47 protein-coding genes and 1 tRNA gene are annotated in these 57,671 nt (G+C 37.7%); 27 read left to right on the plus strand and 21 right to left on the minus strand.

The features are described from left to right. Nucleotides 1-462 precede the first annotated feature (462 nt). Nucleotides 463-552: transfer RNA gene (locus CFY84_RS01265), tRNA-Ser, on the plus strand. A gap of 136 nt (nt 553-688) precedes the next feature. On the opposite strand, the gene CFY84_RS01270 is transcribed toward CFY84_RS01265, so the two are convergent. The 9 genes from CFY84_RS01270 to CFY84_RS01310 all read right to left on the minus strand — a co-directional run bounded on the left by CFY84_RS01270 (nt 689) and on the right by CFY84_RS01310 (nt 9,768). Next, nucleotides 689-1,444 (minus strand): carbonic anhydrase, encoded by a 756-nt coding sequence (locus CFY84_RS01270; protein ID WP_088822334.1) that lies wholly within the window; start codon nt 1,442-1,444, stop codon nt 689-691. Nucleotides 1,445-1,896: 452 nt separating this feature from the next. Further along, nucleotides 1,897-2,598, minus strand: coding sequence for a pirin family protein (locus CFY84_RS01275; protein ID WP_088822335.1), 702 nt, complete (start codon nt 2,596-2,598; stop codon nt 1,897-1,899). Between the two features lie 184 nt (nt 2,599-2,782). Then, complete coding sequence (locus CFY84_RS01280; protein ID WP_407640180.1) at nt 2,783-3,892, minus strand: aldose epimerase family protein; 1,110 nt, start codon at nt 3,890-3,892, stop codon at nt 2,783-2,785. A 306-nt stretch (nt 3,893-4,198) separates the two neighbouring features. Beyond that, on the minus strand, nt 4,199-5,587 hold the full coding sequence (purB, locus tag CFY84_RS01285) for an adenylosuccinate lyase (protein ID WP_088822337.1): 1,389 nt from the start codon (nt 5,585-5,587) through the stop codon (nt 4,199-4,201). Between the two features lie 38 nt (nt 5,588-5,625). Further along, the gene (locus CFY84_RS01290) at nt 5,626-6,372 is read right to left on the minus strand and encodes a DUF489 family protein (RefSeq protein ID WP_088822338.1); all 747 of its coding nucleotides are present in this window, start codon (nt 6,370-6,372) and stop codon (nt 5,626-5,628) included. Nucleotides 6,373-6,388: 16 nt separating this feature from the next. Continuing rightward, a complete protein-coding gene (gene mnmA, locus CFY84_RS01295; protein ID WP_088822339.1) occupies nt 6,389-7,519 on the minus strand; it encodes a tRNA 2-thiouridine(34) synthase MnmA in 1,131 nt (376 codons plus the stop codon). A gap of 4 nt (nt 7,520-7,523) precedes the next feature. Further along, on the minus strand, nt 7,524-8,018 hold the full coding sequence (locus CFY84_RS01300) for an NUDIX hydrolase (RefSeq protein WP_407640181.1): 495 nt from the start codon (nt 8,016-8,018) through the stop codon (nt 7,524-7,526). A gap of 72 nt (nt 8,019-8,090) precedes the next feature. Further along, entirely contained in the window at nt 8,091-9,239 is a 1,149-nt protein-coding gene (dacC, locus tag CFY84_RS01305) for a D-alanyl-D-alanine carboxypeptidase PBP5/6 (protein ID WP_088822342.1), read from the minus strand. A 106-nt stretch (nt 9,240-9,345) separates the two neighbouring features. Next, the gene (locus tag CFY84_RS01310) at nt 9,346-9,768 is read right to left on the minus strand and encodes an MCR_0457 family protein (protein ID WP_088822344.1); all 423 of its coding nucleotides are present in this window, start codon (nt 9,766-9,768) and stop codon (nt 9,346-9,348) included. A 258-nt stretch (nt 9,769-10,026) separates the two neighbouring features. Here CFY84_RS01310 and surE point away from each other — a divergent pair, with 258 nt between their 5' ends. The 6 genes from surE to CFY84_RS01340 all read left to right on the plus strand — a co-directional run bounded on the left by surE (nt 10,027) and on the right by CFY84_RS01340 (nt 17,458). After that, entirely contained in the window at nt 10,027-10,809 is a 783-nt protein-coding gene (surE, locus tag CFY84_RS01315) for a 5'/3'-nucleotidase SurE (RefSeq protein ID WP_088822345.1), read from the plus strand. Between the two features lie 71 nt (nt 10,810-10,880). Further along, nucleotides 10,881-11,714: a peptidoglycan DD-metalloendopeptidase family protein gene (locus CFY84_RS01320; protein WP_088822347.1), complete on the plus strand. Its 834-nt coding sequence runs from the start codon at nt 10,881-10,883 to the stop codon at nt 11,712-11,714. Between the two features lie 359 nt (nt 11,715-12,073). Beyond that, on the plus strand, nt 12,074-14,785 hold the full coding sequence (locus CFY84_RS01325) for a TonB-dependent receptor domain-containing protein (RefSeq protein ID WP_088822348.1): 2,712 nt from the start codon (nt 12,074-12,076) through the stop codon (nt 14,783-14,785). A gap of 71 nt (nt 14,786-14,856) precedes the next feature. Next, nucleotides 14,857-16,068, plus strand: a complete 1,212-nt coding sequence (sbmA, locus tag CFY84_RS01330) for a peptide antibiotic transporter SbmA (RefSeq protein ID WP_088822349.1) — start codon at nt 14,857-14,859, stop codon at nt 16,066-16,068. 204 nt (nt 16,069-16,272) lie between these two features. Beyond that, nucleotides 16,273-16,614 carry a Grx4 family monothiol glutaredoxin gene (grxD, locus tag CFY84_RS01335; RefSeq protein WP_088822351.1) on the plus strand — a complete coding sequence of 114 codons (342 nt, stop codon included), beginning with the start codon at nt 16,273-16,275 and terminating at the stop codon, nt 16,612-16,614. Between the two features lie 61 nt (nt 16,615-16,675). Next, complete coding sequence (locus CFY84_RS01340) at nt 16,676-17,458, plus strand: Rossmann-like and DUF2520 domain-containing protein (protein WP_088822353.1); 783 nt, start codon at nt 16,676-16,678, stop codon at nt 17,456-17,458. A gap of 2 nt (nt 17,459-17,460) precedes the next feature. Here the strand turns inward: CFY84_RS01340 and trmB are convergent, their stop codons facing one another. Then, nucleotides 17,461-18,177, minus strand: coding sequence for a tRNA (guanosine(46)-N7)-methyltransferase TrmB (gene trmB / locus CFY84_RS01345; protein WP_088822354.1), 717 nt, complete (start codon nt 18,175-18,177; stop codon nt 17,461-17,463). Nucleotides 18,178-18,408: 231 nt separating this feature from the next. On the opposite strand from trmB, the gene CFY84_RS01350 reads away from it, so the two are divergent. Continuing rightward, complete coding sequence (locus tag CFY84_RS01350; protein ID WP_088822355.1) at nt 18,409-19,017, plus strand: glutathione S-transferase N-terminal domain-containing protein; 609 nt, start codon at nt 18,409-18,411, stop codon at nt 19,015-19,017. A gap of 132 nt (nt 19,018-19,149) precedes the next feature. Further along, nucleotides 19,150-19,734, plus strand: a complete 585-nt coding sequence (locus CFY84_RS01355; RefSeq protein WP_088822357.1) for a YceI family protein — start codon at nt 19,150-19,152, stop codon at nt 19,732-19,734. Between the two features lie 44 nt (nt 19,735-19,778). Here the strand turns inward: CFY84_RS01355 and CFY84_RS01360 are convergent, their stop codons facing one another. Continuing rightward, nucleotides 19,779-20,480, minus strand: coding sequence for a glutamine amidotransferase (locus CFY84_RS01360; RefSeq protein WP_088822359.1), 702 nt, complete (start codon nt 20,478-20,480; stop codon nt 19,779-19,781). 172 nt (nt 20,481-20,652) lie between these two features. Between CFY84_RS01360 and CFY84_RS01365 the strand changes: the two genes are divergently transcribed. The 3 genes from CFY84_RS01365 (at nt 20,653) to gabP (ending at nt 24,894) form a co-directional block, all read left to right on the plus strand. Next, on the plus strand, nt 20,653-22,371 hold the full coding sequence (locus tag CFY84_RS01365) for an AAA family ATPase (protein WP_088822361.1): 1,719 nt from the start codon (nt 20,653-20,655) through the stop codon (nt 22,369-22,371). A 197-nt stretch (nt 22,372-22,568) separates the two neighbouring features. Further along, nucleotides 22,569-23,204: a glutaredoxin 2 gene (gene grxB / locus CFY84_RS01370; RefSeq protein WP_088822362.1), complete on the plus strand. Its 636-nt coding sequence runs from the start codon at nt 22,569-22,571 to the stop codon at nt 23,202-23,204. Nucleotides 23,205-23,496: 292 nt separating this feature from the next. After that, nucleotides 23,497-24,894 (plus strand): GABA permease, encoded by a 1,398-nt coding sequence (gabP, locus tag CFY84_RS01375; protein WP_088822364.1) that lies wholly within the window; start codon nt 23,497-23,499, stop codon nt 24,892-24,894. Between the two features lie 103 nt (nt 24,895-24,997). Here gabP and CFY84_RS01380 read toward each other — a convergent pair whose 3' ends face one another. From CFY84_RS01380 to CFY84_RS01390, 3 genes are read right to left on the minus strand one after another with little or no spacing between them, the layout of a single operon-like run. Continuing rightward, nucleotides 24,998-25,387, minus strand: coding sequence for a tautomerase family protein (locus CFY84_RS01380; protein WP_088822365.1), 390 nt, complete (start codon nt 25,385-25,387; stop codon nt 24,998-25,000). A 54-nt stretch (nt 25,388-25,441) separates the two neighbouring features. After that, a complete protein-coding gene (locus CFY84_RS01385) occupies nt 25,442-26,158 on the minus strand; it encodes a UDP-2,3-diacylglucosamine diphosphatase (protein WP_088822367.1) in 717 nt (238 codons plus the stop codon). 21 nt (nt 26,159-26,179) lie between these two features. Then, complete coding sequence (locus CFY84_RS01390) at nt 26,180-26,689, minus strand: peptidylprolyl isomerase (protein WP_088822368.1); 510 nt, start codon at nt 26,687-26,689, stop codon at nt 26,180-26,182. A gap of 168 nt (nt 26,690-26,857) precedes the next feature. Between CFY84_RS01390 and CFY84_RS01395 the strand changes: the two genes are divergently transcribed. Next, nucleotides 26,858-28,582, plus strand: a complete 1,725-nt coding sequence (locus CFY84_RS01395) for a glutamine--tRNA ligase/YqeY domain fusion protein (protein WP_088822370.1) — start codon at nt 26,858-26,860, stop codon at nt 28,580-28,582. Nucleotides 28,583-28,619: 37 nt separating this feature from the next. Here the strand turns inward: CFY84_RS01395 and CFY84_RS01400 are convergent, their stop codons facing one another. From CFY84_RS01400 to fdxA, 4 genes are all read right to left on the minus strand, one after another. Then, nucleotides 28,620-29,129 carry a lecithin retinol acyltransferase family protein gene (locus CFY84_RS01400; protein ID WP_407640191.1) on the minus strand — a complete coding sequence of 170 codons (510 nt, stop codon included), beginning with the start codon at nt 29,127-29,129 and terminating at the stop codon, nt 28,620-28,622. A gap of 151 nt (nt 29,130-29,280) precedes the next feature. Then, nucleotides 29,281-29,925 (minus strand): OB-fold-containig protein, encoded by a 645-nt coding sequence (locus CFY84_RS01405; protein WP_088822371.1) that lies wholly within the window; start codon nt 29,923-29,925, stop codon nt 29,281-29,283. A 210-nt stretch (nt 29,926-30,135) separates the two neighbouring features. Then, nucleotides 30,136-30,879 carry a D-Ala-D-Ala carboxypeptidase family metallohydrolase gene (locus tag CFY84_RS01410; protein WP_228149571.1) on the minus strand — a complete coding sequence of 248 codons (744 nt, stop codon included), beginning with the start codon at nt 30,877-30,879 and terminating at the stop codon, nt 30,136-30,138. Between the two features lie 142 nt (nt 30,880-31,021). Continuing rightward, on the minus strand, nt 31,022-31,345 hold the full coding sequence (gene fdxA, locus CFY84_RS01415; protein ID WP_088822373.1) for a ferredoxin FdxA: 324 nt from the start codon (nt 31,343-31,345) through the stop codon (nt 31,022-31,024). A gap of 354 nt (nt 31,346-31,699) precedes the next feature. Between fdxA and CFY84_RS01420 the strand changes: the two genes are divergently transcribed. Beyond that, complete coding sequence (locus CFY84_RS01420) at nt 31,700-31,948, plus strand: hypothetical protein (protein WP_228149612.1); 249 nt, start codon at nt 31,700-31,702, stop codon at nt 31,946-31,948. Between the two features lie 44 nt (nt 31,949-31,992). On the opposite strand, the gene CFY84_RS01425 is transcribed toward CFY84_RS01420, so the two are convergent. From CFY84_RS01425 to mutS, 3 genes are all read right to left on the minus strand, one after another. After that, nucleotides 31,993-32,970 (minus strand): aliphatic sulfonate ABC transporter substrate-binding protein, encoded by a 978-nt coding sequence (locus tag CFY84_RS01425; protein WP_088822376.1) that lies wholly within the window; start codon nt 32,968-32,970, stop codon nt 31,993-31,995. Between the two features lie 174 nt (nt 32,971-33,144). After that, entirely contained in the window at nt 33,145-34,119 is a 975-nt protein-coding gene (locus CFY84_RS01430) for an aliphatic sulfonate ABC transporter substrate-binding protein (RefSeq protein WP_088822378.1), read from the minus strand. Nucleotides 34,120-34,254: 135 nt separating this feature from the next. After that, nucleotides 34,255-36,900, minus strand: a complete 2,646-nt coding sequence (mutS, locus tag CFY84_RS01435) for a DNA mismatch repair protein MutS (protein ID WP_088822379.1) — start codon at nt 36,898-36,900, stop codon at nt 34,255-34,257. Between the two features lie 635 nt (nt 36,901-37,535). Here mutS and CFY84_RS01440 point away from each other — a divergent pair. From CFY84_RS01440 to CFY84_RS01505, 13 genes are all read left to right on the plus strand, one after another. Continuing rightward, nucleotides 37,536-39,041, plus strand: coding sequence for a DUF262 domain-containing protein (locus tag CFY84_RS01440; RefSeq protein ID WP_228149572.1), 1,506 nt, complete (start codon nt 37,536-37,538; stop codon nt 39,039-39,041). Continuing rightward, a complete protein-coding gene (locus CFY84_RS01445) occupies nt 39,041-41,050 on the plus strand; it encodes a DUF262 domain-containing protein (RefSeq protein ID WP_088822381.1) in 2,010 nt (669 codons plus the stop codon). Before CFY84_RS01440 ends, CFY84_RS01445 begins: the two co-directional genes overlap by 1 nt. 739 nt (nt 41,051-41,789) lie before the next feature. Further along, on the plus strand, nt 41,790-43,211 hold the full coding sequence (locus tag CFY84_RS01455) for an MFS transporter (protein ID WP_088822384.1): 1,422 nt from the start codon (nt 41,790-41,792) through the stop codon (nt 43,209-43,211). A gap of 272 nt (nt 43,212-43,483) precedes the next feature. Further along, nucleotides 43,484-44,434: a 2-hydroxyacid dehydrogenase gene (locus CFY84_RS01460; protein WP_088822385.1), complete on the plus strand. Its 951-nt coding sequence runs from the start codon at nt 43,484-43,486 to the stop codon at nt 44,432-44,434. An 875-nt stretch (nt 44,435-45,309) separates the two neighbouring features. Beyond that, nucleotides 45,310-47,709, plus strand: a complete 2,400-nt coding sequence (locus tag CFY84_RS01465; RefSeq protein WP_088822387.1) for a TonB-dependent receptor plug domain-containing protein — start codon at nt 45,310-45,312, stop codon at nt 47,707-47,709. Between the two features lie 63 nt (nt 47,710-47,772). Next, nucleotides 47,773-48,753 (plus strand): ABC transporter substrate-binding protein, encoded by a 981-nt coding sequence (locus tag CFY84_RS01470; protein WP_228149573.1) that lies wholly within the window; start codon nt 47,773-47,775, stop codon nt 48,751-48,753. 8 nt (nt 48,754-48,761) lie between these two features. Beyond that, the gene (locus tag CFY84_RS01475; protein ID WP_088822389.1) at nt 48,762-49,655 is read left to right on the plus strand and encodes an amino acid ABC transporter permease; all 894 of its coding nucleotides are present in this window, start codon (nt 48,762-48,764) and stop codon (nt 49,653-49,655) included. Nucleotides 49,656-49,658: 3 nt separating this feature from the next. Continuing rightward, complete coding sequence (locus CFY84_RS01480; RefSeq protein ID WP_088822390.1) at nt 49,659-50,438, plus strand: amino acid ABC transporter ATP-binding protein; 780 nt, start codon at nt 49,659-49,661, stop codon at nt 50,436-50,438. A 79-nt stretch (nt 50,439-50,517) separates the two neighbouring features. Next, nucleotides 50,518-50,889: a cation efflux protein, CzcI-like gene (locus CFY84_RS01485; RefSeq protein ID WP_088822392.1), complete on the plus strand. Its 372-nt coding sequence runs from the start codon at nt 50,518-50,520 to the stop codon at nt 50,887-50,889. A 61-nt stretch (nt 50,890-50,950) separates the two neighbouring features. Then, nucleotides 50,951-52,327 (plus strand): TolC family protein, encoded by a 1,377-nt coding sequence (locus CFY84_RS01490; RefSeq protein WP_088822394.1) that lies wholly within the window; start codon nt 50,951-50,953, stop codon nt 52,325-52,327. Between the two features lie 2 nt (nt 52,328-52,329). After that, on the plus strand, nt 52,330-53,577 hold the full coding sequence (locus CFY84_RS01495; protein WP_088822395.1) for an efflux RND transporter periplasmic adaptor subunit: 1,248 nt from the start codon (nt 52,330-52,332) through the stop codon (nt 53,575-53,577). Continuing rightward, a complete protein-coding gene (locus tag CFY84_RS01500) occupies nt 53,567-56,716 on the plus strand; it encodes an efflux RND transporter permease subunit (protein WP_088822397.1) in 3,150 nt (1,049 codons plus the stop codon). Before CFY84_RS01495 ends, CFY84_RS01500 begins: the two co-directional genes overlap by 11 nt. A 180-nt stretch (nt 56,717-56,896) precedes the next feature. Continuing rightward, entirely contained in the window at nt 56,897-57,643 is a 747-nt protein-coding gene (locus CFY84_RS01505; protein WP_088822398.1) for a YebC/PmpR family DNA-binding transcriptional regulator, read from the plus strand. Nucleotides 57,644-57,671: the final 28 nt, after the last annotated feature.

A 57,671-nucleotide genomic window follows, 5' to 3' on the forward strand; every position in this document is an offset into this window, starting at 1 on the left:
AATTGTGAGTTTTTGTTTTATATAAGGTGATGATTTCATTCAATCTATTTAAATGAAAAGGCCAATATTGGGTTTATAATTCGTTACAAGTGATTGCATGAGCGAGTCGATACATTGGTGGGAACGCCTTATAAATCGGTGCAATAGCATATTTTCATGATATGAAAGAAGTGATTGATAATGAGCTATTTTAATCATGCAGCGGCATGTGAAAAATTTAGAGGAAACAAGTATTTTTTTTGACTTAAAAATTCTCATTTAAATTTTCGATGAGGTGCATTATTTAAAACTATTACTTATATTTTGTTTATATTATATCCATCCAAACATGAATTTTAATGCAGAATAGCGCTTTGTTTTGCAGGAAATTAAAATGAGGTTGATTATTTTCTATGCTGTTGATGCAGTTGAATAAGAAATAATTTGCAAAGTCTATGATTTGTTTATAGTATAGCGAGCATTGGAAGCGTGGCAGAGCGGTTTAATGCACCGGTCTTGAAAACCGACGAGGGTTTACCCCCTCCGTGAGTTCGAATCTCACCGCTTCCGCCAAATTTGAAAAGCCCTTATAAATTTTTATAAGGGCTTTTTTTATGGCTATTTCAAGCAATCGCTAGAGGTTTTTGGTGGATGTAGATCAATCTTAGAATGCGTGCTGAATGTTGATGCTTTAAATCAATCGGATCATTTAATCTTCAAGAATAATTCGCCCGTTTAATGGTTGGATTGGACGGTGATTATCTTGATTGGTAATTAATAATTTAAATGACTGTAGTTGTTGTTGTGAGATGGTCAGAGGATGTTTAAGAACAATCCAATTCACACCTTCAGAGCAAGGTGGGGTCGTTAATGAACCGGAGAAGCGATAGTATTCTAATTTTTTTGGCAGTAAGTTATTTAAATTAAGTGTGCGTGATAAATTTTTGTCATCATTTTCTTTAAACGATAAATCAGCCCAAAATTTATTCCATTCGGTGTTCATGCTGCCAATGTTAAACATCACAGCAAGAACAGTCAGTTCACCTGCGGCATTTTCATTTACAAAATGTAATTCGAGCGGAAAACTTTTACCTTGGATCTGATTTTCACTTGGCGTATGAAAGTGAAATTGCTTTAAATAATATTTTTGTTGATCTACAACAATAAAGTCACTGTGGTCATCTTTTTTGGTATTTACTTGTACTGTATGGCCATTAAAGACAATATCGTGCGGCGTTGCTTTGTAATCAATTTTTAAATTGTGTTTGATGGCGCTTTTGTATGGGTTAACAATATTAATCGGTGTTTGGTTTTTTCCTGTTTTACAGACTTTATAGTGTTCATCAAGTTCTGCCCAATGCTCAGGCGAGATTTCTTTGTCGTATCCCCAATGGATGACTTCAGCCGCTTGTGTAACGTTACTGATGCTAAATATAACTCCACACAATAATAATAAATATTTCATTTCAAATCACTCGTTTGCTTGCATGTCAGACTATGTTCAATGACCAAACATCACTTCAAATTAAAATGTGGCGACAATGCTACCTTGATAGATCGACTCGCGTGAATTTTATTTTTGGTGTATTTGATTGTTCCAACTTTGCACTATATTTCTGAAGGTTTTCTTAGTTTGAGATGAAATCAATATGAAATTTGCAATTTTAGACAGCTTTTTAGTAATTAATTAAACAGATTGTCTATTCAGTAGTTTTGATGAAGAATATGGGTAATAGTGTGATTTATATTTTATTTATATTAATTTATTTGAATTGGTATACTTTAAAGTTTAATGGATAAAACATGGCAATAGACAATATGTCTATTATTGATTGGTTGGATTAATAGATTATTAAGAAAAACATATTATTTGTTTTTATTGATATAAAAAAAGAGTGGGTTATAAAACCCACACTTTTACGCTTTTGCTGGCAAATCAAACCAAATGATTTGAGTATCTTCACTGGCGATCACCTGAGAGACATCTGAAAAAACAAATGCATCACCTGTTTTAACTATTGTTTCACCGATGGTAATTTGACCCTGAATAACATGGACATAATTAAGTCCGTGTAATGTTTTAACAGTCAACTCATGCCCTTTGGTTAAATAGGCAGTTTTGATTTCTGCATCTTGTCGAATGTGCATTTTTGCTGAAGATTGCTCGCCTGCAATTAAATGCCATGTGTTGGGTACATCTTTTGGATTGAGCTGGACTTGTTGATAGGTTGGATCCGCATTTCTAACATTTGGATGCAACCAAATTTGTAATAAATGAACAGGGGTGTCATGATCATTTACTTCACTGTGTCTCACGCCTGAGCCTGCGCTCATCAACTGCCAATCACCTGCATGAATATAACCATGGTTGCCCATGCTGTCTTTATGGGTCAATGTCCCCGATAAAACACAGGTTAAGATTTCCATATTGTCATGTGCATGCATACTAAAACCTGTGTGGGGTGACACAGTATCTTCATTAATAACACGTAATGCGCTTACACCCATAAAGCGAGGGTCTTGCCACTGACCAAAAGAAAAACTGTGGTAGGTATTTAACCAATTGGCTTGTACATGGCCACGGTCTTCATGACGGTGTAAATACGTTGTATTACTCATATTAACCTCATATTTATTCGATTTACTCTGTCATCCATCATAGTCATTTTATAGTATGGAGTAAGTATGCTGCTTGAAACACAATGTTCTGAATATATGACAATATAATTAGATGAGCACCAACAAAAAGGCACTAAACTTTATGAATTAAATTTAGTGCCAAGCGATGATTTTGTTTGCTAAATTATGGGTTAACACCAAATTTAAATACAGTCACACTGTGGTATGTATCACCTGGATTTAAACGTGTAGATGGAAATTTAGGCTGGTTAGGGCTGTCAGGGTATTGCTGTGTTTCTAAAGCAATCGCATCTGCTTGACGGTAGAGGACACCTTCTGAGCCTACAATATTACCTGGCAAATGATTTGCGGTATAGACCTGAATACTTGGTTCAGTGGTACTGACCTCAAGTGTTCTTTTTGATTTTGGATCAATGACTTTAGCTGCCAAGTTTAACTTATTTTTGCTTGGATTCAGTACCCAAGTTTGGTCATAACCAAAACCATAGCCAAGTTGTGTATTGTTATGTCGAATATCACGTGAAATGGCTTTAGGTTGATTAAAATCAAAAGGCGTATCCTTTACTGATGCAATTTCGCCTGTAGGTAATGAGTTGGCATCAGTTGTCAAAATTTGATTTGCATTGACTTGTAAAATATGGTCAAGCACGCCATAAGGGCTATTTTTAGCACCAGCTAAATTAAAGTAGCTATGATTGGTTAAGCTCACTACAGTGGGTTGATCTGTCATGGCTTTATACTCAATTTGAAATTCATTGTTGTCTGATAAACTATAAATGACTTCGACTTGTAATTGGCCTGGGAAGCCTTGATCACCATCTGGGCTCGTTAACTTTAAAGATGCTTTAACGGTTTCACCTTGCTGACTTAATGGTGTGACTTGCCATACTCGTTTGTCATAGCCTAGTCCTGCGCTATGTAGCGTATTTGGCCCATTATTTTTCTCAAGCTGATATGTTTTACCATCTAATGTAAATTTGCCTCCACCAATTCGATTGGCATATCGACCGATTAGGGCACCAAAATGAAATCCTGCCTCAGTATCTGTGACTTCATAACCATGTAGATTGTCAAAACCCAATACAATATTGTCTTTCTTACCTTTTGCATCAGGAGTCAGGATTTGGGTAATGACACCACCATAGCTAATAAATGATACCGATACACCATGTTTGTTGGTCATTGTATATAGATCAACTTTTTGACCATTTTTAGTTGTGCCATAGGGTTGGCTTGTGAGTGTAGCTGCGCTAGAAAGAGTAGAGAGCGTCAATCCGATAACTCCTATTATTAGTTTATGGCCTATTTTCATTATTGATTCCTTTTTAAAAATTTAGGTGCTGTATGAGTCATTCATACATACGACCTAAAGTTGCGTCTTACATGACGACTTGAATGAAAAACTGACTGTGAATTGAGTCAGCATGATAATATCTATAAAACTTTTTAAGTGTTTTAAGTAATTATATTTTTAACAGATTTTGAGCATAAATACAGGTGAAAACTGTAAATTAAATTATTTATTTTTCGATTAATTAAAAAACAGAGCCTAAGCTCTGTTTTTGATTCGATGGATAGATTAAATGGTTTTAATCAGCTCAATAATTTGTTGGGCTTGTTCTTTTGCATTTCCAATGTATGTTGCAGGTGTTAATTCAACTAGACGTGCACGGTCTGCTGAAGGAACATGTGCAAGTTCATCACTGTTGACAAAATTGACCATCATGTCACGGGTCATTGCTTGACCACGGGTTAATGCTTTTAGTTTTTCATATGGCTTTTCGATGTTATAACGACGCATCACTGTTTGGATTGGCTCAGCAAGAACTTCTTGTGCTTGATCTAAATCAGCCAATAAACGTTGGCTATTTAACTCAAGTTTATTTACACCTTTTAAGCATGCATCAAAAGAAATTAAACTTTGCGCAAAACCAACGCCCATATTACGAAGGACTGTTGAGTCTGTTAAATCACGCTGCCAACGAGAAATTGGTAATTTCTCACCCAAATGTGCAAGTACTGCATTGGCAATGCCTAAATTACCTTCTGAGTTTTCAAAATCAATTGGATTAACTTTGTGTGGCATGGTTGATGAGCCAACTTCACCTTCTTTTAATTTTTGTTTGAAATAGCCAAGTGAAATATAGCCCCAAACATCACGGTTAAAGTCGATCAAAATGGTATTAAAACGGCGTAATGCATCAAACAGCTCCGCCATATAATCATGCGGTTCAATTTGTGTTGTATATGGGTTAAAAGTTAGACCCAATGATGAAATAAAGTCTTGTGCATGTGCAGACCAATCAATGTTTGGATAAGCAGATAAATGCGCATTATAGTTCCCTACAGCACCATTAATCTTACCTAAAAGTTGAACCTGCTCAAACTGTTTGATTTGACGTGCTAAACGATAAGCGACATTGGCCATTTCTTTGCCAAGCGTGGTTGGGCTTGCAGTTTGCCCATGTGTACGAGAGAGCATGGGTTGTTCAGCATGCGTGATTGCAAGATCGGTGATTGCTGTCAATAATTGGTTCATTGAGGTCAGTAGGACTTCACGACCATTTTTTAACATTAATGCATGTGACAAATTATTGATATCTTCTGAAGTACATGCAAAATGAATGAATTCACCTGCTGTTTTAAGCTCATTCACATGTGCCGTTTTTTCTTTTAAGAAGTATTCAACTGCTTTAACATCATGGTTGGTCGTGCGCTCGATGTCTTTGATACGCAGTGCATCTGCTTCAGAGAAATCACTCACAATCGCATCTAAAATTTGATTCGTTTCTGCGCTAAAAGGTGGCACTTCTGTGATTTCCACATGGTTTGACAGGGCCTGTAACCAACGGATTTCAACAGTGACACGTGCATGGATTAAACCATACTCAGATAAATAAGGGCGTAGGGCATCACACTTACTTGCATAACGTCCATCTAAAGGGGAAAGAGCAGTTAAAGCATTCATAAAACTTCCTTTGATATGGTGCAGACATCTAAAAACATTTACTTTTCAATTAACTGGTATTGCATACGGGCAATAGAATGAATATCTTTCATGATTTTTCGTTTCCCGAACATAAGCTGCCTCGAGCGTCCACCCATTTGTCGCCATAGGTGAGCCATTTGTAACCCTGTAAATAAAGATGCACGGATCCGATCTGTATGCTGGCTGTCTTTAAATGCTTCAGGATGACCACGCACCAAAATGCGAGGCTGAATTTGTCCTGCAGTGTCTAAATAGGCTTGTGCAAGGTTGGCAATGATACTGGGGTGTAAGTAATTTTGATCGAAAAAGGAAAATTGTTTTAATATTTTTTGTTGAGCTTGTTCAATAATTTCAACAAATTGAGGGTTTTGATAAATTTGTTTTTCGAGATGTAATAAAGAGATGGCATAGCTGGTAGAAAGTTTTGCTGCAGGCAGTTTGGGAATGTGGCTTTTAGGGTGAATTGAAAAAGGCCGACTCAAACTAGATTCTAGATGTTTTAACCCAAGCATCAGGTCGTTAAAACCATAAAAGAAATCCAATGTATTCAGTGATGGGTCAGGCAATTCAGCTAAAGGGCGAATACATAAACTGCTTTTAATCAGCTGTTCTAAGTAAAATGATTCACTTTGATTACTGCGATTAAGTCCTGTCATCGCAGTAATATGCGTCAACTGTGCGGCTTGAAAGACACCTGCCAATGCAAGCACACGATTTTGCCGCACAGTTAAATGCTGAGGCTGTTGAAAAGGGGTATCAACCATGCCTTTTATTCCTTGTTCATTGAATAAAGTCTGGCTTAGGTGCGTTCGTATGGTGAATGACACCACCGCCTAAGCATATTTCATCTTGGTAAAACACCACACTTTGACCTGGCGTTACAGCGCGCTGTTGCTGGTCAAACTCAACACGGATCATGTTGTTGTCTGCAATGAAAATGGTACAAGCTTGATCGGGTTGGCGATATCGGGTTTTTGCTGTGCAACGAAATCCTGTTGCTGGAATATGTTGCTCACCAGCAACCCAATCAATGGCTTCACTCCACAATACAGTGCTTTGCATTAATGGATGTTCATGTCCTTGACCGACCACAAGCCGGTTATTTGGGATATCTTTATATAATACAAACCATGCGCCTTCATCTGCATGTTTCATACCACCTAACCCAATTCCACCACGCTGCCCTAAAGTATAATACATTAGGCCATGATGCTCTCCGACCACTTGACCATCTTCAAGCACAATTTGTCCTGGCTGTGCAGGCAAATACTGTTTTAAGAAGTCATTAAAACGGCGCTCGCCAATAAAACAAATGCCTGTTGAATCTTTCTTTTTGGCTGTTGCCAATCCAAGTTCTTCTGCAATGCGGCGGACTTCGGGTTTTTCAAGTTCACCCACAGGGAATAAAGTACGGTTAATTTCTTTTCCATGCACGGCATGTAAAAAATAGCTTTGGTCTTTATTTTGATCTAAACCACGTAAAAGTGGTGCAAAAGCCTTGCCATCTGCATTGGTTTGGGTTTGACCACGCCGTGTATAGTGACCTGTTGCGATATAGTCTGCACCTAAAGTGATTGCATGATCTAGAAATGCTTTAAATTTAATTTCTTTATTGCATAAAATATCAGGGTTTGGCGTTCGACCAGCAGCATATTCTGCCAAGAAGTGTTCAAATACTCGATCCCAATATTCCATCGCAAAGTTGGCTGTATGCAGTGTAATGCCAAGTTTATCAGCCACAGCTTGCGCATCTGCAAGGTCTTCTAATGCAGTGCAATATTCAGTTCCATCATCTTCTTCCCAGTTTTTCATGAAAAGACCTTCAACTTGATATCCTTGTTGAAGTAATAAAGCGGCAGAAACAGATGAATCTACACCACCAGACATACCGACGATGACACGTTGTTGCATAGGACTAAGCATCCAAGTTTGAATTAGGTTGAGAAGAAATCGGGTGTTCGTAAAGATAAGACAAAGGCATCTTTTTGCCTGCCTCATGATCTTGAATGGCTTGATAGACGAGGGGACTACGCGCACGAGCCGACAATAATAATTCTTCAGCGCTCATCCACACTGTACGAAGAATATCAGGGTCAAGTTCTGTATGTTGTGGCTCATCTGAGGTGAGATGTGCAAAAAAACAAAAGCGAATGTAAGTGCGGTCAGGTGCTGCAGGTGGGGTATATGTATAGATCCCAATCAGATGCTCAATTTCAACCAAATACCCTGTTTCTTCAAGGGTTTCGCGTTGAGCTGCAGCAATGATCGTCTCAGCATATTCGACATGACCTGCCGGTTGATTAAATACAGCATGCGTAACGCCGTCTGTATGTTCTTCAACAAAGAGATACTGCCCATTTTTTTGAATTACTGTTGCAACAGTAAGATGCGTTGTCCAGTCATTTGCCATACAAAAAAGCACCATGAACTAAAAGGCGTATTTTACGCAATTTAGTGTCATGATGCTATGCTTTACACGGAATTAGAATAAATTACTAAAAAATTGCTTGATATGGTCAATCATACGCGAGAAGAAACCAGCTTCTTCAACTGCTTGTAATGCCACAACAGGTTTTTCTGAAATTACTTTACCATCTAGTGATGCAACAAGTTTACCAATCACTTGTCCTTTCTTTAATGGCGCATTAATTGAAGATGACAGCTGTAAGTTGGTTTTAATATCGCCAGCTTGACCTTTTGGCATGGTTACACTGAAATCTTCAGCTAAACCTGCAGGAACTTCATTTTCTGTACCGAACCATACTTTAACGTTTTGTAATGACTGATTGGCAGGTTTGACTTTGACGGTTTCATAATTGGCATAGCCCCATGCCAATAGTGCACGAGTTTGATCTGCACGTGCATTTACGCTAGGTGCACCAAAAATGACAGTAATAAGGCGCATTGGCCCACGTTTACTTGATGTGGTTAAACAGTAGCCAGCTTCGTTGGTGTGACCTGTTTTCAAGCCATCAACTGTTGGGTCAGTGTAAAGTAACGGGTTACGGTTACCTTGTTTAATATTATTAAAGGTAAATTCTTTTTCAGAGTAAATTGGATAGTATTTTGCGCTATCACGAATAATATGCTCTGCCAAAAGCGCCATGTCTTTTGCAGTCGAATAATGTCCGTCAGCAGGTAAGCCTGTTGAGTTAATAAAATTGGTGTTGCTCATGCCAATTCGTTTGGCTTCTTGGTTCATCATATGCGCAAAGGTGCCTTCATTCCCTGCGATATGTTCTGCCATAGCTTTTGCAGAGTCATTGCCTGATTGAATAATGATCCCACGCAGCATTTGCATAACTGTGGCTGTACCATTGAGCGGAACAAACATACATGATTCAGAACGGTTACCACGACACCATGAACTTTCATTCATACGGACGTTTTCGTTTTCTGTGATTTCGCCTTTAAGTAGTTTTTGTTCGACGATATAACTTGTCATCATTTTCGTCATTGACGCAGGTGCAAGTTTTTCATTTTCGTTTTTTGAAGCTAAAACTTGTCCTGTTTGATAGTCCATCAGGACGTATGATTTATTATCTAATTCAGGTGGCGAAGATAAGACAGTTGCTGCAAATGAAAATGAAGGTAAAAGTAAGAGCGCAGCAAAGGTACTTTTTCTGCTCATTTAGGGTCATTCCAATGGTTAGAGTCATATAAATTGGGCATTGTAGGACAAAGCTGCCATGACTGCTATATGTCCTACCTGCTTATTCTGTCGATTATTGTAAATATTACGATGCTTTATTTAAGGTTGAGATTTCTTGGCAAATTTCTTTATTTTGTTGCTCTCCTGCATTTTTAGCATCTTGACGTGCTTGCTCTAAAAAGGGTTGGAAATCTTTTTGTTTTGCACGCATTTCTAGCGCATTAAGTGGCTTATGAATTCCAGGCATATTTTCTTTCACCAATTGTTCAAAGCCTGTACGGTAATCAGGATTTTTCTTATAACCATAACTTGAACAAAGCTCTGACAGTACATAAATAGCAGCCAATTCTTCTTGTGTGACGCCACTTTGTTCAGGCGTTACATCAATGTTGGTGGTGGCAGCATCTGCTTTATCTTCTTGTGCATGAGCACGGATGGCAGTTGTACTGATTAAAATACCAGTGAAAAGCGTTGCAAGTAAGGTTTTGTTTAAACGAGATTTAATCATAAAATTCAATATAGTAAAATTTTGCAGCAGATAACTGATGTTAACTAATTTTTTTTAGAATGAAAGGTTTAAACTGTATTAATGGTGTATAGACTTTTTGCAGATGATTGTATCGAGCTCCTTGATTTAAGCAACAAAAAGTCAACGTTATAAAAGGGTAATCGGCTTGCATTCCTTGTTAAGATCAAGCGAGAAAGAATAGATGTGGTCTATTTCAGGTTGATCCATAGCAATTTTTGTATAGGTTAGAGCAGATTTGTGAATATTTTAATTGCAAATGATGATGGTGTGTTCTCACCAGGTATTAAAGCATTGGCAGAGGCATTACAGCCTTTAGGGCGGGTGATTACTGTTGCGCCTGAGTCAGAAAGAAGCGGTTTTTCAAGCGCATTGACATTAGATAAACCTTTACGTCCTGTTGAAATTATGCCTGATGTATGGGCGGTCAATGGCACGCCTGCAGACTGTGTTTACTTGTCTATGAATGGCTTGTTTGATTTTGAGTTTGACTTGGTGGTCAGTGGAATCAATAGCGGTGCCAATTTAGGTGATGATGTTTTGTATTCAGGCACTGTGGGTGCTGCATTTGAAGGTCGTTTAATGAAGCAACCTGCAATTGCTGTTTCTTTGGTTGGTCAGCATGCCAGTGATTATCGTGTAATTGACAGTTATCGTGCAGCAGCACAATGGGTGCATGACTTTATTGCACATGGATTGCCAAGTTTGCCTGAACGCCATATTTTAAATATTAATATTCCTAAAACCGATGCGCCTTTGAAAGGTCCTGTGGTGACATATCAAGGGCAGCGTAAACAAGCAAAACCAATTTCAAGTCATGTTGACCCACGTGGTCACCATGTGTATTGGATTGGATTGGCCGGTGAAGCCATTTTAGAGCAGACCAATGAAAATGCCACAGTCATGTCTGACTTTAATGCGGTGAAAAATGGCTATGTGAGCATTACACCTATTCAAATGGATGCAACCAATTATGATGTGTTGCAAACGTTAAAATACCAAATAGAAATGCAGCAGGCATAGCATCAAAAGTTGTTATCCATATGCTTTATGAAAACAACAAAAATAATGTTTTTGAAAAAAGAGGAACATTCATGCAGGTAGTAGCTCAGCATCGCCAAACAGCGATTGCACATCGATTAAAACCCGTACTGTTGTGCTGTTTAGCATTGACCGTCTTTCACCTTTCCGGGTGCGCCTCTAAGCCTCAAGTGGTTGCTACCCGAACGATGCCATCACCGAACACATATGTGGTTAAACCGGGTGATACGCTCAGTGGGATTGCAGGACGTTATGGTTTAAATTATATCCAAGTGGCTCAGCTAAATAACATTAGTCCACCGTATACCATTTATGTTAACCAAGCTTTACGCTTAAAAGCAGATGGTACAGCGGTTCAACCGGTTGTTGCACCACCTGCGCCAGTTGTGCCAAAACAACCAAGCGTACCACCAATTCAAAAGCAAAGTATTCCACTGCCAACACCAACTGCAAAAACTCAAACCACACCTGTTGCTTCAAAAGTGGTGGAAGTAACACCACCTCAAGTGACAAGTAATGGTTTGGTTTGGGTTAAACCATCAACTGCACCAGTCATTGCAGCATACGATTTAGCCAATAATATTCGTGGTATCCGTTACGGTGGCCAAGTTGGTGATCCTGTAGTGGCAGCGGCAGATGGTCAAGTGGTATATGCAGACAGTGGGTTAAAAGAGTTTGGGAATCTGATTTTAATTAAGCACAGCAATGGTTATATCAGCGCTTATGCACATAACAATAAATTGCTAGTACAAAGTGGAGCACGTGTTAAAGCAGGACAAAAAATTGCTGAAATGGGCTCTAGTGGGACAACACGTGTGATGCTTGAATTCCAAATTCGATCAGATGGTAAAGCCATTGATCCAAGACAAGTGATTCCAATGAATTAAACACTTTCAACTTGATAAAACATAATACAGTTTATAGCTTAATATGTTTAATAGCTTATTCTAGCCCTGATTCTTGTGGATATTTAACTCAGAATCAGGGCTTTTTTGTGTTGGATGAAATCGGTGTATTAGTCTTTTTCTTGAATTCACCTCATGTATGAAGCCGTAATGAATTGCATCGTTATATATTTAATATTGCTTAATAAACTATAGCTTTTGCTAAAAAATTTTTAAGGATAAAAATATATTTATATATATGATATTTATATATTTTTTGTTTTTATAAATATCTGAATTTTAATTATTTATTTGAAATAATATTGATTGATATATTCTGTTTTTTCTCAAAATATAAAATCATGCAGTCTAATCATTCACGCAATCGACACACATTGTACCGCTATACAGGTGCAACTTTATTAAGCACTTTATTTTTACAATCCGCCGTTTTTGCTGAAACAACAGAAAAACAAGATGCGGATACAAAATATGTCACGGTCACAGGTTCTCGTATTTCTAAAGCACAAAAAGAAGGTGTTAATCCGGTTATTGTGATTAAAGCGGCAGACATTGAAAAAGAGGGTTTTAGCAATGTATATGAAGCATTAAGTAATACCTCACAAAATACAGGTGTCGTTACTGGTGCAGATTCAGGCAATACTTTTACTCCTGTTGCCAATACCATAAGCTTAAAATCATTGGGACCAAATCATACTTTGGTTTTGATTAATGGACATCGAGTGGCTGATTATCCAATGGCATACAATGGTGCGGTAAATTTTGTTAATTTGGCCAATATTCCTCTAGCCATTGTTGACCGAATTGAAATTTTGAGCAGTGGAGCATCTGCAATTTATGGATCGGATGCCATTGCAGGTGTGGTGAATATTATTCTTAAAAAAACCACTGATGGCGTACAAGTAAATTTAAAAGCAGGGAGCACCATTAAAGCAGGGGAAAATGGTCGTTTACAATTAACAGGCAGTAAGGCATGGAATGACCGTTTTAATACCGTATACGCTGTTGAAATAAGTGGTCGAGAACCGATTTGGGCAAGTGATCGCTCATTCATGTCAAGTGCTTCAGCATTAGGGGAAACGCCACGCAGTATTGCAGGAAGGCGAGATGCACAAACCGGCAAATACTTATCACTTGGAGGCTGTGAACCTTTTTCAGCTTTATTTGCTGGTAGTGTTCAAGGTTATGGCAGTACACGTGATAACTGTGCATCCAATGTCGCACCTGCAACATATTGGACCATTCAGACCAAAAACAGAAGCCAAAATTTTTATTTAGGCAATGAGTATAAAGTGAGTGATCAACTCCAATTTTTTGCTGATGGCTTATTAGGTTTTAATCAATTGGAAAATAATACGCGTGGCCCATCTTGGACCTCAGGGGCCGCCAATAAAGGTTATTTTTACAATCAAAACTCAGGCAAGTATGAAATTTGGACACGCCGTTTTGCCCCAGAAGAAATTGGGGGAATTAACTCAATTAATAGTCAATGGCGTGATACATCTGCAAATATTAATTTTGGTGTTCGTGGCAATATTGCAGAGACCAGCTGGAAATATGAAGCCAGTTATAATGGTTCAATTTATACCAGTAATGTAAAACGTCGAGGCCGGTTACTGAAAAATATTGATGAATATTTTCTTGGGCAACAGCTAGGTACAGACAAAGACGGTGTACCGATTTATGCACCCGATGTTTCAAAATTAGGCACACCACTGACTGCTGACCAATTTAGTAGTATTTCTGGCTCGACCACAGAAAAAGACAAAGCTTGGTCTCAAACACTTAGTGCAACTGCAACAGGAGACTTAATCCAATTGCCAGCAGGTACTGCAAAACTTGCTGTAGTGGCTGAATGGGGAAGACAAGGTTTTAAGATTCGACCCGATTCATCGATTAATTCGGATGTTTTTTATAATACCAGTACACAAAGTGAGTATGGTGGCACTCGTAATCGCCAAGCTCTTGGTGCAGAACTTGATATCCCAATATTTAAACCATTAAATGCCACTTTATCTGGTCGATATGATCGCTATAGCGTGTCAAATGATTCAATTAGCAAGTTTACATTTGGCTCAGGTTTAGAGTTTAGACCGCAGTCTAATTTATTGTTTCGAACAAATTATGCAACTAGCTTTAGAGCGCCAGATATGAACTATGTCTTTTTGCAAAAACAAAATGGCTATTATTCATCAACAACAGATTATTTAAAATGTGAGCAAAGTGGTCAACCGTTAAATAACTGCTCGTATGCCAATGTTTCTCCAGGGGCAGATTATACTTTGGTTGGAAATTCAACATTACAACCTGAGGACGGGTCTTCATTTGGAGCAGGAGTGGTATGGTCACCACAAAAATCCATTGATATTTCACTTGATTATTGGAATGTTAAAATTAACAATTTAGTGACCAATTTAAGTGCAGATCAATTGTTAAGAACAGAAGCAGACTGCCGAGCAGGTCGAAGTGATATTACATCGGGCATCTGCCAAGATGCAATTTCACGAATCCAACGCAATCCTGATAATGCCATGGTTAATCCAGGTGCAATTGATAACATCAATGTACAGCCAATTAATGCGGCAGTGCAAAAAGTAAGTGGTATTGATTTAACCACCAAATGGCGTTTTGGTCATCCGACTTTAGGGAACTTTGTGTGGGGACTTAATTACAGTTATATGATTACCAATAAATATAAGCAATCAGAACGTGATGATTATACTGATTCGCTCAAAGATTTATCTGATGCAACATGGCGAGACCGTTTGAATACCAGTTTGAGCTGGAGTAAAAATAAATTTACATCAACATTGTTAATTAACCGATTCGGAAAAATTCCAAATGGGGAAGGCAGTGTTTATCTTAAACCGACTTATACCGCCAATTGGAGCGCAGCGTACCGTTTTTCTGATCAATTATCTGCATCAATTATTGTGAATAATGTCTTTAATACCATTAAAAAAGACTATACCGGTGGATGGCCTTATTACCCTGTTGCTAACTATTCTGCATATGGTCGCCAAGGCTGGCTTGAAGTGAATTATCGTTTTTAATCATTACATTACACTTTGCTCTATTTTAATGTTGTGATGATGGAATAGAGCACTGAAAAGATAGGTTAGTTATGTTTAAATCATTTTTTCCTTCGCCGTTTTGGTTCTTTCTCTCAGGGGTTTTGTGGTCAACATTGGCTGTTGTGCTTTGGTATATAGGTGGTGGTAGTCATTTTGGAGAATATATAGGGTTTCCTATTGGTTATGCCAATCAAAAAGTGCCAATGGGAATTAGTAAGTTTGTTCATCTTACATATATTTGGACATATATTTGGTTTTTGATATTCGTTGCTCTATTTACTTTATTTTGGCGGATCAAAGCAAACCATCCATGGCAGTGGTGGTCAATTACAGGGACTATATTTATTCTATTTAACATTTGGATTGGCGTACAAGTCACTATTACATTGAATGAATGGTATGGTCCATTTTGGGATTTAGTTCAACAGATGCTGTCTAATCAAGGTGGTCACATTGGTGAACTTTATCAGAGTATTTTGGTGTTTCTGTATATTGCAATGCTTGCAGTCACCGTGGGCGTCATCAATTCATTTTTTGTCAGTCATTATATTTTTCGCTGGAGAAAAGCAATGACAGACTATTATACCGCACATTGGCATACCTTAAGGCATATTGAGGGAGCATCTCAGCGTGTTCAAGAAGATACCATGCGTTTTGCAACCATTATGGAAGGTTTAGGTGTAACCTTTATTCGATCTATTATGACATTATTTGCTTTTCTACCCTTATTGTTTGAATTGTCAAAGCATGTACCGATTTTACCTTTTATAGGGGAAGTGTCACATGCGTTGGTTTGGGCTGCTATTGGTTGGGCAGTATTTGGTACAGTGTTGTTGGTCGTGACAGGGTTCAAATTACCAGGACTTGAGTTTAATAACCAAAAAGTAGAGGCAGCCTTTCGTAAAGAGCTTGTGTATGGGGAAGATGATGCAACTCGTGCACAGCCTATAGTAATTGATGACCTATTTGGGCGTTTAAGTTTAAATTATTTTAAGCTGTATTTTCATTATGCATATTTTAATTTAATCAGCTCGTGGTATATCCAACTCGACAATATATTTAGTTTGGTGATTCTTTTTCCAGCGATTGCTACAGGTACAATGACGCTTGGTTTAGTCAATCAAATTAGAAATGTATTTAATAAAGTCACAACCGCATTTCAATATTTGATTGACTCATGGAAGGTCATTATTGAGCTGATCTCCATTCGAAAAAGGTTGAAACAATTTGAGTCGACCTTGTCGGAAATCTATGAATCATAGGTTGATATATAAGGGATTGGTAGGTTTGAAACCGATAATATGGCAAAATATTGCCTAATCTTGCTATAGCGTGATTCACTTAGTCATGTAAAATTTACTGCAATGACTATCTGTTTTCACGAAAGCCTTATACAATATCAGGCTATACACAAGATATTGATTATGTGAAGTAACAATATCGGCACACAATTTGAGGACGTATGTATGACTGAACAAGCACGAGATACTGAAGCATTAATTCATGATCAAATTGCAAAGCATGCTGTTTTACTTTACATGAAAGGTACACCACAATTTCCACAATGTGGTTTTTCGGCTCGCGCAGTTGAAGCACTAAGCCAAGTTGGTCGTCCATTTGCTTATGTAAATATTTTAGAAAACCAAGATATTCGTGCGGTTTTACCTAAAATTGCAAATTGGCCGACTTTCCCACAATTATGGATTAACGGTGAGTTGATTGGTGGTAGTGATATTATTTTGGAAATGTTCCAAAATGGCGAGCTAAAATCATTGATCGAAGAACACAGCCCAGCGCCTGAAGCATAATTTAGGCCGTCTGGTGAGAAAAAGAGTATCAAGGTGATGCTCTTTTTTTTGGAGATGATTAATGAAAATAAGCTTTATTGGTGCAGGAAGAGTAGCAACCCATTTGGCACATGCATTATATGCTCAGGGCTTTGAGATAGTACAAGTTTATAGCCGAAATTTGTTCCATGCACAGGTATTGGCTCGGACTGTTCATGCAACGTCTATAGACACGCTAGCAGATATTGTAGCAACAGATCTCATGGTGATTGCTGTATCTGATCAGGCAATTGAAAGTGTGATCACACAGTTGGCTACATTGGTCGATGATCATACTTTGATTGTACATACTTCTGGCAGCACAGCCATGCAAATACTGACCAAACATCATTTGCGTGCAGGGGTATTTTATCCATTACAAACGTTTAGTTTAGAGCGCGAGGTTAATTGGAGTAATACGCCGTTTTTACTTGAGGCGCAGTATGATGCTGACTTGTTGCGTTTAAATGAGATGGCTCGCACATTGTCGCAGCAGATTTATCATTATAATTCTGAGCAACGACTTAGCTTACATTTGGCAGCAGTCTTTGCCAATAATTTTAGCAATTATTGTTTTGATATTGCCAAGCAAACTGTCGAACGAAATGCAGTAGATTTCAATTTATTAACAGCGCTCATGAAAGAAACTGCTGAAAAAGCGTGTCAGTTTGATCCTAAAGTTGTACAAACTGGCCCTGCCATGCGTCAAGATCAAAATACGCTTGATGCACATCAAAGCTTACTTCAACAGCAACAGGCAGAAGATCATTTGGCAGTTTACCGCTTATTAAGCGAACACATTAAAAAGCGGCATCAAGTGAAATAATATTATTTAATTTTTTTGAAAATAAAATCGTTAATCACATGACCTGCATCTAGACCACGGCGTTCAAACTTGGTCAGCGGACGCCAATCTGGGCGAGGGTAGCTTTGACCTGAACCTGCCAAGTTTTCAAGGCTTGGACGGTGTTCTAAAACATCAAGCATCCATTCTGCATAAGGCTCCCAATCGGTTGCAGCATGAAAAGTACCGCCAAGCACCAATTTCCGCTCAACCAATTCCATACGTTCATGTGCGACAAAACGACGTTTAAAGTGACGCTTTTTTTGCCAAGGATCAGGGAAGTATAACTGAATACAGTCAATACTCTCATCAGGCATATCTTTAAGCACTTGGATGGCATCTGCATCTAAGACACGTAAGTTATGAACTTCGGCTTCACCTGCCTCATACACACATTGTGCAATACCAGGAATGTGAACTTCTATCCCTAAAAAGTTACGCTCTGGTTGGTTTTTTGCCATCAATACCAATGACCTTCCCATACCAAAACCAATTTCAACGGTCAGCGGTTTTTCAGGGTCAGTAAAATATGTTCTTAGGTCACCTGTGGGATGATCAAGAATTAAATATTTATATTGTTCTAAAGCACTACGCTGCGAAGTGTTTAATGGTGACGAGCGGCGCATAAAGGTGACAATTTCACGGTGCTCATGCAAATCATCAAGCTCAATGATCGGTGCTGTGGTTGAATCGTTACTCATAACGGGAAAAGTCATTACATCGGATGAAAGACGCTATTTTAAGTCTTGCTTACAGCAAGTCAAACGGAAATTGAAGTCAATCTATAAGATCCTCAATTTCACCTTTATTTTTGATCACAGCATTGTATTACATAAAGGCATTGAATCTATAAAAAAGAAACTTGTGTATTGGTGAAAACCTTTTTAGATTAGATCAGGCATGTCCTTATCATCACTGAAAAGAGAAAAACAATGAAACTATATTATGCACCTGGCTCTTGTTCACTAGCAGCCCATATTATTTTAAATGAACTAAAAGCGCCTTTTGATGCAGAAAAAGTTGATCTCAAAACACATCAAACTGAATCAGGTCAGGATTTTTATCAAATCAATCCAAAAGGTTTTGTCCCAACGCTTGAAGCAGAAGGTGGCGTTATCTTGACTGAAAATGTGGCAATTCTGCCGTATTTAGCAGAGCAAGATCCGAATCAAAAGATGATTGCAACCTCAGGTTTGGCACGTGCAAAAACATTAGAATGGTTGGGTTTTTTAAATTCACAGTTGCATAAAGCCTATTTACCTCTCTTTTATGGCAACTTAGATGAGCAAGGTCAAAAGGATGCTTATGCCAAAGTCGACAGTTACTTGGCATACATTGACCAGTATATTGCCAATACACCACATGAGTTTCTAACAGGGGATCATTTTGGTCCAGCAGATGCTTATTTATTTGTGATTGGTAGTTGGTCAAGTTATGTAGATCATGACTTAACGCCGTATTCACATCTTGTTGCGTTTAGAGAAAAAATTGCACAACGTGAAGCAGTACAATTGACTTTAAAACAAGAAGGCTTAATTTAATAGTCTGATTTTTCACTCAAGCATTGCTGATTTTGTTCTATTGATAGAACAAAACGTTGTAAATATTGCAGTATATAAATGTCATTTTACAGCGTAGTATTATTTCAACGATAAAAGAGATGAGTAATAACAATGAATCATTTTACATCAAAAATTGCTTTAGGTTTGTCAGCTGCAATTGCTAGCGCATGCGTGTTTGCAGCGCCAGTGAGTTACAAAATTGACCCAACCCATACTGCTACAGTATTTAGTTGGAATCACTTTGGTTTTTCTACACCAAGTGCGAACTTCACAGATATTCAAGGTACCATTCACGTTGATAATCAAAAACCATCAAATTCATCAGTTGATGTGACGATTCCAGTATCAAGTGTAAATACCAATGTGGCTGAGCTTGATAAGCATTTCCAAGAAAAAGAATGGTTCGATGCGGCAAAGTATCCAACGATTACGTTTAAAAGTACCAAAGTAGAAACAAAAGATAAGAAGCACTTTAAAATTACAGGTCATTTAACTGTTAAAGGTGTGACAAAACCTGTGGTCTTAAATGCAGTGTTAAACAAACAAGCTGTACATCCAATGACCAAAGCACAAGCGATTGGCTTTAATGCAACCACAACGTTTAACCGTTCAGCATTTGGCATAGGCAGTTATGTGCCTAATGTTGGCGACAAGATCACTGTAAATATTACAACAGAAGCATCTGTAGCTAACTAATTTATTAAATTGATCGTAGTAAAAAAGCTCATGATTGAGCTTTTTTACATTTTAAGATAATTCATATAATTTAGAATGACTTCTCGTGCTTTAACCATGAGTGGTAATGCATAGGTTTGGTTATCTTGGCGCAGCTGTTGAATGTTAATTTGAGCTTGTTTCAGTTCTGTATGATGTCCAATGAGCCATTTTTCTAAATGCTCAGCATCCACTTCTAAGTGAAACTGTAAACCTAAACTTTTTCCATATTGAAATGCTTGATTGGTATACTGGTTTGAAGCTGCTAAATGAATGGTATGCTCGGGTAAATCAAATGTATCACCATGCCAATGTAAGACATGCGTATTTGCTAAAGGCGCTAAGATGGAATGATTAGTTTCTGAAAGCATAAGGGTAGACCAACCAATTTCTTTAGTTGGTCCAGCATAGACTTCTGCTCCCAAAGCTTTTGCCATCAATTGAGCACCCAAACAAATACCAAGCGTAGGTTGTCTTGCTTGTAAACGTGTTTTAAGTAATTCAATTTCATCGCATAAAAACGGGTAATCTGCCACATCATTGACGCCAATTGGCCCACCTAAAATAATGGTTAAACCATCATATTGCAAAGCTGTACGCAGATCATCTACACCTGCTTCTACATAGCGAATGCGATAGCCTTTTTGATAAAAAATATCTTCTAATGCGCCTAAATCTTCAAATGCAAGGTGTTGGATTGCGTAAATGGTTTTGGGGAAATTGTGCATAATTTATGCCAGCATCAAATGTGCAAAGGGGAATAATGGATAGATATTTTAAGTGGTCTATGGTGGATTTACTAGTATCGAACATGCTTTGTTGCTATGTTTTATTGGATATAGCTTAACTTTTGTTGGAAAAATCGGTAGGCTATAAGCCCTTTATTGTGAAAGTTGTCGTATGAAGCAAGAAACTGCATTGAAACTGTTGAAAGCCGGCGAAAATGTGTTTTTAACTGGGTCAGCAGGGGCTGGCAAAACCTATACATTAAATCAGTATATTGACTACTTAAAAGCACGTAAAGTCACTGTAGCAATGACAGCATCAACAGGCATTGCTGCCACCCACATGAATGGAATGACCATTCATACTTGGGCTGGTATTGGTATCAAAGACAGTTTGTCAAATGATGACTTAAAGCGCATGAAAGAGCGCAAATACTTAAAAGAACATTTAGAAAATGCACAAGTCTTGGTGATTGACGAGATTTCAATGTTGCATGCCAAGCAATTAAATTTAGTGAATCAAGTTTTAAAATACTTCAAAGAAAGTGACCAAGCCTTTGGTGGTATTCAAGTGATTTTAGCAGGTGACTTTTTTCAGTTGCCACCTGTTGGCAGACAAGGTGAGCGTAACCGCGATAAATTTTGTTTTATGTCTGAGGCATGGGTTGAGGCGAAATTTCGTGTGTGTTACCTCACCGAGCAGCACCGCCAAGAAGATGCCATGTTAAATGATATTTTAAATGCCATTCGTGCCCAGCGGATGACACCTGAGTATCATGCCGCTTTAGCACAATCAAAACATCATGATTTAGGCGATACATATACCCGTTTATATACCCATAATATGGATGTAGACAGTTTAAACCATCAACATTTAAATGAATTAAACACAGAATCTCAGCAGTTTGATGCTGTACTTGATGGTAATGCAAAACTATTAGAAACTTTGAAATCATCTGTCAGGGCACCAGAAAGTTTGGTGTTGAAGCTGCATGCCAAAGTGATGTTTGTTAAAAATAACTTTGATATGGGTTACATCAACGGCAGTATTGGAGAGGTTGTTGGCTTTGAAGAAGATGATGAGTTTGGATTATTACCTAAAGTCAATTTAACCGATGGCACATCACTTTTGGTTGCACCTGAAACTTGGTCAGTTGAAAATGATGAAGGGAAAGTCATTGCAAGTTTCCGACAAATTCCACTGCGTTTAGCTTGGGCAATTACGATTCATAAAAGCCAAGGCATGACTTTAGATGCTGCAGAAATTAATTTGTCGCATACTTTTGAAAAAGGACAAGGCTATGTGGCGATTTCACGATTAAAGTCGTTAAGTGGTTTAAAGTTGCTTGGATATAATGATGAGGCTCTGGCTTTAGATCCTCTAGCTATGAAAGCCGATCAGCGTTTTCAAGAGCTTTCACATGAGGCACAAGGTCATTTCGAACATGCTGATTTGACAGTGCAACATAATGCATTTATTCGTCATTGTGGTGGTACATTAAATGAAGTAGAAATTGCTAAAAACCAGCGAAAATTAGCAGGTTCGGGCGGAGCTTCGAAAAAAAGCTATGCTGCAGCAACTTTAGATGAAACCAAAGCACTGTTTGAAAGCGGATATGATATTCAAGATATTGCACAAGAGCGTGCTTTAACGCCCTCTACTGTGATTGGGCACTTAGCCAAATTACAAAAGGAAGGCTTAGATATTTCAGTGGTCCATCCTGGTGAAGATGTGGTAGCACAAGTCCGCAAATTATATAAGCGGATTCAAAAGAGTAAGCGACCAGAGAACTTTGCTGAAGATGGCACTGTGAAATTGCGCCCAATTGTTGAGCTGACAGAGCCACGTATGGGCTACGATCAAGTTCGTTTGGCATTATTGTTTGTTGAGTAAGCTTTAAGTACATGTCTAAGTTGTATTTTAGGACATGTACTTTTAAATTCTTATATACAATCACACTACAAAATGAAGCGTGTATTACTCAGGTTTCAGTACAAAAATGCGTAAACTCAAATAATCACTGTTGATCTGAGCGTAATTTAACATTCAGTATAAATCAGCTCAGAATATAATATAAAAATGAGTTTACTATGAGATTATATATATACGAACATTGCCCATTTTGTTTACGAGCAAGAATGATTGCCGGATTTAAAAATCTTGCTATTCAGTATTCAGTCATTATGGAAGGTGACGAAGAAACACCTATAAAGCTGGTTGGTAAAAAAACACTGCCTATTTTACAACGTGCTGACGGCCAATATATGACAGAGAGCTTAGATATAGTCAGTTATTTAGATGATTGGAGCGATCCTAAATATGCAGTGAATCATGTGGATGAAGCAATTGGGGCATGGGCGAAAGAACATTCTGATACCATTGTAAAATTAATTGTTCCTCGCTTTACACAAAGTGATTTTAAAGAAATTTCTACTTTAGAAGCACGACAAGCTTTTGTTGCACGGGAAACACAAGCATTTGGCCCATTAACGGCATTACTTGATCAAACACCTGAATATATTGCACAGATTAATCCTGCCTTAGAACAGCTCGACCCATTATTGGCAGCACATACCGACATTGATAAAACAGATTTTATTATCTTTCCATTGTTACGGTCATTGAGTATTGTAAAAGATGCTGTATTTGGTGCTGAAACCAAGCGTTATATGAACCGTATCGCAACAGCTGCTAAAGTTGATTTACTGACTGATCAAGCAATTTAGCACAAAGTATAAGCAAACCGTATTTGCCAGCTGATAAAAAAGCTGGCTTTTTTGTGCATAGTGGTTCAAATTAATAAAGCAATTTTAATATTGCACTAAAATGATACATATAAAAGACACTATGCATGGTTTTGGTGAGAATTTATGAATGATAATCATTTTCATAGATAGTGTGTTTTATAGATACAGGCATCACAGGGAATTAGTGTGCTTAAAACGATCTTGGCATCATATATGCATGGTCTTTAGTAAGTCACATTATGACGGTACACGTTTACAAATAGGTGTTCTTATGGAAAAAACGACATCACAAGATCTGTCACAAGGGCTTAAAAATCGGCATATCACTATGTTGTCTATTGCTGGGGCAATTGGTGCTGGGCTGTTTGTTGGATCTGGTCATGCCATTGCGGCAGCAGGGCCTGCAGTATTGTTATCATACTTGGCAGCTGGAACATTGGTCGTTTTAGTGATGCGTATGTTGTCTGAAATGGCAGTTGCGCAGCCAGACAGCGGTTCATTTTCAACGTATGCAGATCGTGCGATTGGAAAATGGGCAGGGTTTACCATTGGTTGGTTATATTGGTGGTTTTGGGTATTGGTCATTCCTTTTGAAGCCAATGCTGCAGCTGCAATTATTCATTCATGGATGCCTGATACACCAATTTGGTTATTGGCTTTTTTAATTACTGCCGCATTGACGGTCACCAACTTATTTAGTGTGAAAAACTATGGTGAGTTTGAGTTTTGGCTTGCAACAGTAAAAGTACTTTCAATTATTATTTTTATTGTCATTGGTTGTGCCGCAATTTTTGGTATTTCAACCAACCCTGATGTCAGTGGAGTAAAAAATCTCTATGCACATGGTGGCTTCTTACCCAATGGTTGGGGCGCAGTCCTTGGTGCATTATTAACAACAATGTTCTCGTTCATGGGTTCTGAAATTGTCACGATTGCTGCAAGTGAATCGAAAGACCCAGAAAAGCAAATCACCAAAGCCACCAATTCTGTGGTTTGGCGAATAGCACTCTTTTATTTGTTGTCTATTTTTATTGTTTTAAGCTTAGTGCCATGGAATGACCCTATGCTTGTAAATAACGGCTCTTATCAAGCAGTATTACAAGTTTTAAACATTCCTTATGCAAAGTTAATTGTTGATATTGTGGTTCTAACTGCAGTAACGAGCTGTTTAAATTCAGCACTTTATACTGCATCAAGAATGTTGTTTTCTTTATCAAAACGTGGCGATGCGCCTCAAGTTGTGCAAAAATTAAGTGCTAGTCAAACACCGATATATGCTGTACTGTTATCTACAGCAGTGGCGTTTTTATGTACTTTTGCAAACTATGCAGCGCCTGCTAAAGTATTCGGATTTTTATTAGACAGTTCAGGTGCCATTGCGTTGTTGGTTTATTTGGTGATTGCTGTTTCGCAGTTAAGAATGCGCCGCCAGCTGATTCAAAGTGGACAACCAATCCGTATGAAAATGTGGTTGTACCCTTATATTACATGGGCTGTTATTGTGTTTATTATTTCAGCATTAACCATCATGTTGTTTGATCCAAAACATGTGCATGAAATTCTAGCAACGAGTTTACTTTCTATAGTTGTTGTGGTGTCTGGCATTGTGGTGTCAAAAAAACGTAGTAAATCTTTACATTATAACGATAGTATTCCAAAGCAAAATTAATTACTGTTAGTGCGTTTTATGGCATGAGAGATTACTCCACTCATGCCATTTTTTTATGCCTATATATTGTCTTACGCTAACTTATATGGATGTTTATAAGTATTTAAACGTCAACTTTATAGTCAAGCATAAGCTCATCTGCATTTTGTCCTCGGATTCCCCAATTTTCTTGTGGGGTTTCAAAAATTGTGATTTCGACATCAAAGGGATTAATACCACAAAGTATTTTAATATTGTTGAAGATGCTTTGTATGAGTGCTTTTTTTGTTAGTTTAGATCGACCGCTGAACATTGAGATTTCAATAATAAGATAAGATGCACTCCGATCTGGCGGGTAAATAAAGTCTTGTCGGTTTAAGCGAATGAATCGTTGAAATTTTTTATTGGTAGGATACTGAAGTTGTTCAACCAGCGCTCGATGGATTGCATCACTTAATGATTGTCGATGTAGATCTATGGTTTCTGCGGATGCATATATTTTAATTTGGGACATGTTGTACTCATTATATATTTAACTCATGTTTAAGCTATACATTAAATTTTAGCGTTAAAAGGTCCATTTAAAATAATGCTGTTGACCACTTTCTGTAATTTCTAATATATATGCTTCGCCAACATCTTCTCGCCAATCGCCAAGTACAATGCGTTTTTTATGTCCGACAGTATGAATTTCTGGGCGGTGGGTGTGACCATGAATTAAAACGTCATGACCTATCAATGCATCATCGACTGCAGATGCGGTTACATCCATAATATAAGGTTTTTTTTGTTGGTGTGAAGCACTACTTTTTTTTCTAAAGCCTTGAGCCAATTGTTTTCTGAATTGAAGCGGGGTTTTTTGGAGTATAGCAATAAGTAGCGGCTGACGAATAATTTTGCGAAAACGCTGATAAGACACATCATCAGTGCAAAGTGCATCACCATGTTCTAAGCGATAGCGTTGCTGTGCAATTTCAAGTGAAATGTGGTCAGGCAGTCGTTGTCCACCAAATTGCTTTAAAAAGACATCACCTAAGGCAAAGTCACGGTTTCCAACTTGAAAGTAAACCTGATTATTAGCAGCGGTAAAGACGTTTAGCTGTTCGACAATGTGTTCAAGCCATGGCGTTGTATTGTCATCGCCAATCCATGCATTAAACCAATCGCCTAAAATATAAAGCGCGGTATGCTGATGTTGATAGTGTTGAAGTAAAGCTAAAAACCCTCGAGTGAGTCGAGGGTGATTAGCGGATAAGTGTAAATCTGCAATAAATAAATAGGTCATTGGATGACACTAAATTTTAATTTATTCAGCAATAATTTTAGCACTTTCAATCACAATGTTTTCTAAAGGCACGTCAGCATGGTAGCCACGGTTTCCAGTACGTACACCTTTAATCTCAGTGACAACATCTAAACCTTCAATGACTTTTGCAAATACAGCATAACCCCAACCTTGGGTTGTTTTATTGGTATGGTTTAAGAAGTTATTATTTTTCACGTTGATGAAAAATTGTGCTGATGCTGAGTGAGGTGCTTGAGTACGAGCCATTGCAACAGTACCTAAGTCGTTGCTTAAGCCGTTATCAGCCTCATTTTCGATTGAATCGCGTGTTGATTTTTCATTGAATTGCTCATCAAAGCCACCGCCTTGAATCATAAAACCATCAATGACACGGTGGAAAATCACACCATCATAAAAACCTTCACGTACATATTCTAAAAAGTTTGCAACAGTTTTTGGTGCTTTTTCACTATTTAGTTCAAGAACAATGCGTCCCTTATTGGTATTTAATTCTACTTGAGGCAAACTCATATCATTATCTCCTAAACATGGTCTATATCGCCATGGGTTTTTTGGTTGAGAGAAGCATAAGCAAACTGTAAACTACTTAGCAAGTATAAACGTGAATTATCTTTGAAAAAAGCGAAGATAATTCGCGATTGAATTAAAATCTAACCGTATAGAAGTGAATTATCTATTATGAAGCCAAATGATGTTGTTTCCAATCTGCCCAATCATTCTGTTACAGATCGTCAAGCCGCTCAAGGTACTGAGCAGCAAGAACAACAACCTGGCTTAGATTTTATCCGTCAAGTTATTGTCGATGATTTGGCATCAGGTCGTACAGAAACCGTGGTTACTCGTTTTCCACCTGAGCCAAATGGTTATTTGCATATTGGTCATGTTAAAGCAATATGTTTAAACTTCGGCATTGCTGATGAATATCAAGGTATGTGTCATTTACGCTTTGATGACACCAATCCTGATGCAGAAGAACAAGAATATGTGACAGGTATTGCCACAGATATTGAATGGCTTGGATTTAAATGGCATGGAGAAACACGCTATGCTTCAAGTTATTTCCAGCAGTTGCATGACTGGGCTGTACAATTGATCCGTCAAGGTGATGCATATGTGGACTTACAAAGCCCTGAAGAAATTAAATTAAACCGTGGTAGCTTTGTAGAGGCAGGTAAAAACTCGCCTTATCGTAATACTTCAGTTGAAGAAAATTTATTACAGTTTGAAAATATGAGCCAAGGTGTATATGGCGCAGGTCAAGCTGTACTTCGTGCCAAAATTGATATGGCAAGTCCAAACATTCATATGCGTGATCCAATTTTGTATCGCGTTTTGCATGCAACACATCATCAAACGGGGGATCTATGGAAGATTTACCCAATGTATGATTATGCGCATCCTTTATCTGATGCCATTGAAGGAATTACGCACTCTTTATGTACGCTTGAGTTTCAAGACCACCGCCCATTTTATGATTGGGTGATTGCGAAGGTGAATACGCCTGCAGTACCTCGTCAGTATGAGTCATCACGTTTAAATGTCGATTATACCATTACCTCTAAACGTAAATTGCGTCGTTTGGTTGAAGCCGGCTATGTCAGCGGTTGGGATGATCCGCGTATGCCAACGGTAGTGGGAATGCGTCGCCGTGGTTTTACACCAGAAGGCTTACGTGATTTCTGTAAGCGAGTTGGGGTGTCAAAAGCTGATGGTATTGTTGATGTCGCAATGCTCGAATTTTGTATTCGTCAGTCATTGGAAACCACAGCAGCACGTGGAATGGCTGTGTTAGAGCCGTTAAAAGTCACTTTGACCAATTTACCTGAAAGTATGGATTTGGTGCAAAAGCGTCATCCGAATGTAGATTTAGGTGAGCGTGTCATTCCATTAACTTCAGAAATTTATATTGACCGCAATGATTTTGAAGAAACACCACCTCCAGGCTTTAAACGTTTAGTAGACCAAGGCGAAGTCCGCTTACGTAATGCTTATGTGATGAAGTGTGATGAAGTGATCAAAGATGATCAAGGGCAAGTCATTGAGTTAAAGTGCTCAATTGATCCAGAAACTTTAGGTAAAAAACCTGAGGGTCGCAAGGTGAAAGGGGTGATTCATTGGGTTTCTGCAACGCAAGGTATTCCTGCAGAAGTTCGAATTTATGAACGTTTATTCAATGAGTCAGATCCTGAAACAGGCGAAGATTTTATTCATAACTTAAACCCTGAGTCATTAAAAGTTGTTCAAGCCATTATTGAACCTTCATTGGCACAAGCCCAAAATGAAGAGCGTTTCCAATTTGAGCGCGAAGGTTATTTTGTTGCAGATCGTTATGATCATTGTGCCGAAAAGCCTGTTTTTAACCGTATTTTAGATTTAAAAGACAGTTTTAAACCGCAAGGATAGTTAATCATGAAATAAAGCGCTTTATTGATAAAGCGCTTTATTTTTTATTACGATGCTTAGAGAAAAAAGTACTTGGAAGCTTGGCTTTTGATTTGTCATGTAATTTCTTTTTAATATAAAGCACCAATGCAAAACTTGCTGTAGCTACAGTAATAAAAATACCATTCATATAGCTCATTAACGAACTAATATAACCAATTGTGGTGAGCCGCTGCATCATTTTGATGACTTGTGGGCTGTTTTCTACACCTGTAATTGCCCAATGGCATAAGTGTTCACAGTTGTTGGTGATAAGGTGGTAATTATTTTCATGCATTCGTGAACGCATACGCCGTACCACAGTACGCCCTTTAAATTTGGGCTGATCGTAATGGTGAATATGGACTTTTTTGTGATGTGAAAATTTTTTTAAGCTGGTAATTTCTATTGGACGCTTTTTAAATAAATGTGCAAAGCCTGAATAATGGATGACTTTGCCTTTGCCAACATAAATGCCATGATGTGTATAGCCGAAATTTTTCACGCTCAGATGAGCGCCGACGGGAATAGTCGATCGTTGATGTTGTTTTTTCACATTAATTAAAAATACAATAATCAAGCCAATAGAATGGTTCTAGTATAACAAATTTATCACAGAATCGGATTGAGCGGGCTTTAAAAACGACCAATTTTAAACTTTATCTCAATAGTCAGTTGGCTTAAGGTGTTCGGTTATCATGTGGGAAAAGTTCATAGTCAAATAAATGATTTGATTCACTAATTTTTTTAGCGATATATTCCTGTTCTTTTTGACGAATTAAAATAATTAAAGCACCTTTGGGTATTTCTCCAAATTCTGAACGCACGTGAATTAGGTGAAGTTGACCGTATTCATCACGCACATTGGCTTGTGCTGTATGGTTTGGTCGTGCACAGCCTGATGAAATGGTTGCTAGTCGTCCAACGAGATTGGGTTTTTTATTTTCAAGCTGCGGTCGAATCACTTGATCTAAACAGTGAATCATAAAAATAGTAAAAAATGTTGCTACAAATAAGGTTGGAAAAATAATATAGACAATAGGAACAAAGCTTTCTAAGTATGAGAAAAAAGCCAATTGAAAAAAATAGCCAGCAAAACTAAAGTTAATTAAAAAGAAAATCAGTACCAATATTTTAGAAAACTTGACCTGAAATATTGAACTGTTAATGGGTAGGGGCACAATTTTTCGTAAAAAACGTAAAGGGTGCAGTCCCAAATAAAAACCAATCGTTTCAATAATACTGATCATCACTAACCCCATCACACACAAGTGAAAAGGCATAAGCTCAGGACTAATTAAAAAAGACAATAAACTATTATTCATTTTCATCCATGATATGAAACTACAGTGATTGGGGTTGCCAAGATATTGCACTACATGATGCAATACCATTTGTCTAGTGAGGTTATATTGATAAGATCAGCTTATTCATTGGCAAATAACAGTTTTACAGATGCAAGATGACGCTATAGCGTCATCTTGTTGCTCATGCCAACGCGTGAAGGGTAAGATTATACCTGTTGTCTACAAAAACTACAGCCCACAGATTGAAGAACCACGACTTAAATTCGGTCCCCAAGTGCGATAGCCTTGCGTATCAATATGAATTTGTCCTGATGCATAGACGCCTAGGCCTAAATTTAAGCTACGCCCATATTGAACCCAAAATTGACACAATTTAAATTTAGTTTGTTCAATCAGTGCATAGTCATTTTTTGATGGTGTTGCCGAGCCTACTCTAAAATCAATCGCAGAATTAAATAAGTGTCGTGAAGCTGAGGTGCCACCTGCACATTGGTTGGTTGGTAAATCACGATAAACAGAAGTGACTTCAAAGTCGGTGAGTACTTTGGTGGCTACAAGATATTTAAACACTTTAAGAGTAGGGACTTGATTTGACCATAACTCACGATTAGGCACGGCATATTGTTCGCGATGACACTGTTGCCAATCCCGTGCGGTGCGTAATAGCTCAAATGAAGGCACAATGTGCGATACATTTTGTTGATCTAAATAGTTTTCATACGCTTTTACTTTTTGATAGTTGTTGTCTTTTGCAAGCCAAGTAATATACGACGCAGGCACCTCTTTAATCGGTGCAGCAGACTGTGTATAAACCTTTTCTTGAGGAATAAAAATCCGTTTAGTCACAGTTAAATTGGCTTGCTGTGTGGTATGTGTATAGACAACAGGTTGGCTAGATGGCGCATGACATGCCACTAGAATTTGAGTAGAAAGTAAAGAGAGTAAAACTGTTTTAGGAATCATTCGAGCCATAGTGAAATATTCAACGTAAGTCGTCTGATGGACTTTTTATTGTAGGCAAGTATAAGGGAGTTTTCAGCCAAATTTACGAGAATTATGTTTCGAACTGCAACAATAAACGACCAGCTTAAGCTGGTCGTTTATTTTTTATGGCTTATTTTTCTAAGTATTGTAACTTATCTGGTTTGCCATTCCATTCTTCACGGTCTTCAGGCTGGTCGCCAATTTCAGTGATATTTGGCCATTTCTCTGCCAATTCTGCATTGAGTTGAATAAAGACTTCTTGGCCTGCTGGCAATTCATCTTCAGAAAAAATAGCATTTGCTGGACATTCTGGCTCACACAGAGCGCAGTCAATGCACTCATCAGGGCTAATGACAAGAAAATTTGGCCCTTCGTAAAAACAATCGACAGGGCAGACTTCAACACAGTCTTGGTATTTACATTTAATACAGTTTTCAGTGACAACAAAGGCCATAGCGACAGCTACCTAAAAAATTTGGTGTTCATTCTAATTGCTATATTGTAGGCAAAAATTGCATCAACTAACAATTCCTTTTATTGATATTGAGTATTTAAATCAATGAATAGACCCATTCAATATGAATTTTTCTGATAAATGATAATTAATATCATCTATTTGGGCATGAATTACCTTAGATAAATAGGATTGGAGTAAGAAATATATCATTTGTGTAAATTTCACATGTTTGTCATCAATCTTTAAAAATCATAAGAGATTCTCAAAGGGAGGCTTAATTTACGCTAAGTTTCTCAAGTCATAATCAGTTTCGCATACAAAAAACATGTCATATGGGAAGATCGAATGAATATGAAATCAGAAATTAATTACCAAAAACAAATAAAAAATGCTAAACGTGGTGGACATAAACCCAGTATTACCAAAGATATTAATAAACATAAAATACAAAAATTACAGCGTTTAATTAAAGAATTAGAAAGCGAGCATCAAGAACATTTAGACTTTTGGAGACAGCATGCAGCATTATATGATCAAGGCTATGCAACAGCGATTCATCATGTGCAAAATAAATTAGTCGAAATATTACAAATTAAATAAGAAAATATCCCGTACATCATGGCGTTGTACGGGATATTTTTATTTTATTGTGGTGCATGCCAAACAGCTTTTTGGGCATCTATTTTGTTAGGAAGTAATTTTAAATCAAAGAATAAGTCACCAATCGCTTGTTGGGATTGAACCACTTCAGGCGTGAGTGTTGCAACAGGATTCGGTACGGGCTTTTTCTCCAATACTTGATTCGCTACTTTTACATCTAAACTGGTGCTTGTTGCTAAAATCTGAGCAGCTTGCGGTTTATTTTGATCAATCCACTGATCTGTTTTATTCAGTACTGCCAAGATTTTTTTAGCACTGTCTGGATGTTTTTCAACAAATTCAGGTTGTACTAAATAAAAACCATATGTTTTGGCTAAGTTGGCTGAATCAAACACCACTCGTGCTGTCCCACTTAATTCTGTTGCACTGGCATACGGTTCCCAAACGGCCCAAGCATCAATTGCGCCTTTGTCTAAGGCCGCTCGTGCATCAGACGGTGTGAGCCAAACTGGCTGAATGTCATTCCATGTTAAATGGGCAACTTGTAAAGTTTCTGCCAAAAAGTTGTGTGCACTTGAGCCTTTGGTTAATGCAATACGTTTGCCTTTTAAGTCGCTTAATTTTTGAATCGCGCTGGCTTTAGGCGTTAAAATCGCATGACCTTTATTAAATGCTTGCTCATAGCCTAAGTAATTTAATTGTTTACCTGCAGATAGGGCAAATACAATCGGCGCATCGCCTGTATAACCAAAATCAATGGATTTCACAGACAAGGCTTCTAAGGTTTGTGGCCCTGCAGGAAACTCTTTCCATTCCACTTTAACATTTGGAAATTCTTGCTCAAAAAAGTGATTTTGTTTGGCAACAATTAATTTTAACGCAGCCTTTTGATAACCGATTGTGAGGGTCGTGATCGGCGTTGGTGTTGAATTTTGCGTTGGTTGTTCTTGTTTACTACAGCCTGTGATGCTAAGAGCAGCCAAGCTAATACTTAAAGCAGCAGTGAAATAAAGCGATTTCATAGAGATTCTTTAACAAGTTAATCTTGCAGGTTATGTTATATGCTCTCTCATCGATCTTAAATATCAATAATTAATATGCTTATCTTTAAAGTGTAAGCTTAAATAACTTAAGATAAGTTATTGTGATTGGCTCAAAACGTAGTCGGCCTACTGTTGTAGACCGACTGATTTTAACTATTTACCGTCCCACACATATTTTTGCGGTTCAATATTATTTTTTAGAATTTTCCATTCCACCAAGAAGTTTGAAATATCTTGCTGCGATTTCACAACCTCAGCTGTTACAGGTGCAACAGGGTTTGGCATTGGTTTTTTACCAATAACCTGTGCTGCAACATTTAAGTTGATTGTGATATTTTTAGATAAAATTTCAGAAGCCTCTTGTTGATGAGAGTCAATCCATTTATCCGTTTGATTTAACACATTTAAGATTTTTTTCGCACTTTCAGGGTCATTATTAATCAATTCAGGTTGTGCTAAATAGAAACCATATGATTTGTTTGAGTTACCTGAGTCAAAAATAACTTTTGCCATACCGCTTAATTCAGTTGCGCTGGTGTACGGTTCCCAAACAGCCCACGCATCAATTTTACCTTTGGTTAAAGCAGTACGAGCCTCAGCAGGTTCAAGCCATACAGGCTGAATATCTGTCCATGTTAAATTGGCTGTTTTTAAAGCTTCTGCTAAAAAGATATGCGCACTTGAGCCTTTGTTTAAGCCAATACGTTTGCCTTTAAGTTCATTGACGTTTTGAACAGGGTTGCTTCTTAATACCAAAATTGCATGGTCTTTATTAAATGCTTGTTCAAAGCCCAAATATTTAAGCTGTTTACCTTCAGATAGAGCAGTGACTACCGAGCCATCAAGTGTATAACCAAAGTCAATTGATTTAGCAGACAAGGCTTCTAAAGTTTGTGGACCTGTTGCAAATTCTTTCCACTCAACTTTAACGTTAGGAAACGCTTGTTCAAACATACGATTTTGTTTAGCAACAATCAGCTTTAAGGCTGACTTTTGATAACCAATGGTCAAGCTTTGAATTTGTTTTGATGTTGCTGTGCTTTTAACTGGTTGTTCTTCTGTTTTGGCACACCCCGTAATAGCAAAAAGACTAATACTTATAGCCGCAGTGAAATAAATAGATTTCATAAAGGTTATTCATAAGTTGATGTTGTACGCATAATATATAGTATTGATTACATTTTAAGTACAAATATTTAACATTATTTTAAATATTTGATTTGTAAGCCAAATAGTGGTTTTTGGCTTACAAATGTATAGGGATTAATCAATCAAAGCTTTAAGCTGATACAACTGATCCAAAGCTTGTTTTGGTGTTAAATTATCAACATCTAATATGCGCAGTGTTTGATCGATTTTTGAAGTTTGCTCAACCTCAATAATTTTTTCAATGATGGTTGGTTCTGCATATGTCACAGGGTCTTGCTCTGCAAATAAATCATTTTGCTGACTTGTGATTGGCATAGAACTTTGCTGTTTTTCTAAAATCCGTAAGCGCTTTTGTGCCTCTTTAATGACATTGCTTGGAATGCCTGCTAATTTTGCAACTTGTAAACCATGGCTTTGACTTGCAGGACCCGATTGCACTTTATGTAATAAAATTAAGTTACCATTTAGTTCTTTGGCTGTGACATGATAATTATGAATATGAGGCTCACTTGCAAGCTCAGTCAACTCAAAGTAATGCGTGGCAAATAAACACAGGCATTTAATACGCTTTGCTAAATCAAGAACACATGCCCATGCTAAAGATAAGCCATCATAAGTACTGGTACCACGACCGACCTCATCCATTAATACCAAAGACTGTTGTGTCGCATGATGTAAAATTTGCGATGTTTCTGTCATTTCTACCATGAAAGTGGATTTGCCTGTCGATAAATCATCTGCAGAACCAATTCGTGTAAAAATTCGGTCAATCGGACCCAATGTGGCCTGCTTGGCAGGCACGAAGCTACCACAATACGCAAGTAGGCTAATTAAAGCCGTTTGTCGCATAAATGTTGACTTACCACCCATATTGGGACCTGTAATAATGGCCAAGCGATGCGAGGCATCAAGTTGGGTGTCATTTGGAGTAAACGGTGTTTTATTTAATGCTTCGACCACAGGATGGCGACCTGCGACAATATGTATACCAAGATCTGGAGTAAATTCAGGGCGAGTCCAATGCCGTAATCGCGCTTGATGGGCAAAATTGGTTAATAAATCGAGCTGTGAAATGGCGCTACTCATCAATTGTAATGGCGTCATTTGTTCACGTAATTGATCAAGTATTTGCTCAAATAACATTTTTTCACGTGCCAATGCACGAGATTCGCTTGAGAGTACTTTGTCTTCAAAACTTTTAAGTTCAGGGGTGATGTAGCGCTCAACATTTTTTAACGTTTGACGGCGAATGAAATGACTTGGGGCATGTTCAGATTGCGCACGTGACAATTCAATGTAGTAACCACTGACACGGTTATAGCCTATTTTTAAAGTTTGAATGCCTGTTTTTTCACGCTCTTGAATTTCAAGATCAATGAGAAATTGCCCTGCATGATCACGAATTTGTCGTAATTCATCAAGTTCAGGGTCAAAGCCTGTAGCAATGACTTGTCCATCACGTAATAATACAGGAGGTTGTTCCACAATGGCTGCGGATAAATAAGCATAAAGTGCATCTACATCACCAAGCTCTTGGTGTAATTGTGTCAGTAATGTAGGTGAGTTGGCTTGTTGAAGCTGTGGCTCTAAGACATGACGAAGTTGCGGCACTTGTTGACATGCTTGACGTAATTGTACTAAATCACGTGGACGCGCAGAACCCAAAGCGATTCGGCTTAATACACGCTCAATATCGCCAATTTCTTTTAATACACCTCGAATCGGATCTTCATTGTCAGTTTGCAGACATTGATCAATGACATCTAATCGTTCATCCAATACCACACTGTCACGAATAGGTTGCATTAATGTACGGCGTAATAATCGGCTGCCCATAGCAGTTTGGCAATCATCAAGAAGAGAAAATAATGATGTTCCATGCTCAAATAAAGGATCAACTAATTCCAAATTACGCCGTGTTACTGGATCAAGTGCAATAAAATCTTGGCTTTGCTCAAGTTGAATGGTTCGAATATGGGGCAGTGCGGTCTTTTGAGTTTCTTTTGCATAATGAATTAATGCTGCACCTGCAGCTTTTGCAAGTGGTAAATGATCAATACCGAATCCTGCTAAAGTGCTGACATAAAACTGATCACAAAGGGTTTTGTTGGCATTATTGAGATTAAAATCGACATTTGGACGTTTGGTTATCGGACATTCAAGCTGCTGTTTAATCACTTCAATTAAATGTTGATCAACAAGATCCTCATCAATTAAAATTTCACTCGGCATAAGCCGCGCTAATTCAATGGTTAAGAGTTCAGGTCTAAAATCAAGTTCTTGGACTTTAAATATACTGGCACTTAAATCAAGTAAAGCGATGCCAATTTTATGCTGTTTAATCACTAAAGCGACTAAGTTTGAATTTTGTGTACTGTTTAATAAAGCATCATCTGTCAGGGTGCCTGGAGTTAATATTCGTACCACTTGACGGTCTACAGGACCTTTACCTGTGACTTCACCTACTTGTTCACAAATTGCGACGGTTTCACCTTTTTTCACCAAGCGTGCTAAATAGCTTTCTGCCGCATGATAGGGTACACCTGCCATTGGAATAGGTTCACCACTGCTTTTACCGCGATGGGTTAGTGTAATGCCTAACATTTTTGCCGCTTTTTTCGCATCATCAAAAAATAATTCGTAAAAATCACCCATACGATAAAACAGTAAACTGTGTGGATGTTGCATCTTCACGTTTAAATACTGCTGCATCATTGGGGTATGAGAATGTATGTTAGCCATTATTTCTTTACTATTCATGCAGATGAAAACCTTCTCAATTAATAATATGTACAACAAATTGCAGAGAAAAACTATCCTGATCAATCTTGCTAGGTATCTTGGGAAACTCAGCAATCTAATGCTGAAAAGCACTTTTGATTATACCTTTTTTGGAACTTTATTAAAAAGTTGAAATATTAGATTTTTAATAAAATCCATTTGATCAGTTACATCTACAGTAGGTTCATCCATTTAAGGGTGAATATAAATTATCTCAACATTAGTTTTCAGGACCAGCTAAAGCATAATCGTTGCGATCAGTATTCCTTATTGTCGATTTAAAGCCAAACGATCTTATTCTTGAGCAATTAATATAGTGATGCTTAATCTATTCAAAGTACTGCGTTTGAAGTGCTCTTTATGGATCGTACTCGAAAAAAGGAAAGGTAAACAAAAACGGGAAGGTTGTTTTAAGGGGTATACCCCAAACCAAGATATATTTAAAAATCGGTATTCAGTATAATTATTATTAAATCCTTTGAGGGATGAAGCGAATTTAATTTCAAATAAGAATTAAAAAAGCTAAAATTCTAGCAATGATTGAATCTTCAAATTCAACAACATATTAATTTAACGAAACACTATAACGGCCACATTATTATGATTATTTTAAAATGAATATTAAAAAAATGCCTGCTGTAACTTTAGAGCCGAGAGTTATTTCATTAAAAGAGTTTTACGAACAAGATTTCACGATTCCAGATTATCAACGTCCTTATAAATGGACAGAAAAGCATGTCCGCACGCTGTTTGATGATTTAGATTGTTTTGTTGCCGGAATTACTGCAAAAAACCGTGATGATGATCGTTATAAGTATCGCCTAGGCACCATTGTTCTGCACAAATCAATTTGCTTTAAGGGGTACACTGCTTTTGGTCAGTATTCTCTTAACAACAAATTACAGCTTAAGTTACCTGACTTGAAAAAAAATATTGTAGATGGACAGCAGCGTACTTTGACCTTTTATTTAATTTGGCATGCATTGCAAGCTAGAAGTCATGAATTAAACAAATTAGATATTCCTCAGTTTACATTAGATATTCCAGCATGTCGTATTACTCAAGAAAATTTACGTCGAAATTATGATGTTATTGAAAAGCTGATCGACAAGCCACGCTCAACATCCTTAGCGGAATATATTGATATTCTTTTAACCAAATGTGAGTTTGTCATTGCTCAGTTAAGTAAGCTTGCAGAGGCTTTTCAGTTTTTTGATTCACAGAATTCAAGAGGATTAGATTTATATCCACATGATTTGTTAAAGGCTTATCATCTGCGAGAGTTTGACCCTATTGAAGCGGAGCTAAAGGCAAAAGTGGTTCAACAATGGGAGCAAAGGAAAGGAGAAGAGGTACATCAAATTTTTTCTCATTTTCTCTATCCAATCAGACAATGGACCAAAGGCAAAAAAGCATTTCAATTTAGTAAAGCACAGGTTGAGGATTTCAAAGGAATATCATTACATCAAGAAGATCATTTACCCCTGAGTCATGCATATCGTATTTTACATAGTATGGTCGATGAATATAACAGTGATCGCTTTCGCAGAGTAGATAACCTGAATTTAGCTTATCCATTTCAAATCACTCAGACCATGATCAATGGGCGCCGTTTTTTTGAATGGTTTAGCTATTATGAAAGTAAAGCTTTAGGCTTACTTCATCCACAAAGTCATGATGCTTGGGTTGAATCATTATTACTAACAGAGACATCGAAAAAGATTTGGAAAGTCATCAATGGTTTTACCGTGACTGAAAATGCTAAAGACTATGCATATTCAGGTAGAACAAGAACAGGTGATGGTTATGTCCGTAAAGTACTGAATTGTTTTCTATTGGCATACTATGATCGTTTTGGTATTACAGAGTTTTCTAGTGCTTTAGAAGTAGGATTTATTTGGGCATATAGTTTACGCCTTAAGCAATCTAGTATCTATGAGTCCAGTATTGAGAACCATGTAAGAGATCATAACCTCTTTAGGCGTTTAGATGAATCACTACGGCCGAAAGACTTTTTAAATTTTTCGCTAAATATTTATGTTAAAGCCAGCCAAACCACGAGAACAACAGGTATTGAGAAGTTATTCAAAGAGATGAAATACATGGCGGAGCAAGGATAATGTCTATAGATCAAACACAGCCATATACCATCTTGCAATTATTAAGCGAAGATGTGAATTATCAAATCCCCGTGTATCAACGAAATTATGCTTGGGAACAACCTCAAATCAGTGCATTGATACAGGATGTTTATGATTACTATGTAAAGTCCAAAGAAAAAATGGAAAACTATTACATTGGTAGTTTAGTTGTCGCACAAAAAGATCATTATTTTGAAGTTTTGGATGGCCAGCAACGTTTTACAACTTTAAATCTTATCGTTTTATTTTTGAAATCTAAGCTTAATCATCCGAAGATAAGTCAACTTACCCGCACAAGATTAAGTTTTGAAAGCCGTGAAAAGTCTATCATTCTCTTAAATTCTTTATGGAAATACGCGAGTGTAGATAATTTATCTTTTGAAAAAGAACTAACTCGATTGAATGTAGAGTATGCCGATCATTCTATCTTAAAAGGTTATCGAATTATTGCTCAAGAGTGTTTAAGGATTGTTCGAGAAGAGGAACTAGAACAGTTTGCCGATTATTTATTTGATCGCGTGGTCATTTTGCGTACGAAGATTCCAGAACTTGCGGATGTGACACATTATTTTGATGCGCTGAATAATCGTGGAGAACAACTAGAAGCGCATGAAGTGATTAAGGCACATTTTCTTAGTTTGCTAAGTACAGATGAAGATGATCGTAATACTGTTCATCAAGTATGGTCGGCATGTCAGGACATGTACAAATATGTTGCCTATGGCTTTAATACAGATCAGAGAAAGCACATATTTGGTGATGCATATCATGGTTGGTTGGTTCAAAGTTATGGTGAGCTTAAGCAATATTTATGTATCAAAAATACAGTGGAAAATACTAGCTCTGAAGGGAAAAGCTCATATGGAGATAAGCTCGCTTTGGATGATATTCTAAAGCTTAATCCTGTACCTATTAGTCAGAAGTTATATGAGGAGGAATCAAGTGAACGTTTCACAAGCATTATTGATTATCCAAATTTCCTCATGCAAGTTTTAAAAATTTATATTAAAAAACAGTCGAAAGAAGGTGAATCTAGTAAAGTTTTACTCGATGATAAGACATTATTAGAAAGTTTTAAAAACATTATTATTCATCCCGAGCATGTAAAAAGCTTTATTTATCTGCTTTTAAAGACAAGGTATTTATTTGATTTATATGTCATCAAGCGTGAGAACAGTCAACAGTATAAAGGGTGGTCGCTTAAAAAACCAAAATGTTATTTTGCTGGCAATGTGAGTTATGTAAATACTTTTTCTAAGGCTGATCAGAGTGGAGACAATGAATTAGCACTAGGTGGCAGTCAAAGAAATCTAGTCATGCTTCTATCCGCTTTTCATGTTTCTTATCCGACACATGCACGTAAGAATTGGTTGTTTAGTGTTTTGTATTGGCTCACTAGCCATAGCCAACAAGATATTAGCTTAGATAGCTATGTTATATATTTAGAAGATTTAGCACGTAACTTGATTAAGAAGCGTTATTTAAGTGCATTAGCGCAAGATTATGAAAGTTTTATGTATTCTGAACAGTTTGATTATGATACTACGGTGACAGCACAAGATGTTGAAGCTTATTTTACGTACAAAAGGATCCGTTCCTTTTGTTTAAACTATCTAGATTATATCTTGTTAAAAAATAAGCTTGGAAAACATTCTGAATTTTACTTCAGTTATAAAGACTCGATTGAACACTTTTATCCGCAAAATCCAAAGGTAGGTGAGCGATTACCTTCAGAGATTTTAAATTGTTTTGGTAATTTAGGCTTAGTTAATCAGAGCGAAAACTCTACTTTAACCAATGATATGCCAATTCAAAAAGCCAATTGGTTAAGGAGACATACGAAAGTACCAATTAGTTTAAAATTGGAGCTGATGATGCAGGCTGTGGACAAGAATGAATCGGAATGGAATAAAGAGAGTATAGAAAAGCATCAACATGAAATGGTAAAGCTATTGTTAAAAGATTTAAACGAAAAAGTATGCTCTTAACAGCATACTTTTATTCGTTAAATCATATGTTTATAAAAATTGGGACAAAGAATTATAAGGGACTAATACATGGTTAGTGTATGAGAATGTATGTTAGCCATGATTTCTTTACTATTCATGCAGATGAAAACCTTCAGTTTAAATACAATTACAATGCGTCAATGACACAATTTTACGAATTATACATGTTCAGTAAGCAAGTCAATCAAGGAACATTTGATATTAAGTCATTTTAACTCACGCATAAAAGTGCTGTGTACCTGAATTAAAATTAAGCATTTTATCTATTCCATATATTGGATTGATACGCAAAATATTAATGTTTGCTTTTGGGCTGAATAGAATGAGTTGGTTATTTTGATTGCATTTTATTTGTACATCGTCGGTAATCACGTACAAAGTTTACACACGCATTTTGTTTTGAAGTGTAAACCATCACCATTATTTTTTGATTATCTAATCTGAAAGCGTATATTCGGCCTACATTAATGTGACAATTTTTGTCAGCTAGGAAGCAAATATGAAATCAGTCAGGGATCAGATGATACATCAATATTTAGTACAGTCATTAACACAGCAACGAGCTTATCAGCTGAGTGTTGCACAAAATTTTCGATTGATAGGCAAGAAAGTAAATAATCAAATTTTATCATTTGCCATGCCATTAGGACGACATATTTTTAAGCAGTGTGCTTCGTACTCTGAACCAGTAATGATGCAATAAAAGGCAGAGTATCTTATGGCAGATCTTTCTAAATCGGCTTTATTGTCAGCACATGATTTAACTTCTCAACGCTGGGTCATGGTTTCCGTCATGCTCGGCACTGGCATTGTCAGTATAAATAACAACAGTTTTAATCCAGCAATACCTCAATTCATGCATGACTTCCGTTTGGCAGAAGTCAGTGTAAGTTGGCTGATGATTATTTTTTTATTGACCATGAGTTTAAGCCTGTTGCTTGCAAGCTTTCTAAGCCAACGTTTTGGACAACGCCGTATTTATTTAATATCACTTTTTGTCTTTATGATGAGCTCAGTCTTGGGTGCATTTGCAACACAATTTTCTGTTGTATTGGCTGCTCGCGCATTACAAGGCATCTCAAATGGTTTGATGGTTCCATTGTCGTTGGGAATACTGTATTCAGTCATTCCTAAAAATGAGCGAAGTGCTGTCACAGGGCAGTGGAGCGGCATGATGATGCTGAGTTTAGCTGCTGGCCCAATGATTGGTGCATTGGTTTTGGCGTGGCTTGATTGGCAGTCTCTATTTTTAATCAATATTCCTTTGGCTTGTTTTGCATGGATTATTGGCTGTATTTTCATTCCTAAGCCAATGGTGCAAGTTCAGCCTGTCTCATTTAATTGGTCAAGTTTTGTTTGGCTAACTGGATCTGTAGTCTCTTTATTGGTCGCTTTAAGTCAAGTTCAACAACTTGCAGACTTGAGCGGGTATTTATTCATTCTATTGCTGTTGGTGAGCCTATTCAGTGCAGGTTTATTTTATCGGACTAGACATAATCAATTATTTCCCATAATTAATTGGCAGTTATTCCAAAGCTCTATATTTAATAAAAGTTTAATCATTTCAACAGCACACACAGCAGCATTATTTATTTTATTGTTACTAATTCCATTACTGATTCAAAATACATTGAGTTTAAGTGTTTTGTGGACAGGTTTTTTACTTATGATTAGTGCACTCATCACTAGCTTATGCGCTAAACGTGTTGCACAATATTTGAATCAACAAAATGCGAAATGGCTAGTCAGTATTGGACTATGTTTTTCAAGTATGGGGTTTATTGGATTAAGTTTGATTCAAACAAACGCACTTTGGCCAATTGCAGTATGTCTTATTATTCACAGTGTTGGTTTTGGTTTGTCTTATATGCCTGCAACAACAACTGGGCTAAATCAATTAGAACAGCAAGTTTTAATCAATCAAGGCGCATCACTAAACAACTTACTTCGCCGTTTATTTGCGACGATAGCCGTGCTATTTGCTGCTTTATATTTACAACTGCAGACACATTATAGCTTGCCTACAGATTCTATTTCAGCTGTTCAAATCCATGCAATACATGAGTTGTTTGCTGTCTGTGCCAGTATGATGCTACTGGTCTTGCCGTTGGTATTAAAATTTCCAAGTGCAAAATTATAAATGAGTATTCATAATCTATAAGTAAAAAATGTTTGATCTTTAAATTAACAGTACTAAGTACAGTGCTTTCTTGCAAAGAAGGTCAAACATTTGCTCGCTCAAATTTCATTTGAGATATTGATTAGAGAAGGCGTGTAGTAATTTATTGGTATGTCACCGAATAAAAGCTCTACACTTTAAGATTAAACATGCTATTTTGCAGCGGTGTAAATAAAAATAGATGAAAATTTAAAACACATAACATTTAGATCGACAAACCATGGGGTGGGCGAATGACATCAAAAATTCAAGCAACAATTTTATTACTTGGTGAGCAATCAGATACTTATTTAAGCACATTACAAGCTCGGTTCACTCAGATTGAGCAGTTAAGTTTACAGACTGATCCAACTCAATATTTAAATACATATGGTCATCAGTTTGATATTGTAGCAACCAGTAATCAAACGGGTATTGATGGTAAAATGATAGATGCTTTACCTAACCTGAAACTGATTGCTAGTTTTGGCGTGGGATTTGATAGCATAGATATAGACTATGCGCACTCAAAACAAATTATTGTTACCAATACACCGCATGTATTGAATGATTGTGTAGCTGATACAGCAATGATGCTCATGTATGCATTGTCTCGACAATTACTTACAGCAGACCGATTCGTGAGATCAGGACAGTGGGGGGCAGGTAGTTTTCCATTAACATCAAGTTTAGCTAAAAAAAATTGTGCCATTTTAGGTATGGGTAAAATTGGTCAAGCTATTGCTCAGCGCGCAGAAGCTGCAGGTATGAATATTATTTATCATAATAGACAGCCGAAAACGGAATTAAACTATACATATATTGAAACACTTGAACAGCTTGCAGCTGATGCAGACATGCTTGTGTTGGCATTACCAAATACCGCGACAACACAGCATATCGTTAACGCTCGTATCTTAAAGAAAATGAAACCGAGTGCATTTATTGTCAATATTGCTCGCGGTGCAGTGATTGATGAGTTGGCTTTAATAACAAGTTTAATTAAAAAAGAAATTGCTGGTGCGGGTCTAGATGTTTTTGAAGTTGAGCCTTGTACAGAAAGTCCATTATTTAAATTAGATAATGTAATTCTCACACCACATTATGCAAGTGGTACACATGAAACACGTCAAGCGATGGCAGATTTAGTTGCAGCTAATATTCAAGCATATATTCAAGAAAATCGCGTACTGACAGCTGTTTAATTTTCTCTAATAACCCGTACATCTTCCTCTTGAAATTCAATTTAGGGGGAAGTGCCTATTTAAGTTGATAGACGTAGCTATTTAAAAATATAAGAGAGATGGCATAAGTTATAAAGTAGATAGATATATTTAAATTTAAAATACTTACATATACTGAGTACCTTGTATTGGGTATTAAGCACTTCGATTTTGTTCTGCAATCAAGGATTTAGGCTGTAATAATTCAATTGCTTTATTCTAAATGATGATCATGGCGTTTGCCGATGGAAACATGATCCAATATCAAAAAAACTAAATATACTCAGGGAAATCAAGATCCATACTAGCCCCAATTTTGTCAAAGGATAAGTATTTTTTGGTGGTAGCCCAGATGGATTTCATGACTATTTAAGAGGTTATCTAAATCTTAGACGAAAAGTAATTGAACCTTTGATTTTATTTGATTATCAGTATATTGAAACTTATAAAACACTAATATACTTGCTAAATTATGGGCTATATTTGTTACCGTAAGTTAGATGATTTTGATAATTTATGAAATGCGTGGATAAATTAAAGAGACCATGTGTAATTTTTAAGACATCATGAATAATTTATAAGCATATAGATAATTTTAAATACAGTTCATTCAGCCAAAAAGAATCAAATTAACGATATATATTCAAAATAAAAAATATTCAATGAATAATTATTTTACTATAAATGTCTGAAATAAAATGTATTTATTTATTTTTAGTGATTTCCTATTCACATATTACAAAAATATAGGCTTTGAATAGCTCATTTATTCATAAAGATAGCGTGAAAAGTTAATTTACATAGAGATATATGTTTGTAACATAAGCATACAATTAGACCAAACACTTGTATTCAATATGAACAATACATTCAAATTAAAGCTATTAACGCTTTTAATCATGAGCAGTATTTATCCTGTTGCACACGCAGAGGATGCAGCTGTGCCAACAAATAATGAAAATAAAGTTGAAGCTTTAAATACCATTATTGTGACAGGAACAAGAAAGATTAATCGTTCTGCAACCAAGTCATCACAACCGATTGATGTGATTACAGCAGAAGATTTACAACAACGGACGGGTACAAGTGAACTTGGCACAGCATTGTCAAAGCTGATCCCATCGATCAACTTTCCGCGTCCATCTGTAGCAGATGGTACAGAGTTTGTCCGCCCTGCACAGCTTAAAGGCTTATCACCTGACCAAGTCTTGGTTTTAGTCAATGGTAAGCGCCGTCATACAAGTGCATTTATCAATATGGGCGGTACGATTGGGCGTGGTTCATCACCTACAGATTTAAATGCCATTCCAATGTCTGCAGTGAGCCGTATTGAAGTATTAAAAGATGGTGCATCTGCACGTTATGGTTCAGATGCGATTGCAGGGGTGATTAACATCATCTTAAAAACTGACACCAAGCATGGTGAAGCAGGTGTGCGCTATGGCAAATACTCCAAAGGGGATGGAGAGCAAAAGCAAAGCTTTATTTCAGGTGGAACAGACTTAAATCAAAAGGGCTTTATTACTTTTGCAGGTGAGTGGGAAAACGATGACAGCACCAACCGTGCAGGTTTAGATAAGCGTGATCCTGCTGCAACCACCTATGGTCAACGTACATTTCGTTATGGTGACCCAGAACAAGACAACGTTAAAGTTGCAATTAATAGTGAATATGATTTAACAGATGCTGCAACATTATATGGTTTTGCAACATATAGCCGTAAACAAGCAGAATCTGCAGCCTTTTACCGTTTAAGTAATTCAAGCAGTAATATTCCTGCTATTTATCCAAATGGTTATTTGCCACTTATTTTTGGTGAGTCTGAAGATATTGCCGCAGTATTTGGCTTGAAAGGTGAGCTTGCAGATTGGCGTTACGATGCTTCGATCAACTATGGTCGTAATAAATATCAAGTACGCACAGACACTATTAATGTCAGCACATATAAAGATTTTAATTACACACCAACCCGTTTTTATAATGGTGCGTTAATTAATGATCAAACCGCATTTAATTTTGATCTATCACGTGATTTTGACATCAAATTTTTAAGCGGCCCGTTAACGTTTTCAACAGGGGTGCAATATTTAAATCAAAATTATGAAATTGAAGCGGGCGATCCAAATTCATATTATAAAACAGGCTCTTCAGGCTTAGCTGGTTTTAGAAATGCAGATGCTGGAAAATGGTCGCGTGACAATATTGCAGCTTATCTTGATTTAGATACCAATATTACTGAAAAACTCTCGGGATCATTGGCATATCGTCATGAGTATTATAATGATTTTGGACATGCAGATAACGGCGCTTTATCTTTGCGCTATGAAGTGAATCCAAAAATTGCTTTTCGTGCCAATGCATCTACTGGATTTCGTGTTCCAAGCCTTGCACAGCAATATTATACGCAAACCTCTTCACAGCTAGTCAATCAAAGCATTGTTGAAGCAGGAACATTTGCTACAGACTCTAAAATTGCACGTTTATTAGGTGCTGAAGACTTAAAGCCTGAGAAATCAAGAAACTATAGCGTTGGTGTGGTGTTGACACCAAATGATCAGTTTTATTTAACCCTTGATGCTTACTTAATTGATATTAAAGATCGTATTACACTGTCTTCAAACATTGCAGCCAACAGCGCAACAGTGAAGTCATATTTGGCAGCCAATGGTATTACCGATATCAACTTTGATACAGTCCGCTTCTTTAATAATGCAGCAGATACACGTACCAAAGGGGTAGACTTAGTCGCAAACTATGCATGGAATAATATTCCATATGGTAAGTTGAACAGCTCACTTGCCTACAATTACAATGAAAATAAAGTTACAAAGGTTAGAGCCAACCCGGATATTTTGAATAGTCTGGGTGTCAACCTCAACCGCCTTGACCGTAGAGAGCAATATGGTATTTTGGCTGCAAGTACGCCAAAGCATAAGCTAACCATTACCAATGATTATACATTGGGCAATTGGGGCGTGAGCACCAACGTAACACGCTATGGTAGCTTTAAAACGTATAGTAACAGTGGCCCTGCGTATGATCAAAAATACTCAGCAAATTGGATTTTGGATTTGGCGTTATCATACAAATACAAAAATTGGAAATTTGAAGTTGGTGGCGACAATATTACCAATGTCTATCCTGATAAAGATAAAACCACAGCAAGTTCGACAGGTGGTAGCATTCAATACAGCTTATTCTCACCATTTGGTGCCAATGGCGCGTTTTACTACTCTCGTGTAACTTATCGCTGGTAAGTTCAGCATCAAAAGTGCAGTGAAATCCTTCGCTGCACTTTAAATTTTTAAGGATTGTGTACTGTGCCGTTGCTTCGTTTAATCAGCTCGTTTTTGTTATTCACGTCTGTTTTTTTAGTGGGCTGTGAACCGCATCAAAACAGTCATGATGCTTCAATTTCTGAAGCCACCTTATTAACCATGCCTGCCAATATGCGTGATTTATTGGCAAGAAATACGGTGCCAATTCATACCACATTGAATACTGATGCGGTTAGTAAAATCCCTCAAGACTATCATTTTGTGCAAGATGGCTATTTCACCGTAGCAATTATCGCAGGTAATTCACCGCCAATTACTACATTGGCGTTAGACAATAAAACACCGATTGGAATTGAAGTTGATATTGCACGTCTGATTGCAGACAGCTTAGGATTAAAATTAAAACTGATTCCAACTTCATGGGAAGATTGGCCACTTGGGATTGATTCTGGCAAATATGATGCCGCATTAATTAATATTTCTGTCAGTAAAGCACGTAAAGCACGCTTTGATTTCGTCACTTATCGCAAAGATAGCTTAGGTTTATTTGTTGCTAAAGACAGTCCAATTCAAGAAATTAAAACTGCCAAAGATGTAGCAGGGCAGCGCGTAATTGTTGGTGCAGGTACCAATCAAGAAAAAATTCTTTTGGAATGGATTGATGAAAACGAACGTTTAGGTCGTGCAAAAACCACGCCTGTATATTTTGAAGATAAAGCGATGGCCATTTTGGCATTAGAAGCTGGACGTGCCGATGTGTATTTTGTGCCGAACCCTTCAGGTACATGGCGAATGGAAAATGGTGCCAATATTAAACGTGTAGGATATTTAAACGGTGGTTGGCCAAAAACTGCCGACATCGCAGTGACATTGAAAAAAGGTACCGGACTCACCTCAGCAATTCAAAGTGCCGTAGATGGCAACATTAAAAATGGCAATATTCAGCAGGCGCTTGGCCGTTGGGGACTTGCCAATGAATCGCTTGAACATTCAGAGATTAATCCCGTCGGCTTTGGTGAGTAAATTTAATTATGCAACACAATCATTCTTCTGCGTATAAAGTCGTAAAAGTAAAACATCCACTCAGGTACATTGGCAGTTTAATCGCAGTCCTATTCATTTTGATTTTGTTGGAATCTGTATTTTTTAACAGTAAATGGGAGTGGTCAGTATTTCGGTTATGGTTTTTTGATCCTGCTGTTATCAGTGGCTTATTTTTAACCTTAAAACTGACCTTTGTTGCCATGTTACTCAGCTTCTTTTTAGGTGGGTTATTGGCCATGATGCGGTTATCAAGCTCTTGGTTGGTACAAAGCGTGGCTTGGTTTTATATTTGGCTGTTTCGTTCGGTTCCTTTATTGGTGGTACTGATTATTTTATATAATTTTTCATATCTTTATGAAAAAATTGCCATTGCGATTCCATTTACAGAAGTGGTGTTTGCAAGTTATAAAACAGTCAATGCATTAGATCAATTCACCACTGCACTCATTGGTTTAGCTGTCGTTCAAAGTGCTTATACAGCTGAAATTATTCGAGGTGGTATTCTAGCTGTAGACAAAGGACAGTTTGAAGCTGCATCTGCACTTGGCTTGTCATGGTGGCATCGGACATCACGAATTATTTTCCCGCAGGCAATCCGTAGTATTTTACCTTCACTTGTCAATGAGTGTATTAGTTTGTCGAAAGGGACGGCCATTGTATATGTATTGGCGATGCCTGAATTATTTTATACCGTGCAAATGGTTTATAACCGTAATCAGCAAATCATTCCATTATTGATGGTGGCTGCTGTGTGGTACACCATTATTACCAGTGTTTTTTCAGTCATTCAATATGCAATTGAAGCCAAGCTCAATCGCAACCAAAAAAAAGACAACATTATTGGACGTATATTACGTACTTTTCACAAGAAACATGGATAGCTCATGACAGAGACATTAAAAAAAATTGGTCATATTTCAATTCAAGGCATTACCAAAAAGTTTGGTTTAGATTATGCACTTAAAGATATTCATCTTGAGATTCCAGCAGGATCTGTGACAGTTATTCTCGGTCCTTCAGGCTCAGGTAAAACCACGTTATTACGTACCATTAATCGCTTGGAAAAAGCAGATGAAGGTGTAATTCAAATTGATGATGAGTTTATGGGGTATCGCTTAAAGAATGACACCTTGTATGAGCTGAAAGAAAAGGATGTGTTAAAGCAGCGAATTCATGTGGGCTATGTATTTCAAAATTTTAATTTATTTCCCCATTTAACCGTATTGCAAAACATCATTGAAGCCCCTTTGGCACATTTAGACATCAGTAAAGCGGAAGCCATTGAAAAAGCCAAAAAATTATTGGCCAGTGTGGGGTTAGCCGATAAAGTTGATGCATGGCCACAACAGTTGTCAGGTGGCCAACAGCAGCGCGTAGCCATTGCACGTACTTTGGCATTAGACCCTAAAGTTATTTTATTTGATGAGCCCACCTCTGCATTAGACCCAGAGCTTGTCGGTGAAGTCTTATCAGTAATTAAGCAATTGGCCAAGTTAGGTAAAACCATGGTGGTGGTCACTCATGAAATTGGCTTTGCTAAAGAAGTAGCAGATTATGTGGTTTTCATGGACAAAGGTACAGTGATAGAACATGGCAGTGCCGATGCTGTATTAAATAGACCTCAAGAAGAACGAACCAAAAGCTTTTTATCAAAAGTGATTTAATCATATAGGATAAACAAGATCTGATTGATATTTAATCCAAAGTCGGTATGATAAAAAGATCAGCCTCTTGAGTGCTATTGTGAAAAATACGTCAACGTTTTTAGTATTGCTAACCGCTTTACTGCTTTTCCAAAGTGTTTGGAATGTAGCAGCGGCATTTTGCAATCATGAAACAGTGACGTCATCTAAAGAGTGGCACTTAGGGCATCATGTTTCAGGTCATGCGCATACAGCACATGCTGAACAAGCAAAATCAATGAAAATAGTCGATACAGATGATCATAGCGATCATTTGCCTTCTTTTGCGCCTATTATTTTGGCATCAGAAACCATGTATCATCAGCATCGTGGTTCTCAGATGGATGCAATCCGTCATTTAGATTGGAATAATTCTTATCAATCTCCATACTTAGAGTTTAACTCGCCCCCTCCAATGCTCACCCCGCTATAAGGTGGGGTAGCCAAAAAACAGCCCACCGTCACTCATATTATGATGTAAACGGGGCTTTATCATGTCTTTCTTATGCTCAAAACAGCAATTTAAAAACAATTTATATGGTGTGTCCGTAGCGTTAAAAACACCAAAATGGCGTATTCTACTTGCCATGCTTTTAACAAGTAGTGCAATGTCATTACAGGCACAACCTGTTTTGTCATTGGCGGATGTCACTCAAAAAATACAGCGTTATCAGCAACCTGATGTTTGGCAACAACAGCAACAAATCACTCAATTTAATGCCCGTCAGCGCGGTCTTTGGGATAACCCAACTTTAACCATTCAACAAACTGGTTTCAAAAACGGTCAAGAACAAGAGCTTGAAGTCACATTGTCACAGCCAATTGATGTGTTTTCGGTTCGAAAAAAAGCGGCTTATGCTGCCAATTTACAAGGTCAAGAAGTGACTTTGAATCAGACGTTATATCAGGCCAAACAAGGGCTAATTATTTTATATTTTTGGTCTGAGATTAGTGTGTTAGAACAAGAGGTGGCTGTACTTGATCAGCAGTTGAAGATTAGTCAAGACAACTTGCAAGCTGCCACTTTAAAGCAACGTGCAGGCAGTATATCTCAGCTTGATTTAGATCGTATTCAAATTAGCCATTTAGAAAATCAAGCCAAATCTTTACAACAGCGCCGTGCATTAAGTGTGTTGAAACAGCAATTTGCTTATTTGTGGGGTGATGATCATGCAGAGTATCAATTGGCGACTCAAGCAGGGCTACCTGATGAAATTACCAATCAAACGGTTGATACCACATCATCATCAACTCACAATTTATATCAGCGCAGCATGCAATTACAGCATGCTCAATTGCAAGCACAAGCTGATTATTTGAAAGCCAAATCACGTCCTATGCCATCTGTAATTTTGGGGACGACACGTGTTAAAGCTGCAGAAAATAATGTGACTGATCAGCAGGTACGTGTGGGGATTGAAATTCCATTAACCATTTTTAATCGTGAACAATATAGTCAGCAAATTGCACAACAAAAAATGCAATTGCTTGAGCAAGAAACGCTGCGAAATCAAAAGCAAAATCGATTTGATGAGCGTGCACTTTATGCTGAAATGAGTATATTGCTAGAGCAATATCAGTTACTGATTCATCAGCAAATTCCGCTGTTAAACCGTATACGCGATAAAATGTTTGTTGGTTTTCAAGCAGGCAAATATGCAGTCACTGATGTGCAACTTGCAACATCGACGTTAAAACAACGTCAATTTGAATCATTACAAGACTTACGTGCCATTTGGCAAAAATCACTGCAACTTAAAGCACTGCATTTAGGTATTGATCCTGAAACTATCCTTAACAAAAACGCCTTGAGCCAATTAAATCAATCCATATGGAATAACAGTTTAAACCTTGCCACAGGTGGAGAATAATAATGAGCCAACAAAAAAACAAAATGACTGAGTGGATTTGGATCATCATTATTATTGTCTGTACAGTGATTGGGCTTGCATACTTTCAACTCAAAGGCAGCAGCAATTCAAGTGATGAACATCAAGAGGAAGATGGTCATGACCATGCCAATGAATCAGCGACTGCCCCTGTTAAAAACACACATGCAGATGGTGGCAAAGATCATGATGAAGAAAAGCCGATAGTTTTAACAGCCAAGCAAGTGGTTGAACAAGGGATTCAATTTGCTCACGTTGAGTTGGGGAAAGTCAATACGATTGAGCTTTATCCCGCTAAAATTGTGAGTAACAGTGATGAACAAGCCCATATTTCACCAAGCTATGCGGGTCGGGTTGAACAAGTCCATGTTGGTTTAGGTGATATTGTTAAAAAAGGGCAAACGTTGGCTGTTGTCTATACCCCTGATTTGGTTGAACAACAAGCCAATTTGAGTATTGCTCAAGAAAATTTAAAGCTGTCACAGCAAGATTATCAACGTGAAAAAGCGTTATTTGATCAAGGCATTTCAGCCAAACAAGATTATTTACGGGCATTCAATGCTTATGCACGGGCACAAATTGAAGTTAAAGCATTACGCGCTAAATTAATCGCGCTTGGGTCTTCAGCTCAATCACAAGGATGCTATGCCATTCAATCGCCAATGCATGGCGTCATCTCTAAAAAAGATTTGGTGGTGGGTGAGTATGTTCAGGTCTCTGATCAAATCTTAACAATTGATCAAGTGGGTCAGTTGTGGCTTGAATTTGTTGTGCCACGTGCTTGGGCAAATCAATTGCAAACAGGTCAACAGATCCGTTTTCAGTCTTTTGATCAGAAAATTTATCAAGCTCGAATTAAGTCATTGTCTCCTGAAGCGGATGCAGCGACAGGGCAACTTAAAATTCAAGCAGATGTACTTCAGGCTGATGCGCTATTAAAACCAAATGTTATGGTCAATGTACAACTGCAATCAAGCAGTCAAGCTGACCGTATTCGTGTGTTAAAAACAGCAGTACAGCAAGTGGAGGGCAAAACGGCAGTCTTTGTCGTGACTGAAAATAAAGGCAATATTTCAATTCGTCCACAGGTGGTGGTATTAGACGATGCTTATGCCGATGACACTTGGGTGGCTATAAAATCAGGATTATCGACTCAGCAAAAATATGTAACCCAAGGCAGCTTCCTTTTAAAATCTGAAATGGAAAAAGGAGAAGCTGATCATGGTCACTAATGATGTAACAATGCCAAAGCCAACAGGGATCTTTGATCGCTTAATCCAGTTTTCAATTCAAAATGCCATTTGGGTGATTTTCTTTACCTGTATTTGGATTGCAGTGGGTGTTTTTAGTTATCAAAAGTTATCAATTGATGCTGTGCCAGACATTACCAATGTTCAAGTACAAATTAACAGTCAAGCCAATGGCTTTACAGCACAAGAAGTTGAGCAGCGAATTACCTATCCGATTGAAACGGTGATGTCAGGTATTCCAAATTTGCAACAAACCCGTTCAGTGTCACGTTATGGGTTATCACAAGTGACAGTGATCTTTCAAGAAGGCACAGATATTTATTGGGCAAGGCAATTAATCAATGAGCGTTTACAACAAGCACGAAATGACTTACCAAGCAGTGTTAACCCTGAAATGTCACCCATCTCAACAGGGCTTGGAGAGATTTATCAATGGGTGATTCGAGCTGATCCACAAGCTAAAAAACCAGATGGGCAACCTTACCAACCTATGGATTTACGCGAAATTCAAGATTGGATTGTTCGTCCACAATTACAGCGTGTCGCAGGCGTGGCGGAAGTCAATAGTATTGGCGGGTTTGAGAAAACCTATGTGGTTTCACCGAATCTTGCACGTTTACAGCAGTTAAATATTGACCTTGGGCAATTGGTACAAGCTTTAGAGCAAAACAATGAAAACCGTGGAGCAGGCTTTATAGAGAAAAATGGTCAGCAATTGACCATTCGTGTGCCCGGTATTTTAAAGTCTGTGCAAGAGATTGAACAGGTCTTGGTCACCAATATCTCAGGAAATCCTATTCGAGTGGCTGATGTTGCTGATGTTTCTTTAGGGCATGACTTGCGCACAGGTGGTGCAACGTATAATGGCGAAGAAACTGTATTAGGTATTGCTATGATGATGATGGGTGAGAACAGTCGAACCACAGCACAAGCAGTACATGACAAAGTACAGCAAATTCAAAAAAGCTTACCTCAAGGCGTGGTGATTGAAACAGTTTATGACCGAACCAATTTGGTGGACAAAGCCATACAAACGGTGGCAAAGAATTTGATTGAAGGTGCAATCTTGGTCATTGTGATTCTTTTTATCTTCTTAGGGCATTTTCGCTCAGCATTAATTACTGCCTGTATTATTCCACTGTCAATGCTTTTTACTTTAACAGGTATGGCAAAATATAATGTGAGTGCCAATTTGATGAGCCTTGGCGCTTTAGATTTTGGCATTATTGTAGATGGCGCTGTGGTTATTGTTGAAAACTGTATTCGTCGTTTGGCCATTGCTCAGCATCAACAAGGTCGGTTATTAACCAAGCAAGAGCGTTTTAAAGAAGTATTTCTTGCGGCACAGCAAGCGAGACGACCACTGATTTATGGTCAATTGATTATTATGGTGGTGTATATCCCAATTTTTGCTTTAACAGGAGTTGAGGCGAAATTATTCCATCCGATGGCGATTACTGTGGTGTTGGCATTAATTGGTGCGATGATTTTATCAGTCACTTTTGTGCCTGCAGCTGTTGCATTGTTTGTCACAGGTCAAGTGGCAGAAAAAGAAAGCCGTTGGATGGCTAAACTTAAATCAGGTTATTTGGCAGGTTTAGATCTTGCCTACCAATTTAAATATGCACTGATAACAACCATTGGCGCAATTTTAATTCTCACCTTCACAATGGCTGCCAAGATGGGCAGTGAATTTACACCAAGACTCAGCGAAGGTGATTTTGCAATTCAATTTATGCGTGCACCAAGCACAGGAATTGAGCAATCTTTATCTATGCAAGAACGTGTTGAAAAGCAATTAATTGCTGAATTTACAGAAATTAAAGCTATCTTTGCTCGTACAGGAACTGCTGAAGTGGCAACAGATGTTATGCCACCTAATATTTCAGACAGTATTGTGTTACTTAAACCGCGAGCAGAATGGAAAAACCCCAAAGAAAGCATGGATGAGTTACGTGAGCGGATGATGGCGTATGTCAATACAATTCCTGGACAAGGCAATGAGTTTTCACAACCAATTGAACTGCGATTCAATGAATTGATCTCAGGAATACGAAGTGATGTAGGGGTTAAAATTTTTGGTGATGATTTAGAGGTGTTGGATCAGCAAGCCAAAAAAATTGAACAGCAGCTGAAATCTATTCGTGGTGCTAGTGAAGTCAAAGTTGAGCAAACTCAAGGCTTACCCATGTTAAATGTTAATATTAACCATCAATTGGCAGCACAATATGGTATTTCAATTAAACAGATTCAAGATGTAGTGGCATTGGCAATTGGTGGACAGTCAGTTGGCAAAATACTACAAGGCGATCGCCGTTTTGATTTTGTGGTGCGCTTATCGCCTGCGCTACAAACGGCCACCGCATTAGAGCAATTGGTCATTCAACGCCCAACGGGTGGAGCAATTCTATTGAAAGATCTAGCACGTGTTGAAGAAATTGCAAGTTTAAGTCAAATTAGCCGTGAAGATGGAAAACGCCGTGTTGTTGTGACAGCCAATGTACGTGATCGTGATCTAGGTTCATTTATTGAAGATGTTAAAAGTACCCTTGACCGTCAAACGTTACCTGCAGGCTATTGGCTCAGTTTTGGGGGACAGTTTGAAAATCTTCAATCGGCAACAACACGCATGCAAATTGTTGTTCCCATCGCACTCATTTTAATCTTTGTTTTATTATTGGCGGTATTTGGTCGGGTATTAGAAAGTGCGCTGGTATTTATGGGCGTACCATTTGCATTGTCAGGTGGAATTGTTGCGTTATGGCTTCGAGATTTACCATTATCGATGTCTGCTGGAATTGGTTTTATTGCTTTATCGGGTGTTGCTGTACTGAATGGGCTTGTGATGCTGAGTTTCATTAAAGAGTTAAGACAACATTTAAATATCGTTGAAGCAACGTGGCAAGGTGCGGTACTTCGTTTAAGACCTGTGCTAATGACAGCTTGTGTTGCCTCACTTGGATTTATCCCGATGGCACTTGCCACAGGTACAGGCGCAGAGGTGCAAAGACCATTGGCAACGGTAGTGATTGGCGGGGTGATGTCATCGACATTATTAACATTAATTGTATTGCCTGTACTGTACCGTTGGTTGAATGAGCGTTTTACGCGTCAAACTTAATTTTTAATTTCATGATAAGCACCACAGGCAATTCACTTGGCTGTGGTGCTTTTGTTTTAGATGGTATTTTTATGAGTATTTTATGTTTAAGGCTGCAGATGATATTTTTTAAATTTTCTGCAATATGTTAGAATTCGGCATCTTTTATGGGGTTCAATCCATTATTTTAGGAGCATCTACATGGCGGGTCATTCTAAGTGGGCCAATATTAAGCATCGTAAAGCAAAACAAGATGCGAGTCGTGGTAAAGTTTTTACAAAATATATTCGTGAGTTGGTGACTGCTGCAAAACTTGGCGGAGCTGATCCGCAAGCCAACCCAAGACTGCGTGCTGTAGTTGAAAAAGCGCTTTCTGTGAATATGACGCGTGACACCATTAACCGTGCTATTCAGCGTGGGGCGGGTGGTGAAGACAATGATGATCTTAAAGAAGTAACCTATGAAGGTTATGGTGTGGGTGGTGTTGCTGTATTGGTTGAAACCATGACAGACAATTTAAACCGTACTGTGCCTGATGTACGTCATTGCTTTACCAAAACCAATGGTAACTTAGGCACTTCAGGTTCAGTGGCGTATTTATTTACCAAGCGTGGAGAAATTGCATTCGAAGATGTGTCTTTAGAAGACCAAATTATGGATGTGGCATTAGAAGCAGGTGCAGAAGATATTGAAGTTTCTGAAGACCAAATTTTAGTGATTACTACACCTGAAACCTTTGGTGATGTACAAGATGCTTTAACCAATGCAGGGTTAAAATCAGACAATGCTGAAGTGGTGATGAGTCCATCTACTAAAGCTGAAATCACAGATCTTGATCAAGCAAAACAAATCATGAAAATGATTGATATGTTTGAAGATTTAGATGATGTACAGAACGTATATACCAACGTTGAAATTCCTGATGAAATCTTAGAGCAATTAGATTAATTCATTGATTTTAAAATATAAAAAAAGC

The organism is Acinetobacter apis (genome assembly GCF_900197575.1).
Classification (GTDB): Bacteria; Pseudomonadota; Gammaproteobacteria; order Pseudomonadales; family Moraxellaceae; genus Acinetobacter; species Acinetobacter apis.

What these genes read in the sequence shown, in the direction of transcription:
- CFY84_RS01270 (WP_088822334.1), bottom strand. Translation starts at nt 1,444, where the DNA reads ATGAAATATTTATTATTATTGTGTGGAGTTATATTTAGCATCAGTAAC.
- CFY84_RS01275 (WP_088822335.1), bottom strand. Translation starts at nt 2,598, where the DNA reads ATGAGTAATACAACGTATTTACACCGTCATGAAGACCGTGGCCATGTA.
- purB (WP_088822337.1), bottom strand. Translation starts at nt 5,587, where the DNA reads ATGAATGCTTTAACTGCTCTTTCCCCTTTAGATGGACGTTATGCAAGT.
- CFY84_RS01290 (WP_088822338.1), bottom strand. Translation starts at nt 6,372, where the DNA reads ATGGTTGATACCCCTTTTCAACAGCCTCAGCATTTAACTGTGCGGCAA.
- mnmA (WP_088822339.1), bottom strand. Translation starts at nt 7,519, where the DNA reads ATGCAACAACGTGTCATCGTCGGTATGTCTGGTGGTGTAGATTCATCT.
- CFY84_RS01300 (WP_407640181.1), bottom strand. Translation starts at nt 8,018, where the DNA reads ATGGCAAATGACTGGACAACGCATCTTACTGTTGCAACAGTAATTCAA.
- dacC (WP_088822342.1), bottom strand. Translation starts at nt 9,239, where the DNA reads ATGAGCAGAAAAAGTACCTTTGCTGCGCTCTTACTTTTACCTTCATTT.
- CFY84_RS01310 (WP_088822344.1), bottom strand. Translation starts at nt 9,768, where the DNA reads ATGATTAAATCTCGTTTAAACAAAACCTTACTTGCAACGCTTTTCACT.
- CFY84_RS01320 (WP_088822347.1), top strand. Translation starts at nt 10,881, where the DNA reads ATGCAGGTAGTAGCTCAGCATCGCCAAACAGCGATTGCACATCGATTA.
- CFY84_RS01325 (WP_088822348.1), top strand. Translation starts at nt 12,074, where the DNA reads ATGCAGTCTAATCATTCACGCAATCGACACACATTGTACCGCTATACA.
- sbmA (WP_088822349.1), top strand. Translation starts at nt 14,857, where the DNA reads ATGTTTAAATCATTTTTTCCTTCGCCGTTTTGGTTCTTTCTCTCAGGG.
- grxD (WP_088822351.1), top strand. Translation starts at nt 16,273, where the DNA reads ATGACTGAACAAGCACGAGATACTGAAGCATTAATTCATGATCAAATT.
- CFY84_RS01340 (WP_088822353.1), top strand. Translation starts at nt 16,676, where the DNA reads ATGAAAATAAGCTTTATTGGTGCAGGAAGAGTAGCAACCCATTTGGCA.
- trmB (WP_088822354.1), bottom strand. Translation starts at nt 18,177, where the DNA reads ATGAGTAACGATTCAACCACAGCACCGATCATTGAGCTTGATGATTTG.
- CFY84_RS01350 (WP_088822355.1), top strand. Translation starts at nt 18,409, where the DNA reads ATGAAACTATATTATGCACCTGGCTCTTGTTCACTAGCAGCCCATATT.
- CFY84_RS01355 (WP_088822357.1), top strand. Translation starts at nt 19,150, where the DNA reads ATGAATCATTTTACATCAAAAATTGCTTTAGGTTTGTCAGCTGCAATT.
- CFY84_RS01360 (WP_088822359.1), bottom strand. Translation starts at nt 20,480, where the DNA reads ATGCACAATTTCCCCAAAACCATTTACGCAATCCAACACCTTGCATTT.
- CFY84_RS01365 (WP_088822361.1), top strand. Translation starts at nt 20,653, where the DNA reads ATGAAGCAAGAAACTGCATTGAAACTGTTGAAAGCCGGCGAAAATGTG.
- grxB (WP_088822362.1), top strand. Translation starts at nt 22,569, where the DNA reads ATGAGATTATATATATACGAACATTGCCCATTTTGTTTACGAGCAAGA.
- gabP (WP_088822364.1), top strand. Translation starts at nt 23,497, where the DNA reads ATGGAAAAAACGACATCACAAGATCTGTCACAAGGGCTTAAAAATCGG.
- CFY84_RS01380 (WP_088822365.1), bottom strand. Translation starts at nt 25,387, where the DNA reads ATGTCCCAAATTAAAATATATGCATCCGCAGAAACCATAGATCTACAT.
- CFY84_RS01385 (WP_088822367.1), bottom strand. Translation starts at nt 26,158, where the DNA reads ATGACCTATTTATTTATTGCAGATTTACACTTATCCGCTAATCACCCT.
- CFY84_RS01390 (WP_088822368.1), bottom strand. Translation starts at nt 26,689, where the DNA reads ATGAGTTTGCCTCAAGTAGAATTAAATACCAATAAGGGACGCATTGTT.
- CFY84_RS01395 (WP_088822370.1), top strand. Translation starts at nt 26,858, where the DNA reads ATGAAGCCAAATGATGTTGTTTCCAATCTGCCCAATCATTCTGTTACA.
- CFY84_RS01405 (WP_088822371.1), bottom strand. Translation starts at nt 29,925, where the DNA reads ATGAATAATAGTTTATTGTCTTTTTTAATTAGTCCTGAGCTTATGCCT.
- CFY84_RS01410 (WP_228149571.1), bottom strand. Translation starts at nt 30,879, where the DNA reads ATGGCTCGAATGATTCCTAAAACAGTTTTACTCTCTTTACTTTCTACT.
- fdxA (WP_088822373.1), bottom strand. Translation starts at nt 31,345, where the DNA reads ATGGCCTTTGTTGTCACTGAAAACTGTATTAAATGTAAATACCAAGAC.
- CFY84_RS01420 (WP_228149612.1), top strand. Translation starts at nt 31,700, where the DNA reads ATGAAATCAGAAATTAATTACCAAAAACAAATAAAAAATGCTAAACGT.
- CFY84_RS01425 (WP_088822376.1), bottom strand. Translation starts at nt 32,970, where the DNA reads ATGAAATCGCTTTATTTCACTGCTGCTTTAAGTATTAGCTTGGCTGCT.
- CFY84_RS01430 (WP_088822378.1), bottom strand. Translation starts at nt 34,119, where the DNA reads ATGAAATCTATTTATTTCACTGCGGCTATAAGTATTAGTCTTTTTGCT.
- mutS (WP_088822379.1), bottom strand. Translation starts at nt 36,900, where the DNA reads ATGAATAGTAAAGAAATAATGGCTAACATACATTCTCATACCCCAATG.
- CFY84_RS01440 (WP_228149572.1), top strand. Translation starts at nt 37,536, where the DNA reads ATGAATATTAAAAAAATGCCTGCTGTAACTTTAGAGCCGAGAGTTATT.
- CFY84_RS01445 (WP_088822381.1), top strand. Translation starts at nt 39,041, where the DNA reads ATGTCTATAGATCAAACACAGCCATATACCATCTTGCAATTATTAAGC.
- CFY84_RS01455 (WP_088822384.1), top strand. Translation starts at nt 41,790, where the DNA reads ATGGCAGATCTTTCTAAATCGGCTTTATTGTCAGCACATGATTTAACT.
- CFY84_RS01460 (WP_088822385.1), top strand. Translation starts at nt 43,484, where the DNA reads ATGACATCAAAAATTCAAGCAACAATTTTATTACTTGGTGAGCAATCA.
- CFY84_RS01465 (WP_088822387.1), top strand. Translation starts at nt 45,310, where the DNA reads ATGAACAATACATTCAAATTAAAGCTATTAACGCTTTTAATCATGAGC.
- CFY84_RS01475 (WP_088822389.1), top strand. Translation starts at nt 48,762, where the DNA reads ATGCAACACAATCATTCTTCTGCGTATAAAGTCGTAAAAGTAAAACAT.
- CFY84_RS01480 (WP_088822390.1), top strand. Translation starts at nt 49,659, where the DNA reads ATGACAGAGACATTAAAAAAAATTGGTCATATTTCAATTCAAGGCATT.
- CFY84_RS01490 (WP_088822394.1), top strand. Translation starts at nt 50,951, where the DNA reads ATGTCTTTCTTATGCTCAAAACAGCAATTTAAAAACAATTTATATGGT.
- CFY84_RS01495 (WP_088822395.1), top strand. Translation starts at nt 52,330, where the DNA reads ATGAGCCAACAAAAAAACAAAATGACTGAGTGGATTTGGATCATCATT.
- CFY84_RS01500 (WP_088822397.1), top strand. Translation starts at nt 53,567, where the DNA reads ATGGTCACTAATGATGTAACAATGCCAAAGCCAACAGGGATCTTTGAT.
- CFY84_RS01505 (WP_088822398.1), top strand. Translation starts at nt 56,897, where the DNA reads ATGGCGGGTCATTCTAAGTGGGCCAATATTAAGCATCGTAAAGCAAAA.